Origin of the sequence: Tabrizicola thermarum (assembly GCF_003574395.1) — a bacterium.
Classification (GTDB): Bacteria; Pseudomonadota; Alphaproteobacteria; order Rhodobacterales; family Rhodobacteraceae; genus Tabrizicola; species Tabrizicola thermarum.
Genome location: NZ_KZ984538.1, coordinates 165,503 through 219,595, shown reverse-complemented (window position 1 = coordinate 219,595; position 54,093 = coordinate 165,503). Strand labels below are relative to the sequence as shown.

57 protein-coding genes and 3 tRNA genes (1 of these 60 running past the window's edge) are annotated in these 54,093 nt (G+C 66.3%); 28 read left to right on the top strand and 32 right to left on the bottom strand.

Annotated features, from left to right (window positions below; all coding sequences use genetic code 11):
* The first annotated feature begins 64 nt into the window (after nucleotides 1-64).
* Both D5084_RS03945 and D5084_RS03940 read left to right on the top strand, forming a co-directional pair.
* On the top strand, nucleotides 65-616 hold the full coding sequence (locus D5084_RS03945) for a LuxR family transcriptional regulator (protein WP_128514211.1): 552 nt from the start codon (nucleotides 65-67) through the stop codon (nucleotides 614-616).
* Nucleotides 617-664: 48 nt separating this feature from the next.
* Nucleotides 665-750 (top strand) — tRNA-Leu (locus D5084_RS03940).
* A 61-nt stretch (nucleotides 751-811) separates the two neighbouring features.
* Here D5084_RS03940 and katG read toward each other — a convergent pair.
* The gene (gene katG, locus D5084_RS03935) at nucleotides 812-2,980 is read right to left on the bottom strand and encodes a catalase/peroxidase HPI (protein WP_128514210.1); all 2,169 of its coding nucleotides are present in this window, start codon (nucleotides 2,978-2,980) and stop codon (nucleotides 812-814) included.
* Between the two features lie 161 nt (nucleotides 2,981-3,141).
* Between katG and D5084_RS03930 the strand changes: the two genes are divergently transcribed.
* On the top strand, nucleotides 3,142-4,029 hold the full coding sequence (locus tag D5084_RS03930; protein ID WP_128514209.1) for a hydrogen peroxide-inducible genes activator: 888 nt from the start codon (nucleotides 3,142-3,144) through the stop codon (nucleotides 4,027-4,029).
* 61 nt (nucleotides 4,030-4,090) lie between these two features.
* On the opposite strand, the gene D5084_RS03925 is transcribed toward D5084_RS03930, so the two are convergent.
* Nucleotides 4,091-5,158, bottom strand: a complete 1,068-nt coding sequence (locus tag D5084_RS03925; RefSeq protein WP_128514208.1) for a dipeptidase — start codon at nucleotides 5,156-5,158, stop codon at nucleotides 4,091-4,093.
* 137 nt (nucleotides 5,159-5,295) lie between these two features.
* Here D5084_RS03925 and D5084_RS03920 point away from each other — a divergent pair, with 137 nt between their 5' ends.
* The 5 genes from D5084_RS03920 to D5084_RS03905 all read left to right on the top strand — a co-directional run bounded on the left by D5084_RS03920 (nucleotide 5,296) and on the right by D5084_RS03905 (nucleotide 8,404).
* Nucleotides 5,296-5,673, top strand: a complete 378-nt coding sequence (locus D5084_RS03920) for a hypothetical protein (RefSeq protein ID WP_128514207.1) — start codon at nucleotides 5,296-5,298, stop codon at nucleotides 5,671-5,673.
* A 99-nt stretch (nucleotides 5,674-5,772) separates the two neighbouring features.
* Nucleotides 5,773-5,922 carry a hypothetical protein gene (locus D5084_RS18255; protein ID WP_155523095.1) on the top strand — a complete coding sequence of 50 codons (150 nt, stop codon included), beginning with the start codon at nucleotides 5,773-5,775 and terminating at the stop codon, nucleotides 5,920-5,922.
* 122 nt (nucleotides 5,923-6,044) lie between these two features.
* On the top strand, nucleotides 6,045-6,545 hold the full coding sequence (locus D5084_RS03915) for a copper chaperone PCu(A)C (RefSeq protein WP_128514206.1): 501 nt from the start codon (nucleotides 6,045-6,047) through the stop codon (nucleotides 6,543-6,545).
* Between the two features lie 83 nt (nucleotides 6,546-6,628).
* Nucleotides 6,629-7,129, top strand: coding sequence for an SAM-dependent methyltransferase (locus tag D5084_RS03910; RefSeq protein WP_128514205.1), 501 nt, complete (start codon nucleotides 6,629-6,631; stop codon nucleotides 7,127-7,129).
* Nucleotides 7,130-7,195: 66 nt separating this feature from the next.
* On the top strand, nucleotides 7,196-8,404 hold the full coding sequence (locus D5084_RS03905) for an NAD(P)/FAD-dependent oxidoreductase (RefSeq protein WP_128514204.1): 1,209 nt from the start codon (nucleotides 7,196-7,198) through the stop codon (nucleotides 8,402-8,404).
* Nucleotides 8,405-8,408: 4 nt separating this feature from the next.
* On the opposite strand, the gene D5084_RS18250 is transcribed toward D5084_RS03905, so the two are convergent.
* The 5 genes from D5084_RS18250 to D5084_RS03885 form a co-directional block, all read right to left on the bottom strand.
* Nucleotides 8,409-8,564 (bottom strand): hypothetical protein, encoded by a 156-nt coding sequence (locus tag D5084_RS18250; RefSeq protein WP_155523094.1) that lies wholly within the window; start codon nucleotides 8,562-8,564, stop codon nucleotides 8,409-8,411.
* Nucleotides 8,565-8,799: 235 nt separating this feature from the next.
* Nucleotides 8,800-10,518 (bottom strand): methionine--tRNA ligase, encoded by a 1,719-nt coding sequence (gene metG, locus D5084_RS03900; RefSeq protein WP_128514203.1) that lies wholly within the window; start codon nucleotides 10,516-10,518, stop codon nucleotides 8,800-8,802.
* Nucleotides 10,519-10,573: 55 nt separating this feature from the next.
* Entirely contained in the window at nucleotides 10,574-11,116 is a 543-nt protein-coding gene (locus D5084_RS03895) for a cytochrome b (protein WP_162302372.1), read from the bottom strand.
* 1 nt (nucleotide 11,117) lies between these two features.
* Nucleotides 11,118-11,687 (bottom strand): YceI family protein, encoded by a 570-nt coding sequence (locus tag D5084_RS03890; RefSeq protein ID WP_128514201.1) that lies wholly within the window; start codon nucleotides 11,685-11,687, stop codon nucleotides 11,118-11,120.
* Between the two features lie 97 nt (nucleotides 11,688-11,784).
* Complete coding sequence (locus tag D5084_RS03885; RefSeq protein WP_128514200.1) at nucleotides 11,785-12,423, bottom strand: ImuA family protein; 639 nt, start codon at nucleotides 12,421-12,423, stop codon at nucleotides 11,785-11,787.
* Between the two features lie 96 nt (nucleotides 12,424-12,519).
* Between D5084_RS03885 and D5084_RS03880 the strand changes: the two genes are divergently transcribed.
* The 3 genes from D5084_RS03880 to D5084_RS03870 are packed head-to-tail and all read left to right on the top strand — an operon-like array spanning nucleotide 12,520 to nucleotide 14,717.
* Nucleotides 12,520-13,560 carry an aldo/keto reductase gene (locus tag D5084_RS03880; RefSeq protein ID WP_128514199.1) on the top strand — a complete coding sequence of 347 codons (1,041 nt, stop codon included), beginning with the start codon at nucleotides 12,520-12,522 and terminating at the stop codon, nucleotides 13,558-13,560.
* A gap of 57 nt (nucleotides 13,561-13,617) precedes the next feature.
* Nucleotides 13,618-14,238: a hypothetical protein gene (locus tag D5084_RS03875; protein WP_128514198.1), complete on the top strand. Its 621-nt coding sequence runs from the start codon at nucleotides 13,618-13,620 to the stop codon at nucleotides 14,236-14,238.
* Entirely contained in the window at nucleotides 14,235-14,717 is a 483-nt protein-coding gene (locus D5084_RS03870) for a lipocalin/fatty acid-binding family protein (protein WP_238382513.1), read from the top strand. The genes D5084_RS03875 and D5084_RS03870 overlap by 4 nt, the downstream gene beginning before the upstream one ends.
* A gap of 12 nt (nucleotides 14,718-14,729) precedes the next feature.
* Here D5084_RS03870 and D5084_RS03865 read toward each other — a convergent pair whose 3' ends face one another.
* From D5084_RS03865 to D5084_RS03840, 6 genes are all read right to left on the bottom strand, one after another.
* On the bottom strand, nucleotides 14,730-15,131 hold the full coding sequence (locus tag D5084_RS03865; RefSeq protein ID WP_128514196.1) for a c-type cytochrome: 402 nt from the start codon (nucleotides 15,129-15,131) through the stop codon (nucleotides 14,730-14,732).
* Nucleotides 15,132-15,184: 53 nt separating this feature from the next.
* A complete protein-coding gene (locus tag D5084_RS03860) occupies nucleotides 15,185-15,859 on the bottom strand; it encodes an ABC transporter ATP-binding protein (protein ID WP_128514195.1) in 675 nt (224 codons plus the stop codon).
* Entirely contained in the window at nucleotides 15,852-17,138 is a 1,287-nt protein-coding gene (locus D5084_RS03855) for a lipoprotein-releasing ABC transporter permease subunit (RefSeq protein WP_128514194.1), read from the bottom strand. The genes D5084_RS03860 and D5084_RS03855 overlap by 8 nt, the downstream gene beginning before the upstream one ends.
* A gap of 646 nt (nucleotides 17,139-17,784) precedes the next feature.
* A complete protein-coding gene (locus D5084_RS03850; protein ID WP_128514193.1) occupies nucleotides 17,785-19,341 on the bottom strand; it encodes a trimethylamine methyltransferase family protein in 1,557 nt (518 codons plus the stop codon).
* A gap of 104 nt (nucleotides 19,342-19,445) precedes the next feature.
* The gene (locus D5084_RS03845) at nucleotides 19,446-20,138 is read right to left on the bottom strand and encodes an HAD family hydrolase (protein ID WP_128514192.1); all 693 of its coding nucleotides are present in this window, start codon (nucleotides 20,136-20,138) and stop codon (nucleotides 19,446-19,448) included.
* A gap of 24 nt (nucleotides 20,139-20,162) precedes the next feature.
* Complete coding sequence (locus D5084_RS03840; protein ID WP_128514191.1) at nucleotides 20,163-20,441, bottom strand: DUF3572 domain-containing protein; 279 nt, start codon at nucleotides 20,439-20,441, stop codon at nucleotides 20,163-20,165.
* A gap of 178 nt (nucleotides 20,442-20,619) precedes the next feature.
* On the opposite strand from D5084_RS03840, the gene D5084_RS03835 reads away from it, so the two are divergent.
* Nucleotides 20,620-22,008, top strand: coding sequence for a diguanylate cyclase (locus D5084_RS03835; protein ID WP_128514190.1), 1,389 nt, complete (start codon nucleotides 20,620-20,622; stop codon nucleotides 22,006-22,008).
* Nucleotides 22,009-22,042: 34 nt separating this feature from the next.
* On the opposite strand, the gene D5084_RS03830 is transcribed toward D5084_RS03835, so the two are convergent.
* Genes D5084_RS03830 through D5084_RS03815 form a run of 4 tightly spaced genes read right to left on the bottom strand, consistent with a single transcriptional unit; the run spans nucleotide 22,043 to nucleotide 24,057 of the window.
* Nucleotides 22,043-22,564, bottom strand: a complete 522-nt coding sequence (locus tag D5084_RS03830; RefSeq protein WP_128514189.1) for a periplasmic heavy metal sensor — start codon at nucleotides 22,562-22,564, stop codon at nucleotides 22,043-22,045.
* 5 nt (nucleotides 22,565-22,569) lie between these two features.
* A complete protein-coding gene (locus D5084_RS03825; RefSeq protein ID WP_128514188.1) occupies nucleotides 22,570-22,908 on the bottom strand; it encodes a dihydroorotate dehydrogenase in 339 nt (112 codons plus the stop codon).
* Nucleotides 22,898-23,506 (bottom strand): RNA polymerase sigma factor, encoded by a 609-nt coding sequence (locus tag D5084_RS03820; RefSeq protein WP_128514187.1) that lies wholly within the window; start codon nucleotides 23,504-23,506, stop codon nucleotides 22,898-22,900. Before D5084_RS03820 ends, D5084_RS03825 begins: the two co-directional genes overlap by 11 nt.
* Nucleotides 23,507-23,547: 41 nt before the next feature.
* Nucleotides 23,548-24,057 (bottom strand): EF-hand domain-containing protein, encoded by a 510-nt coding sequence (locus tag D5084_RS03815; protein ID WP_128514186.1) that lies wholly within the window; start codon nucleotides 24,055-24,057, stop codon nucleotides 23,548-23,550.
* A 190-nt stretch (nucleotides 24,058-24,247) separates the two neighbouring features.
* Between D5084_RS03815 and D5084_RS03810 the strand changes: the two genes are divergently transcribed.
* Nucleotides 24,248-24,643 (top strand): DUF983 domain-containing protein, encoded by a 396-nt coding sequence (locus D5084_RS03810; RefSeq protein WP_128514300.1) that lies wholly within the window; start codon nucleotides 24,248-24,250, stop codon nucleotides 24,641-24,643.
* Complete coding sequence (locus D5084_RS03805) at nucleotides 24,636-25,244, top strand: NUDIX hydrolase (protein WP_128514185.1); 609 nt, start codon at nucleotides 24,636-24,638, stop codon at nucleotides 25,242-25,244. Before D5084_RS03810 ends, D5084_RS03805 begins: the two co-directional genes overlap by 8 nt.
* Here D5084_RS03805 and D5084_RS03800 read toward each other — a convergent pair.
* Nucleotides 25,164-26,117, bottom strand: coding sequence for a fatty acid desaturase (locus D5084_RS03800; RefSeq protein ID WP_238382511.1), 954 nt, complete (start codon nucleotides 26,115-26,117; stop codon nucleotides 25,164-25,166). The two genes, D5084_RS03805 and D5084_RS03800, sit on opposite strands and share 81 nt — an antisense overlap.
* A gap of 145 nt (nucleotides 26,118-26,262) precedes the next feature.
* Here D5084_RS03800 and D5084_RS03795 point away from each other — a divergent pair, with 145 nt between their 5' ends.
* The 4 genes from D5084_RS03795 (at nucleotide 26,263) to D5084_RS03780 (ending at nucleotide 30,759) form a co-directional block, all read left to right on the top strand.
* The gene (locus D5084_RS03795) at nucleotides 26,263-27,120 is read left to right on the top strand and encodes a helix-turn-helix domain-containing protein (RefSeq protein WP_128514183.1); all 858 of its coding nucleotides are present in this window, start codon (nucleotides 26,263-26,265) and stop codon (nucleotides 27,118-27,120) included.
* A gap of 274 nt (nucleotides 27,121-27,394) precedes the next feature.
* Nucleotides 27,395-29,122, top strand: a complete 1,728-nt coding sequence (locus D5084_RS03790) for a DUF4153 domain-containing protein (RefSeq protein WP_128514182.1) — start codon at nucleotides 27,395-27,397, stop codon at nucleotides 29,120-29,122.
* A 29-nt stretch (nucleotides 29,123-29,151) separates the two neighbouring features.
* Nucleotides 29,152-29,769: a heme NO-binding domain-containing protein gene (locus D5084_RS03785; protein WP_128514181.1), complete on the top strand. Its 618-nt coding sequence runs from the start codon at nucleotides 29,152-29,154 to the stop codon at nucleotides 29,767-29,769.
* 3 nt (nucleotides 29,770-29,772) lie between these two features.
* On the top strand, nucleotides 29,773-30,759 hold the full coding sequence (locus D5084_RS03780) for a GGDEF domain-containing protein (protein ID WP_238382510.1): 987 nt from the start codon (nucleotides 29,773-29,775) through the stop codon (nucleotides 30,757-30,759).
* A 16-nt stretch (nucleotides 30,760-30,775) separates the two neighbouring features.
* On the opposite strand, the gene D5084_RS03775 is transcribed toward D5084_RS03780, so the two are convergent.
* The 4 genes from D5084_RS03775 to D5084_RS03760 all read right to left on the bottom strand — a co-directional run bounded on the left by D5084_RS03775 (nucleotide 30,776) and on the right by D5084_RS03760 (nucleotide 34,812).
* Nucleotides 30,776-31,810, bottom strand: a complete 1,035-nt coding sequence (locus D5084_RS03775) for an ABC transporter ATP-binding protein (protein WP_128514180.1) — start codon at nucleotides 31,808-31,810, stop codon at nucleotides 30,776-30,778.
* Nucleotides 31,807-32,613, bottom strand: a complete 807-nt coding sequence (locus D5084_RS03770) for an ABC transporter permease (RefSeq protein WP_128514179.1) — start codon at nucleotides 32,611-32,613, stop codon at nucleotides 31,807-31,809. The genes D5084_RS03775 and D5084_RS03770 overlap by 4 nt, the downstream gene beginning before the upstream one ends.
* Entirely contained in the window at nucleotides 32,603-33,466 is an 864-nt protein-coding gene (locus D5084_RS03765; protein WP_128514178.1) for an ABC transporter permease, read from the bottom strand. Before D5084_RS03765 ends, D5084_RS03770 begins: the two co-directional genes overlap by 11 nt.
* Before the next feature lie 131 nt (nucleotides 33,467-33,597).
* The gene (locus D5084_RS03760; protein WP_128514177.1) at nucleotides 33,598-34,812 is read right to left on the bottom strand and encodes an ABC transporter substrate-binding protein; all 1,215 of its coding nucleotides are present in this window, start codon (nucleotides 34,810-34,812) and stop codon (nucleotides 33,598-33,600) included.
* Between the two features lie 255 nt (nucleotides 34,813-35,067).
* Here D5084_RS03760 and D5084_RS03755 point away from each other — a divergent pair, with 255 nt between their 5' ends.
* The 8 genes from D5084_RS03755 to D5084_RS03720 all read left to right on the top strand — a co-directional run bounded on the left by D5084_RS03755 (nucleotide 35,068) and on the right by D5084_RS03720 (nucleotide 42,748).
* Nucleotides 35,068-36,462, top strand: a complete 1,395-nt coding sequence (locus D5084_RS03755; RefSeq protein ID WP_128514176.1) for a tyrosine-type recombinase/integrase — start codon at nucleotides 35,068-35,070, stop codon at nucleotides 36,460-36,462.
* Between the two features lie 394 nt (nucleotides 36,463-36,856).
* On the top strand, nucleotides 36,857-37,168 hold the full coding sequence (locus tag D5084_RS03750) for a helix-turn-helix transcriptional regulator (protein WP_128514175.1): 312 nt from the start codon (nucleotides 36,857-36,859) through the stop codon (nucleotides 37,166-37,168).
* Between the two features lie 108 nt (nucleotides 37,169-37,276).
* Nucleotides 37,277-38,671 carry a DUF3987 domain-containing protein gene (locus D5084_RS03745; protein ID WP_162302370.1) on the top strand — a complete coding sequence of 465 codons (1,395 nt, stop codon included), beginning with the start codon at nucleotides 37,277-37,279 and terminating at the stop codon, nucleotides 38,669-38,671.
* A gap of 285 nt (nucleotides 38,672-38,956) precedes the next feature.
* On the top strand, nucleotides 38,957-39,580 hold the full coding sequence (locus D5084_RS03740) for a hypothetical protein (protein ID WP_128514173.1): 624 nt from the start codon (nucleotides 38,957-38,959) through the stop codon (nucleotides 39,578-39,580).
* Between the two features lie 409 nt (nucleotides 39,581-39,989).
* Nucleotides 39,990-40,235, top strand: coding sequence for a hypothetical protein (locus D5084_RS03735; RefSeq protein WP_128514172.1), 246 nt, complete (start codon nucleotides 39,990-39,992; stop codon nucleotides 40,233-40,235).
* A gap of 229 nt (nucleotides 40,236-40,464) precedes the next feature.
* A complete protein-coding gene (locus D5084_RS03730; RefSeq protein ID WP_128514171.1) occupies nucleotides 40,465-41,157 on the top strand; it encodes a hypothetical protein in 693 nt (230 codons plus the stop codon).
* Between the two features lie 3 nt (nucleotides 41,158-41,160).
* Nucleotides 41,161-41,643: a hypothetical protein gene (locus D5084_RS03725; RefSeq protein WP_128514170.1), complete on the top strand. Its 483-nt coding sequence runs from the start codon at nucleotides 41,161-41,163 to the stop codon at nucleotides 41,641-41,643.
* Between the two features lie 382 nt (nucleotides 41,644-42,025).
* Nucleotides 42,026-42,748, top strand: a complete 723-nt coding sequence (locus D5084_RS03720; RefSeq protein WP_128514169.1) for an HNH endonuclease — start codon at nucleotides 42,026-42,028, stop codon at nucleotides 42,746-42,748.
* 131 nt (nucleotides 42,749-42,879) lie between these two features.
* Here the strand turns inward: D5084_RS03720 and D5084_RS03715 are convergent.
* From D5084_RS03715 to D5084_RS03670, 10 genes are all read right to left on the bottom strand, one after another.
* Nucleotides 42,880-42,954 (bottom strand) — tRNA-Glu (locus D5084_RS03715).
* 166 nt (nucleotides 42,955-43,120) lie between these two features.
* A complete protein-coding gene (locus D5084_RS03710; protein ID WP_435532659.1) occupies nucleotides 43,121-43,915 on the bottom strand; it encodes a lytic murein transglycosylase in 795 nt (264 codons plus the stop codon).
* A 111-nt stretch (nucleotides 43,916-44,026) separates the two neighbouring features.
* Nucleotides 44,027-44,101 (bottom strand) — tRNA-Glu (locus tag D5084_RS03705).
* Nucleotides 44,102-44,164: 63 nt separating this feature from the next.
* A complete protein-coding gene (gene recJ / locus D5084_RS03700; protein WP_128514168.1) occupies nucleotides 44,165-45,904 on the bottom strand; it encodes a single-stranded-DNA-specific exonuclease RecJ in 1,740 nt (579 codons plus the stop codon).
* Nucleotides 45,905-46,127: 223 nt separating this feature from the next.
* Nucleotides 46,128-47,093, bottom strand: a complete 966-nt coding sequence (glpX, locus tag D5084_RS03695; protein WP_128514167.1) for a class II fructose-bisphosphatase — start codon at nucleotides 47,091-47,093, stop codon at nucleotides 46,128-46,130.
* 72 nt (nucleotides 47,094-47,165) lie between these two features.
* Nucleotides 47,166-48,455, bottom strand: coding sequence for a homoserine dehydrogenase (locus D5084_RS03690; RefSeq protein WP_128514166.1), 1,290 nt, complete (start codon nucleotides 48,453-48,455; stop codon nucleotides 47,166-47,168).
* A 65-nt stretch (nucleotides 48,456-48,520) separates the two neighbouring features.
* Nucleotides 48,521-48,757: a hypothetical protein gene (locus D5084_RS03685; RefSeq protein ID WP_128514165.1), complete on the bottom strand. Its 237-nt coding sequence runs from the start codon at nucleotides 48,755-48,757 to the stop codon at nucleotides 48,521-48,523.
* Between the two features lie 69 nt (nucleotides 48,758-48,826).
* Nucleotides 48,827-49,438, bottom strand: a complete 612-nt coding sequence (locus D5084_RS03680) for a TadE/TadG family type IV pilus assembly protein (protein ID WP_128514164.1) — start codon at nucleotides 49,436-49,438, stop codon at nucleotides 48,827-48,829.
* A gap of 7 nt (nucleotides 49,439-49,445) precedes the next feature.
* Nucleotides 49,446-49,988 (bottom strand): TadE/TadG family type IV pilus assembly protein, encoded by a 543-nt coding sequence (locus D5084_RS03675; RefSeq protein ID WP_128514163.1) that lies wholly within the window; start codon nucleotides 49,986-49,988, stop codon nucleotides 49,446-49,448.
* On the bottom strand, nucleotides 49,985-52,006 hold the full coding sequence (locus D5084_RS03670) for a TadE/TadG family type IV pilus assembly protein (protein WP_162302369.1): 2,022 nt from the start codon (nucleotides 52,004-52,006) through the stop codon (nucleotides 49,985-49,987). The genes D5084_RS03675 and D5084_RS03670 overlap by 4 nt, the downstream gene beginning before the upstream one ends.
* A 349-nt stretch (nucleotides 52,007-52,355) precedes the next feature.
* On the opposite strand from D5084_RS03670, the gene D5084_RS03665 reads away from it, so the two are divergent.
* Nucleotides 52,356-53,789, top strand: a complete 1,434-nt coding sequence (locus D5084_RS03665; protein WP_128514161.1) for a Glu/Leu/Phe/Val family dehydrogenase — start codon at nucleotides 52,356-52,358, stop codon at nucleotides 53,787-53,789.
* A 113-nt stretch (nucleotides 53,790-53,902) separates the two neighbouring features.
* On the top strand, nucleotides 53,903-54,093 hold the 5' portion of the coding sequence (locus tag D5084_RS03660) for a sarcosine oxidase subunit beta family protein (protein ID WP_128514160.1). It continues 1,060 nt past the right edge of the window; 191 of the gene's 1,251 nt are visible here — the first part of the coding sequence; the start codon lies at nucleotides 53,903-53,905; its stop codon lies beyond the right edge, outside the window.

Here is a 54,093-nt window from a genome sequence, read left to right as displayed (position 1 = left end):
CTGAAAGATTGCGCCGGGGGGTGCCATCCGTAAGAATACGTAGGCGACTACGTAGAGGGCGGGAATGCGCGACTATGAACGGCTGGCCTTCCAGCACGGGCCGGACGCCACGCTGATCCTGGCGGATCGGGTGATCCTGCGCGCCTCGGCCCGGGTCGAGGCGGTGTTCGGCTGGACCCCGCGCGAGCTGGAGGGGCGGTCGATCCGCGTCCTCTATCCGACCGAGACGGATTACGAGCTGATCGGCGAACGCGCGCGCCGGGCGATGCAGGCCAGCGCGGTCTATCGGGATGAGCGTTTCATGCGGCGCAAGGACGGGCAGGTGATCTGGACCGAGGGCAAGGGCACCGCCCTTGACCCGTCCGACCCGCAGCGGCTGGCGGTCTGGACCTACCGGCCGCTGGAGGGCGAGGGCGGGGGAAAGGGGCAGCTCACGCCGACGGAAAAGCGGATCGCGCGCTATCTGGTGAACGGGTTCACATCGAAGGAAATCGCGCTGGCCCTGGGGTCCTCGCCCCGGACGGTCGAGGTGCACCGGGCCAACATGATCCGCAAGGCGGGGGTCAGGAACAGTTTCGAGCTGGTGGGCTGGCTGCTGGCGGCGGGGGGAAGCTGAGGCGCGGGCTTTTCCTTGCGCGGCCGGGGGGCTAAGGTCCGCCCCGCTGCCCGCGTGGTGAAATGGTAGACACCGGGGACTTAAAATCCCCTGGCTGCAAGGCCGTGCCGGTTCGAGTCCGGCCGCGGGCACCAGAGGTTCAATTGAAAACGGCCCGGCTTGGCAGCCGGGCCGTTTTCTTGGCTATCAGACCGCTCAGGCGCGCAGGTCGAAGCGGTCGGCCTCCATCACCTTGGTCCAGGCGGCGACGAAATCGTGCACGAATTTCTCGTGGGCGTCGTCCTGGGCATAGACCTCGGCATAGGCCCGCAGGATGGAGTTGGAGCCGAACACCAGATCCGCCCGCGTCGCCGTCCACTTCACGGCACCCGTCTTGCGGTCGGTCAGTTCATACAGGTTCGTCCCCTTCGGCACCCATTTGCAGGCCATGTCGGTCAGGCCGGTGAAGAAGTCGGTGGTCAGCGCGCCCACGCGGTCGGTGAATACCCCGTGGCGCGTCCCGCCATGGTTGGTGCCCAGGACCCGCATCCCGCCGACCAGAACGGTCATCTCGGGCGCGGTCAGGCCCATCAGCTGCGCGCGGTCGAGCATCAGCTCCTCGGCCGTCACCGCATAGTCCTTCTTCATCCAGTTGCGGAACCCGTCGGCCAGCGGCTCAAGCACGCTGAAGCTGTCGGCGTCGGTCTGTTCCGCCGTCGCGTCGCCGCGGCCCGGATGGAAGGGGACGGTCACGTCAACCCCTGCCGCCTTCGCGGCCTGCTCGACGCCGACGTTGCCCGCCAGCACGATCACATCGGCGACCGAGGCCCCGGCTTCCGCCGCGATGGGTTCCAGCACCGACAGGACACGCGCCAGGCGGGCGGGCTCGTTGCCTTCCCAGTCCTTCTGCGGCGCCAGACGGATGCGGGCCCCGTTCGCCCCGCCCCGGTTGTCCGAGCCGCGGAAGGTGCGGGCCGAATCCCAGGCGGTGGCCACCATGTCGCTGATCGACAGGCCCGAGGCGGCGATCTTCGCCTTCACGGCGTCCACGTTCCAGCCGGTCGGGCCCTGAGGCACCGGGTCCTGCCAGATCAGGTCTTCCTGCGGCACCCAGGGGCCCAGGTAGCGGACCTTCGGCCCCATGTCGCGGTGGGTCAGCTTGAACCAGGCGCGGGCGAAGGCGTCGCTGAAAGCCGCATGATCCCTGGCAAACCGCTCGCTGATCTCGCGGTAGATCGGGTCCATCTTCATCGCCATGTCGGCGTCCGTCATCATCGGCATCCGACGGATCGTGGGGTCTTCCACATCGACCGGCATGTCCTCGGGCCTGATGTTGATCGGCTGCCACTGCCAGGCCCCGGCGGGAGATTTCACCAGTTCCCAGTCGTAGTTCAAGAGCAGGTGGAAATAGCCGCCGTCCCATTTCGTCGGATGGGTCGTCCAGGCGCCTTCCAGCCCCGAGGTGATCGTGTCGCGCCCGATCGAGCGGGCGGCGTGGACGTTCCAGCCAAGGCCCGCCTCTTCCAGAGGGGCAGCTTCCGGCTCGGGGCCGATCAGGGCCGGGTTGTTGTTGCCATGCGCCTTGCCGACCGTGTGGCCGCCTGCGGTCAGGGCGACGGTTTCCTCGTCGTTCATCGCCATGCGGGCGAAGGTCTCGCGCACGTCCATCGCGGTCTTCAGCGGGTCGGGCTGGCCGTCAACCCCTTGCGGGTTCACATAGATCAGGCCCATGACCACGGCGGCCAGCGGGTTTTCCAGGCTGGTGCGGTCTTCCTTGGTCGGATAGCGCTGGTCGGTCAGCCATTCCTTTTCCGACCCCCACCAGGTGTCCTTTTCGGGATGCCAGATGTCCTCGCGCCCGAAGCCGAAGCCGAAGGTCTTGAGGCCCATGGATTCGTAGGCCACGGTCCCGGCCAGCACCATCAGGTCGGCCCAGGACAGGCGGTTGCCGTATTTCTTCTTGATCGGCCACAGAAGGCGACGCGCCTTGTCGAGGTTGGCGTTGTCGGGCCAGGAGTTCAGCGGCGCAAAGCGGTGGTTGCCGGTGCCCGCCCCGCCCCGGCCGTCGGCCATGCGGTAGGTCCCGGCGGCGTGCCAGGACATGCGGATGAAGAGGCCGCCGTAATGGCCCCAGTCGGCCGGCCACCAGTCCTGGCTGTCGGTCATCAGCGCGATCAGGTCACGCTTCAGCGCCTCGAAGTCCAGCTTCTTCACTTCCTCGCGGTAGTTGAAGCCCTTCAGGGGCTGCACCTTGGTGTCATGCTGGTGCAGGATGTCGAGGTTCAGCGACTTCGGCCACCAGTCCATGACCGAGGTGTCGGTCCTCGTGATCGCGCCATGCATGACCGGGCACTTGCCCGACCGTCCTACGTCATTGCCGTCCATCTTGCTCTCCTCGTCTGGCTTGCGGATGCCCTGCGGACAGGGGCAGTTGCCCTCTTGTGCAGAAGGTTGACCGAATGTCCGATCGGGCGATGACAGGATCGTATCATTCCAGCTTGATAAATGGAATTTTCATTTTCCAATGGTGGTGATAGTTATCGCTTATGAGCAAGCTGACGCTGAAACACCTGCGCTATTTCGAGGCCCTGGCCCGGCACCGGCATTTCGGGCGCGCGGCCGAGGCGTCGTCGATCTCGCAACCGGCGCTGTCGTTGCAGGTGAAGGAGCTGGAAGAGATCCTCGGCGCGCCGCTGGTCGAACGGGGGCCGCGCCAGATCGGCCTGACGGCGCTGGGCGCGGACTTCGCGCTGCGGGCGCGGGATGTCTTGCGCGCGGTGGACGAACTGGAGGCGCTGGCGCGCGCCTCGGGCGGGCCCTTGTCGGGGCGGCTGCGGCTGGGGGTGATCCCGACGGTGGCGCCCTATCTTTTGCCCCGGGTCATGCGGGATCTGTCGGGGCGGTTTCCGGGTCTCGACCTCCGCCCGCGCGAGGCGGTGACGCCCAAGCTCTTGCGCGACCTGCACGAGGGGCGGCTGGACCTCGCGCTTGTGGCGCTGCCCGTGTCCGAGCCGGCGCTGGTCGAACATCCGCTTCTGGACGAGGAGTTCCTTCTGGTGCGCCACGAAAGCGCGCGGGACCTGCCGGTGCCGCCGCTGGTCGATCTGCCCGCGGCTCCGCTGCTCTTGCTGGAGGAGGGGCATTGTTTCCGCGACCAGGCGATTGCGGCCTGCAAGCTGCCGCAGGGTCCGACGGGCGAGCTGATGGAGGGCTCGTCCCTGTCCACGCTGGTGCAGATGGTAGGGGCAGGGATCGGGGTGACGCTGATCCCCGAGATGGCGGCGGCGGTGGAAAGCCGCTCGGCCCCGGTGGTGCTGCACCGGCTGAACGAGCCTCGGCCGGGCCGGACGATCGGGCTGGTCTGGCGGCGGTCCAATCCCTTGTCCGACCGTTTTGTCGACCTGGCCGAGGGGTTGCGGGAGGCGTTGAGGTAAGCCTCCCCGGGCGCCTTCGGCGTCGCGCCGCAGGGCGACGACGTCAGCGGCGACCGGGGCTTCAGCCGCCCCAGGTCCGTTCCAGCAGCCTCAGCCAGTTGCCATGGGCGATCTTGTCGATCAGCGCGTCCCCAAGGCCCATCTCGCGCATCGCGGCGATCAGGACCGGCAGGCCTTCGGCCCCGCCGATGTCCCTGGGCGTCGTGGCACCATCGTAGTCCGAGCCGAGGCCGACGTGATCTTCGCCCGCCAGCTTCAGCATGTGCTCGATGTGGCGCTTGACCGGGTCGAGCGTCATCTCGGGGCTTTCCCGACCGTCGGGGCGCAGGAAGCAGGTGGCGAAGTTCAGGCCGACCATGCCGCCGCTCTCGCCGATGGCCTGCAACTGGCGGTCCGACAGGTTGCGGCTGGAGGGGGTGACGGCATGGGCGTTGGAATGGGTGGCCACCAGCGGGGCGTCGGAAAGGCGCGCCACGTCCCAGAACCCGGCCTCGGTCATGTGGGAGAGGTCGATCATGATCTTCAGCGCATTGCATTCGCGGACCAGCGCCTTGCCAAGGTCGGTCAGGCCGGGCCCGGTGTCGCCGGTGGACGGAAAGCGGAACGGAACCCCGTGGCCGAAGATCGTCGGGCGGCTCCACACCGGGCCGAGCGACCGCAGCCCCATCGCGTGAAAGAGGTGCAGCGCGTCGAGGTCGGGGCCGATGGGCTCGGCGCCCTCGAAATGCAGGACCCCGGCGACGACGCCCTCGGCCATCGCGGCACGGATCCCGGCGGCGCTGCGGCACCAGCGGAAGCGGCCTTCGGCGGCGCGCTCCATCCACAGGAGATGGCCGAGCATTTCCACTGCCACCGGCTGGGCGCTGACGTGGTCGATCAGCGCGGGAAGCGGCACGTCGTAGGGCGGGTTGTCCATCAGCGTGTGATAAGAGGCGACGTCGGCGGTTTCGGGCGAGGGGATGTAGACCGCGAAGAAACCTCCGGCAAATCCGGCGGCCTGCATCCGCGGCAGGTCCAGGTGCCCGGCCCCCTCGCCCTGCAACCAGAGCCGCTCGCGCGCGGCACCGGCGGCGGCGAGCTTCAGGACAAGGTCGTTGTGGCCGTCGAAGACGGGAACGGGGGCGGACATGACGGCTCCGGGCATGGGGCGGGGGCCCGCGCAGTCTTCCGCCATTCCCGCCGGGGACGCAAGCCGGGCCGTTTCGCCGCAGTCCGCCCCCGACAGGCACCGTTGACGCGCGCCGCAAGTTGCGCCATTCGGGACGCATGACGATCACGGGGATCCTTCGCCTGCACCGGATGGCGCTGTTCGCGCTGGTGACGCTTGCGCTGGTTGCGACCGGCTTTGCGCACCGCATGCCCGTGCCGCAGGACGCAGCGCAGGACGAGGCGCTGGCCTTTGCGCTCGCCACGGGGATCAGCCTTGGCGACATCTGCGGCAGCGATCCGGGCGGCGCGGCGCATGGCGGCGCGGATTGCCTGGCCTGCCATATCACCGGCGCGGCCGACCTGCCGCCCACCGCCCAGCCCCTGATCGACCTTGACCTCGCCTTCCACGCCGCCGTCATCGCCCCGCGCGAAACCCGCGCGCTGGCCCGGGCGCAAGGGCCGGCCCACCGCCCGCAAGGCCCGCCCGTCGCCTGACGGCGGCGCCCTTCTTCCCGATCCGACGCCGCCGTTTCCGTGCCGCAGCACAGGCCCCCCCCGGGCCTGTCCATCCCCACGCGAACCGGAGGCAATCCCGTGTCCACCGAAACCCAAACCCCCAACCGGCTGTATTTCGCCGTCTGGCGCTGGCACTTCCCGATGCTGGGCCTGACGCTGCTGGCCGTCATCGTGCTTGACCTCGTGATCCTCTCTGCTGTCCCGCCGCTGAAGCGGCTGGTCAGCTGATGTTTCCCGTGGCCCGCATGGTGGGAGGCGTCCCACGTCCCGTTCGGGCCAACACCTGGCCCCCCTTGGCACTGGCCCGAGGGGGGCATTTTCCCGATCAACCTGTGAAAGGAGTCTCTCTCATGTCCCGTATCCTGGCCCTGCTGGCCGCCGTTTTCCTGTCGGGCCCCGCGCTGGCGCACGAGGTCACCGTGGGCGATCTTCAGATCATCCACCCCTACATCCCGCAGCCTGCGGCCAGCGCCAAGGCGGCCGGCGGCTTCATGGCGATCGTGAACAACGGCTCCGAGCCCGACCGGCTGATCGGGGTCGAAAGCGATATCGCGATGCAATCCGAGGTGCATGAAAGCAAGGTCGATGCGAACGGCGTCGGCACAATGGAGCATGTCGATTTCATCGAGATCCCGCCGGGCCAGACGGTCAATCTGGAACGCGGCGGCTATCACGTCATGTTCATGGGGCTGAAGGGCCCGCTGACCGAGGGCGAGATGCACAAGGCCGTGCTGATCTTCGAGCGTGCCGGCCGGGTCGAGGTCGAATTCCAGATCGACGCGCCGATGGGCCAGGGCCAGGGCCACGGCGCGATGGACCATTCCAAGATGGGCCACGGCACCGGCGGCTGAGCGAAGCGGATTGCGGGGCGCAGGCGCCTCTGTCAGGACTGGAGCGGCCCGGGATGTTCCGGGCCGGTCCGAAAGGTTGCGGCATGGAGCATGATCCCGCCGACACTCCCGCGCGCCGGGGCGAGGTGGCGTTGAGTTTCGACCCGGCGCGGGTGGCCGACGACGCCCGGTTGCGCTTTATCGGCCGCCTGCGCAGCCCCTGGTCGCGCGGCAACTGCCCGAAGAACCTGCGTGAGGCGCGCGAGCAGGGCGGGTCGTTCCGGGTCGAGGTCGATCCGCCATTCCGGCCCGGTCTGGACGGTCTGCAACCGGGGCAGCCGGTGATCCTGCTCTACTGGACCGGGGCGGCGCGGCGCGACATGATCGTGCTGCACCCCAGCCACCGCGAGGCGCCGACCGGCGTCTTTGCCCTGCGTGCGCCCAGTCGCCCGAACCCGATCGCGGTGGGGGTGGTGCGGCTTCTGGCGCTGGACGCAGGCGCCGGTGTGCTGGAGGTCGATGCGCTGGACGCTTACGACGGCACGCCGCTTCTGGACATCAAGCCCTGGCTGCATTCGGTGGACATTCCACCTGCGCAGGGCTGAATGCGCCGCATTTACCGCCCCTTCGCGCTGCGATAGATCGGTGCGCAGGGAACAGGGGCGGCGGACATGCAGGGCTTTCGGACGGAACCGGCGCGGGACAGCTATGACGTGGTCATCATCGGCGGGGCGATCATGGGGTCTTCCACGGCCTGGTGGCTGACGCAGATGGGCTTTCCGGGCCGGGTTCTGGTGGTGGAACGCGACCCCTCCTATGAAAAGGCCGCCACCGCGCTGAGTTTCTCCTGCATCCGCCAGCAGTTTTCCACCGAGCTGAACATCCGCATCTCGCAGTTCGGCGCCGATTTCGTGCAGTCCCTGCGCGCCCGGATGGGCGGGGACGACCGCATCCCTGCGCTGAAGATCCAGAACTTCGGCTACCTTTACCTGGCCGATACCGAGGGCTTCGCCGATGTCCTGCGCGCCAATCAGGCGGTGCAGGCGGCGGCGGGGGCGGGGACGCGGCTCTTGTCGGCGGAGGAGATCGCCGCCGAATACCCCTTCTACCGGCTGGACGACATCCTGCTGGGCAGCCTGAACACGAAGGACGAGGGCTATTTCGACGGCTACACCGTGTTCGACTGGTTCCGCCGCAAGGCGCGCGAGGCGGGGGTGGAGTATCTGGCCGACGAAGTCGCTGGGCTGGACCTGTCGGGCAATCGCGTGACCGGGGTGAGGCTTGCCTCGGGGCGGCGCATCGGCTGCGGCATGGTCGTCAATGCCGCGGGCACGCGCGCGGCCAGGGTCGCGGCGATGGCGGGGATCGGTATCCCGATCGAGCCGCGCAAGCGTTACAACTGGGTGATCCAGGCAGAACGGCCGCTGGACCGGCCCCTGCCGCTGACCATCGACCCCACCGGCGTCTATGTGCGCGAGGTCGGCGGCGGGACCTACATGGCCGGCGGCCATGCCGATGTGGACCCGGCAGCCGACCCCAACGACTTCGCCATGGACCCCGACATCTGGCTGGACAAGATCTGGCCCGCCATCGCCACCCGCATCCCCGCCTTCGAGGCGGTGAAGGTCGTGAACGAATGGGCCGGACAGTACGACTACAACCTGCTGGACCAGAACGCGATCACCGGGCCGCACCCGGACATCGGCAATTTCCTGTTCCTGAACGGCTTTTCAGGCCACGGGCTGCAACAGGCCCCCGCGATGGGGCGGGCGACGGCGGAATGGATCCTGCATGGCGGCTATCGCAGCCTGGACATGCGCCCCTTCCACTTCGACCGGATCGCCGCCGGTCAGGCCATGGTCGAGGCTGCGATCATCTGACGGGTCAGTCGGTCTGCAAAAGCGCCGTCGGCGACTGGACGGCGAAGATGTCCTTGGGTGCGAAGACGAAGACCAGAACACCCACATACACGGCAAGGAACAGGGCAACGGCGGCATAGTTTCCGGCAGGACGGCTTCGCCTGGGCAGAACTTGTGTCATCTCGGCTCTCCTTGACTGGGCAGACAGTCGGGCGGCGGGTCGGAACCGGGCCAGATGTGGCAGCGACTCGGTCTCGATGGTCAGAAGATACCACCTCTGCGTGTGGTTCTGATCCCCAAGTTTTCAAGCTCGGCAGAATTTTGTTCCTTGGGTTGCCGGAATCAGCGAAAAACCGCCCGTCAGAGGGCGGTTTCTGCATGTGCACACGAAATCTGTTCTGCCGTGCAGCGAGAGGTCAGCTGCGGATGCCGGAAAAGCGGGCCTGCCAGTCGGCGCGTTCCTCGTCGGTGATCTTGCGGAACAGGTTCTCGGGCACGGTGAACCCGTGCCCCGCCGGCAGGGTCCGCATCGCGGCCGGGATGTCGGTGGGCCAGGTCCAGTCGTCCGACCCCATGGCCTGCATCATCGTGGCGGCGGCATCGGGGATGAACGGCGCGGACAGGATCGCATAGACCCGGATCAGGTTCAGTGCGAGGCGGACGATGGCCTGGGCCTGCTCGGGGTCGGTCTTGACCACCGACCAGGGCGCGGCCGATTGCAGGTATTCGTTGCCGATGACCCAGATCGCCCGCAGCTCGGCGGCGGCCTTGCGGACCTCCATCTGCTCCATGAAGCGGGTGTAATCGGTGATCCGCGCGCCAAGATCGGCGATCAGCGCCGTCTCCAGCGGGCCGAAGCTGCCGCCTGCGGGAACCTCGTTGCCGAACTTCGACACCGCGAACTTGGTCACACGGCTGACGAGGTTGCCCAGCACATCGGCCAGATCCTTGTTCACGCTGGTCTGGAAGTTTTCCCAGGTGAACTCGCTGTCGCTGGATTCCGGGGCGTGGCTCAGCAGCCACCAGCGCCAGTAGTCGGCCGGCAGGATCGAGAGCGCCTGATCCATGAACACACCGCGCCCCTGCGAGGTGGAAAACTGGCCGCCGTCATAGTTGAGGTAGTTGAAGGACTTGAGGTAATCGACCAGCTTCCACGGCTCGCCCGACCCAAGGATCGTTGCGGGGAAGGACAGGGTGTGGAAGGGCACGTTGTCCTTGCCCATGAACTGATAATAGGTCACGTCCGCAGCACCCTTGTCGGTGCGCCACCAGCGCTCCCACGCGGCATCGTCCAGGCCATGCGCATCGGCCCATTCGGCGGTGGCGGCGATGTATTCGATGGGCGCGTCGAACCAGACGTAGAAGACCTTGCCCTCCATCCCCGGCCAGGGCTGGTCGCCCTTCTTGACCGGGATGCCCCAGTACAGGTCGCGGGTGATGCCCCGGTCCTGCAAGCCGTCGCCGTCGTTCAGCCATTTCTTCGCGATCGAGGTGGTCAGGATCGGCCAGTCGGTCTTCGAATCGATCCAGGCCTCCAGCTTGTCCTTCAGCGCGCGCTGTTTCAGGTAGAGGTGCTTCGTCTCGCGCACCTCGAGGTTCGTGCTGCCGCTGATGGATGACCGGGGGTTGATGAGATCGGTCGGGTCAAGCTGTTTCGTGCAGTTCTCGCACTGGTCGCCGCGCGCGGCCTCGTAGCCGCAGTTCGGGCAGGTGCCGGTGATGTAGCGGTCTGGCAGAAAGCGGTTGTCGTCGATGGAAAAGACCTGCTTTTCCACCACTTCCGCGATCAGGCCGTTTTCGGCGAGTTTGCCCGCGAAATGCTGGGTCAGCCGGTGGTTCCGCTGGCTGGAGGACCGCCCGAAATGGTCGAAGGACAGCCGGAAGCCTTCGGCCAGCTTCTTCTGCACCTCGTGCATCTCGGCGCAGTACTCTTCCACCGGCTTGTTGGCCTTGGCAGCGGCCAGTTCCGCGGGCGTGCCGTGTTCGTCGGTGGCGCAGATGAACATCACCTCATGCCCCATCGCGCGGTTGAACCGGGCGAACAGGTCGGCGGGCAACTGGCTGCCCACGAGGTTGCCCAGATGCTTGATGCCGTTGATGTAGGGAATGGCCGAGGTGATGAGGATGCGTGCCATGTCTGCGCCTTCCGGGTGAGTCCGGCGCCTGATTAGCCCAAGCGTGGGGAAAGGGCTAGCGGGCGCGGCCCCGGATCATCCGGGTCAGGGTGCCGTCGCCCTCCATCTCGCGCTTGAAGGCACCCAGCATGTGGATCGTGACCAGGGCCATCAGCAGCTTGGTCAGGATGTCGTGCAGGCGGAACCAGAAGGCCTCGGCCTCTTCGGAGGCCTCGACCAGCGGCGGGACGGTCCAGCGGTCGGCGATCATCACGTCGATCCCGGTGGCGGAACTGCCCGCCCAGCCGGTCAGCGGAATGGCGATGAGAAGGACGTAGATCGCCCAATGCGCGGCGCGGGCAGCCCAGAAGGCCGCGTTGCGCGGGCCCATGGGCGGTGGCGGCGGGCTGACAAGGTGCCAGCCGATGCGCAGGACGATCAGGGCGAGGATGCCGAAGCCAAGGGTCTTGTGCAGCCCGTAAAGCCAGAGATTCGCGAGCCCCGGTTCCAGATCGGCGATGCGCAGGCCAAGGGCCAGCTGGCCGATGACCAGCAGCATCATCCCCCAGTGGATCACCCGGGTGACAAGGCCGAACTCCGAAGGGCCGTTCCGCAGCATGTCAGCCCTGGGCGTCGATGCGCGCGGTGATGAGGATGCACACCTCATCCCCCACCATGTCGGACCAGCCGGTCGCGCCGAAGTCGGAGCGGTTGACGCGGCCCGAAAGCTTCACGGTCAGATGGTCCAGCGCATCCGGCGCGCTGCCCCTGGGGCGGAAAAGCTGCGCCCTCAGCGTCACGACCCGGGTCACGCCGCGGATGGTCAGGTTGCCCGTGACCTCGGCCGCGTCGCCTGCGCCCCTGACCGAGGTCGAGGTGAAGGTCATCCGGGGATACTGTTTCGCGGCAAGCACCTTGGGGCCCTTCAGCGCCTGCGCGGCAAAGGGAAAGCTGGCCGTCGCCCCGGTCACGTCCAGCGCCACGTCCACCGTGCAGTTCCTGACATTGGCGAAGTCGAGCCGCAGATCGGCCTTTTCCAGCGGGAACGCGCCGGTGATCCGGTCGGGGCCGAAATCGGTCTCGAAGGCGACGGTCGAATTGGCGGCATCCATCTTGTAGGCGACCGTCCCGGCCAGGGCCGTCTGGGCAAGGCCAAGGGCCAGAAGGGCGGCGAGTGCAAGGCGGCGCATGGCGGTCCCTCCGGTGCTTGTGGCAGGTTTAGCACCAGAGGCCTGCCCCGCCAAATCAAGCTGCCGTGCGGCCTGTCGCGGCGCCGGGTCGCGCCGGTCAGACCTCGGCCAGGGGGCGGGGCTCCAGCCGCGCGCCCGAAGGGTCGCAGCGCAGGGACCAGCTGGCCGGAGGCTCGAGTCGCGCGCGCAGCCGGGTGAGGACGAAACTCTCCTCCTCGGACCACAGAAGCGACCGGCTGGGGGCGGGGGCCAGATGCCAGCGGCTTTCGATCCCCTGCGCGCCGCCCTGTCCCGGCAGCAGGATCAGCCCCAGCGGCGCGGGCGCACCGTCGCGGCGGGCGGCCTCGGCCCCGGCCTCGGCGGCCAGATGCAGGCGGCGGGTCGGGGTCAGCGCGGGGGGCGCCAGCAGTTCGGCCACCACCAGGGGTGCTGCACCGGACCGCAGCGCCTCTTCCGCCGCCCACAGAAGCCCCTCGTCCCGGCCCGCCTGCACCAGGATCAGCCGCGCGGGATCGGCCAGCGGTTGCAGCCCCGCCGCATTCAGCCGTTCGGCCACCCAGCCGGGGCGGATCCAGACCACCGGCCCCTCGGTCCGCGCCATGATGCGCGCGGCCAGCATGATCCGCGAGGGCCCGCAGAACTCATGCACCCGGCCCCGGCGCAGGGACAGGTCGCCCGCCAGCGGGCAAAGGTCGCTGGGCTGGCTGGCCCCGTGGTGGTGGATTGGCAGACTCATGTGGAAAAGCTAGCGTGTTCGCACAATGTTCTCAAGCGCGGGTCTTTGACCTGTCACCGAACCGTCCTAGCCTTGGCCCGACAGAAGGAGTTTCCCATGCAGATGCTGCCGCTTGGCAAGACCGGCCTCACCGTTTCCGAACTGTGCCTTGGCACGATGACCTGGGGCACGCAGAACACGGAAGCCGAGGGCCATGCGCAGATGGACCTCGCGCTGGATCACGGCGTGACCTTCTGGGACACGGCCGAGATGTATCCGGTGAACCCGGTGCGCGCCGAAACCGCGGGCCGGACGGAAGAGATCATCGGCACCTGGCTTGCCGCGCGCGGCGGGCGCGACCGGATCGTCCTGGCCACCAAGGTCGCGGGCAAGGGCCCGATCCTGCGGCCGGGAGAGCCCACGACCGGCGCCACGCTGCGCGCGGCCTGCGAGGCCAGCCTGCGGCGGTTGCAGACCGATTACATCGACCTTTACCAGCTGCACTGGCCGAACCGGGGCAGCTATCACTTCCGTCAGTCCTGGACCTATGCGCCCAAAGGCATCGACAAGGGGGTGGAGACGGCGCAGATGACCGATTTCCTGACCACGGCGCAGGCGCTGGTGGCCGAAGGCAAGGTGCGCGCCTTCGGCCTGTCGAACGAAACCGTCTGGGGGGCGGCGCGCTGGCTGCATCTGGCCGATACGCTGGGCCTGCCGCGCATGGCCACGGTGCAGAACGAATACAGCCTGCTCTGCCGCCAGTTCGACACCGACTGGGCCGAACTGTCCATCGTCGAGGACATGCCGCTCTTGGCTTTCTCGCCCCTGGCCACGGGGCTTCTGTCGGGGAAATATGCGGGCGACGTGATCCCCGAAGGCTCGCGCCGCAGCCTGAACCCGGACCTCTCGGGCCGGATCACGCCCCGGGTCTTTCCGGCGGTGGCGGCCTATCTGGGGATCGCGGCGCGGCACGGGCTCGACCCCTGCCAGATGGCCATCGCCTTCTGCCGGACGCGGCCCTTCCCCACGATCCCGATCATCGGGGCCACGACGCTGGAGCAGCTTCGGACCAACATCGGCGCGGCTTCGGTCACATTGTCGTCAGAGGTGCTGGACGAGATCGCGGAAACCCACCGGGCGCACCCCTGGCCCTATTGACGGGACTTGCGGCGCGCGGGCGTTCAAGGCAGGTGTTGGCGCGAACCGGAGAGCCCTATGCCCCGCAGTCCGTCCCTTGCCGTTCTGGCCCTTTGCGCCGCCACCCTGTTGTCCGCCTGTCAGACCGGGGGGCTGCGGGATCCGGCCGGGCCGAAGGATGACGTGACGCCGAACGCGGTCGCTGGCAACCCGATCGAGGTCTCCGCACTGGATGACCCGTCGGCCGCCGCCGCACCGGCGCCCGGTGCCGCGACCAAGCCTGCCGGTCCGGGCACTGCCGTCCCGCAGCCCACGCCGGCCGCCGCGCCTGCCTCGGCAACCCCTGCTGCCATGCCAGCCGATGCGGCCGGGGCCGGCGCGCCCGCGGCAACGGCCACGGCCACGCCCGCCACCGAACCGGCACCCAGACCCGATCTGGCCGAAACGCCGGTGACGCCGAAGTCGGAAATGCAGCTGGCCTGCGAAAAGAAGGGTGGCAACTGGTTCAAGGTCGGCAAGGGCGACAAGCGCGCCTGCGTCCGCCAGACCCGGGACGCGGGCAAGCGCTGCGAAAGGGAAAGCCAGTGCGACAGCGTCTGCCTCGCCCGCTCACGCACCTGCGCGCCGTTCAAGCCGATGTATGGCTGCAACGAGATCCTGCAGGACAACGGCGCACGGGTGACCCTGTGTCTCGAGTGATCCTTGCGCTGGTGCTGATCCTTGCCGCTTGCGCGGCGAAACCGCCCGCCGCGACCGGCTTCCGCGCCGCCGACGCACCGATCTGGTCCGCCGCCGCCTTCCAGCCCGCCCAGACCGCCGGAACCTGGCGCCAGGTCGCCGCCTTCCAGCCCGAGGGCGCCAGTTGCGGGGCAGGGGGCCTTGAAATCACGCCCGAAGCGGGGGGGCTGCGGCTGGAGGGCAGCCTCTGCCTTGCCGGGGGCCTGCGCAAGGTCTCGGGCCTCGCCGTGCCCAGCGGGCCGGGCCGTCTGACGGTCGCGGGCGAAGAGTGGTGGGTGCTCTGGGTGGACAGCGGCTATCGCACGCTGGCGATCGGCACGCCCTCTGGCCGCTTCGGCTTCATCCTGGACCGAGGCGCGATCCCCGCCGACCGGCTGACCGCCGCGCGCGAGATCTTCGATTTCAACGGCTACCGGACCGCAGCGCTGGCCGCGTTCTGACCCGGCACGGCGCTACTGCTGCAACCGCCGCAGATGCTCGGCCAGCTGGACCAGCCGGACCGGCGTCGGCGTGGCGATCCCGTCGCCGCCGTCATAGGGGACGAGCTCGCCTTGCAGAAGCGGCCCGAACTGAGGCATCGGCGAGCCTTCGGCTGAGTGACCGGGCTTGACCCCGGTATAACCCCAGATCTTGGCCATGACCCGGGTGCCGGGGAACACGCCCCGGTTCCGCGCCGACAGCCGCGTCAGATCGGCGGGCTTGCGGTCAAGGCCAGCCGCCGCCTCGCCATCGCCGCGCCCACCCATGCCGTGGCAGGCCGCGCAGAAGGTGGCAAAGTCCTCTGCCCCCGTGGGCGGCTTGCGGTCGACGCAACCGGCCAGCGCAAGCGGCAGAACGATCCAGAACAGGCGCATCTTGGGCCCCCTTTTTCCCGATAGGACAGGACTTTGCCTGCCGTCGCCTTGATCTATGTCACCCGGCCGCCCGACAGCCGCACGATGCGGTCCATCCGCGCGGCCAGCTCCAGGTTGTGCGTGGCGATCAGCGCCGAAAGCCCCGTCGCCCGCACCAGTTCCATCAGCACCCCGAACACCTGATCCGAGGTCGCCGGGTCCAGGTTCCCCGTCGGCTCATCCGCCAGCAGCAGCTTCGGCGCATTGGCCAGCGCCCGGCAGAAGGCCACCCGCTGCTGCTCGCCCCCCGACAGCGCCGCCGGGCGATGCCCCGCCCGCGCGCCGACGCCGACCTTCTCCAGCAACTCCCGCGCCCGCGCCTCGGCCGTAGCCTTCGCCACGCCATTGGCCAGTTGCGGGATCACCACGTTCTCCAGCGCGGAAAACTCGGGCAGCAGATGGTGGAACTGGTAGATGAACCCCACCTCTGCCCGCCGCGCCTCGGTCCGGGCCTTGTCGGACAGCCCGCCCATCGCGCGCCCGTCCAGCCGGACCGCACCCGCATCCGGCGTGTCCAGAAGCCCCGCGATGTGCAACAGCGTCGATTTCCCCGCGCCCGAAGGCGCCACCAGCGCCACCACCTCGCCCCGCGCCACCGTCAGCGATGCCCCGCGCAGCACGATCACCTCGGACGGCTTGCCACGGTTGTAGCCCTTCTCCACCCCCTCCAGCGCCAGCATCTCACTCATAGCGCAGCGCCTCCACCGGGTTCATCCGCGCCGCGCGCCGGGCCGGGAACAGCGTGACGATGAACGACAGACCCAGCGACAGCGCCACCGCCGACAGCACATCGCCCGCCTGCAACTTCGCGGGCAGGGAATAGATGCCGCGGATCGAGGGGTCCCAGACCTCCGCCCCGTTCAGCCAGTTGATGGCCGACATGATCTGGTCGATGTTCAGCGCCGTCACGCAGCCCAGGATCACCCCGGCCACGGTCCCGATCACCCCGGTGAACGCCCCGCAGATGAAGAACACCCGCAGCACGCTGCCTTCCGTCAGCCCCATCGTCCGCAGGATGCCGATGTCGCGCCCCTTGTTCTTCACCAGCATGATGAGGCCCGAGACGATGTTCATCGCCGCGATCAGCACCAGCACCGACAGGATCACGAACATCACGTTGTCCTCGATGTCCAGCGCGCGCAGAAAGGCCCCCGAACTGTCCTTCCAGGTCCACAGCATCGCCGCCGGCCCCGCCGCCTTCAGGATCGCATCGCCATAGCTTTCGATGGCATCGGGGTTTTCCACCATCACCTCGATCTCGTCCGCCCGGCCTTCCTTGTTGAAGAAGGACTGCGCCTCGATGAAGGGCATGTAGATCCGCGTCGTGTCGATGTCATAGCGCCCGGCGGTGAAGATATAGACCACCTCGTAGGCATTGACGCGCGGCGTCGTCCCCATCGCGGTCCTGACGCCCGAGGGCGAGATCAGCCGCACCCGGTCGCCCACCGTCACCCCCAGCTCTCGCGCAATGCCCGACCCCAGCGCAATCCCCTCCGGGTAACGCGCCAGATCGCCGATCGCCCCCGACCCGGCCCCGATCCGGGGGATTGCGGCGAAATCTTCGGGGCTCATGCCATAGACCTCGGCCCCCGTGGTGTCCTCGCCGTCCGACACCATCAGCTTGCCCTTGATGAGCGGCGCGGCCCGCGTCACCCCCGGCACCTTGGCAATCGCCGCCGCCATGGCTTCGGGCTGGGTGAACCCCCGGATCAGCTGCCCGTCCTCGCCCACCACGCCCGAGGAATAGACCGTCACATGCGCGTTGGCCCCCAGGATCGTATCCACGAACTCGGCCCGGAACCCGGCCCGCACCGCCAGCGTCAGGATCAGCGCAAAGACCGCCAGCGTGATGCCGATCAGGGAAATCCAGGTCATCACGCTGACCCCGCCCTCGGCGCGGCGCGCGCGCAGGTAGCGCCAGGCGATCATGAATTCAAAGCCCGAAAAGGGCGCCGTGCTCTGTGCCATCTGCCTTCCGCCCTTTCCGGGCCCGTTGAGTGCGCGGCAACCTGAGCGACAGGGCCCGAAAGGTCAAGGCACGGCCCGGTGAACGGGGCTATCCGGCCCAGGCTTCGCCCATCGCGTCCCGATCAGTCGGCCCGCGATCGGCCGCCACCTGATGCGGCTTCAGGACGCGGGCCTGATCGAGACCCGCATCCCGGGCACCGCCCGCCCCGCCGCCGCCGCTGCGCGGGCAAAGGCCCTCGAACAGGGCTTCACCGACGGGCTGGCCGAAGTTTGCGACCGGATCAAGGCTCTCCCGTTCGCCGCCCGATCCCTGCGGCCTTTCCGTCCCATTTGCCCTTTTTCCAAATACTCCCGCCGGAGGCGCCCCATTCCCGCGCCACGGGGTCACGCCGGACTGTTGCGGCCCGAGCCGGTTGGGCCACAGGCCCGGAGGCGAGACAAAGGCTTGCGCCGCGGGCGCTCGATTTCGCAACCGCCGCTCCCGGGAACACCTTCCGGGACCCGGGCGCATCGCGCGTAGGGCGGGTCGTTCTGCGCCCTTTCGGCGCAGGCCGACCCACCACCCCAGAGGTTAAGAAATCCTGAACGCCCGAAACCAACCCATTGATTCCAAATGGATCGCAGAAGTGTCCGCGCGCGGCGCACCTCAGAAGTCGGTCGGCGCCCCGCCCTCCTCTTTCCGCCGGGCGACGAACCGTTGCAGCTCCTCCAGTTGGTCCCCGTTCATCTCGGGCGCCTCGAACTCTGCCAGGATCTGCTTGTAGATCCGGTGCGCCCGTTCCACCGTCCAGACCGACCCGTCCGCCTGCCACGCCTCATAGTTCCGCCAGTCCGACACGAAGGGCTGGTAGAAGGCCTGCTGATAGCGGTCCTGCGTGTGCTGGATGCCGAAGTAATGCCCCCCCGCGCCGACCTCCCGGATCGCGTCGAAGGCAAGGTCCTCGTCCCGCGTGGCCCAGGTCGCCTCCTCGAAATACCGCTGGATCATCTGCAGGACCTCGCAGTCCATGACGAACTTTTCGGGGCTCGCGATCAGCCCGCCCTCCAGCCAGCCCGCGGCGTGATAGACCATGTTGGTCCGGCTCTGCACCGCCGACCAGAGGCTGTTCGACGTCTCCCACATCGCCTGCCCGTCCGGTACGTTCGCCGCGCAGACTCCGGAGGCCCGCAGCGGCACGCCATAGAACCGCACCAGCTGCCCCGTCATCTGCGTCGCCCGCATGTATTCCGGGGTGCCGAAGGCCGGAGCCCCCGATTTCATGTCCACGTTCGACGTGAAGGTCCCGATCGCCACCGGACAGCCCGGCGCGATGTATTCCAGCAGAGCCACCGCCGCCAAGGCCTCGGCAATCGACAGCGCCACCGCCCCCGACATCGTGACCGGCGCCATCGCCCCGGCCAGCGTGAACGGCGTCACCACCACCGGCTGCCCCCGTTTCGCCATCCGCATCGCGCCGTCCAGCATCGGATAGTCGTGCTTCAGGGGCGAGACCGAGTTGATGTTGGTGTACATCCGCGGCTTTGCCTGGAACTCGTGCTCCGTCAGCCCGCCCGCGATGCGGACCATCTCCATCACGTCCTCGACCCGCTCCGCCCCAAGGCTGTAGGCGTGGACGACCTTGTCCGTCAGAGTCAGCTTTTCATACAGGCAATCCAGATGCCGGACGGACGCATGGATATCCACCGGCTCTACCGGGTAGCCGCCCGCGATGTGGATGCAGTTGAAATACTGCGTCAGCTTCATGAATTCCTTGAACGTCTCGAAGTCGCCCGACCGCTTGCCGCGTTCCATGTCCCAGGCGTTCGGCGGAGAGGACACGTTCACGAACAGCATGTGCTTGCCGCCCATGACAAGCTCGTGGTCCGGGTTCCGGGGCGTGATCGTGAAGGTTTCCGGCGCCCGACCCACCATCTCCATCACGAAATCCTCGTCCATGCGGACGTTGGTCCCGTTCACGATGCAGCCCGCCTTCCGCAGGTGCTCCACCGCGTCCGGGTTCAGGAACTCGATCCCGATGTCGCGCAGAATGCGCATCGCGGTGCGGTGGATCCGTTGCACCCCCTCGGCATCCAGCGGCTCGACCGGGGCATCCGGGTTCACCGGGATCCGCCAGGGCATCTGGTCGATCACCGAGGTCCCCGCGCGGACCTTCATCCCGGCCCGGCCCCCGGCACGCTTCCTGCGGACTGGTTCATCGGTCATCGTTGCATCTCCGTTGTGCATGTCCGAAGATGCGGAAGCGGCGCGTCGGGCGTTACCGCGTTAGCGACAAAATTGCGTCGCATTTCGCATGTGGCCGCACAAGGTCAGCCGGGAAGGCTGGAAATCCAGTCCGGAAGCGCTCCGATATCGTCCAGCACGACGTCGGCATGGGGCGAGAGCTCGTCCCGCCTGGCGATCCCGGTCAGCACGGCGACGGTCCGCATCCCGGCGGCGCGGCCTGCCTCAAGATCGTGGCGGCTGTCCCCGACCATGGCGACGCGGGCGGGGTCGAGGCCAAGCTGGCGCGCGAAGGCAAGGCACATGCCGGGGCCGGGCTTGGCGCCATAGCCGGAATCGTAGCCTGCGATGAAATCGAAGCAGTCGGTGATGCCGTGGGTCGCCAGATGCTGGCGGGCGGGCACTTCGGAATCGTTGGTCGCCACCCCAAGGCGCAGGCCCCGCGCGCGCAGGGCGGACATCAGCGGCAAGAGCGGCACGGCCTGGGACATCGGTGCCTGAGCGGCGCTGGCGTCGATCCGGTCGGTCAGTTCGGCGACGCTTGTGCCCGGCAGTTCGGCGGCCAGGGCCGCTGCGATGTCGGCGGCGGTCGCGGCGATCACCGGGCTGTCCGGGGCAAAGGTTCCCGTGGCGGGATCAAAGCCGATGGCCTGTCCCAGCCGTGCCGCATGGGCCGCGTCGCGGGCGATCTGCGTCAGGAATCCCTGCGCCCACCGCCCCCAGCTGTCCCGGAAGTCGAACAGGGTTCCGTCCTTGTCGAACAACAGTCCGTCGATCATGTCAGCTGCATCCCGGGCAAGCGGTCAGGTCCAGTGGGTCTCGGCGCCCCCCGGCAAGGCCATTCGCGCGGCCTGTGGGGCGGTGTAGGGATGGCCGTGGCTGTCGCAGAATGCAACCACCCACCTGTCATCCTGCACGAGGAAATCGAGAACGGCGACCTGGAAGTCGGGCTCGGCAGCTCGCGAGCGGAGATCGGACAGGCCGGCTCCGGTCGCGGTCAGGAAGGCCGGAAAGATATCGTCCTGCGCGGCGATCCATCCAAGGGCCTGCAAGGCCAGAACCTGGGCTGCCTCTGGCGTCATCCTGCGACCTTTCCAAGCATGAGCTCCTCCCTCCCCGCCGGTCCGGCCCCGCTTTTCGGGGCGTTTCCGCGTCACCGGGTCACGAATTCCGGATCAGACGACCGAGTGAAAGGAATTGTTAACCTTCTTGGCGTCAGACTGTCCTGCATCAGGGCGATGAACAAGACGGCAGTGGAAGATGAGCGCACGGATTCTCATCGTTGACGATATCGCGGGCAACCGGATCGTGCAGCAGGCGCGGCTGGCCGCTGCCTTCTACGAGTCGGTGCTTGCCGCGGACGGCGCCTCCTGCCTGGACATCGCGCAGCGAGAGCGGCCCGATCTCATCCTGCTGGACCTGGGTCTGCCCGACATCTCGGGGCTCGAGGTGTTGCAGAGGCTGCGGCGGAACCCGGCCTGCCGCGACATGCCGGTGATCGCGCTGACCGCAAACGGCGGGGCGGCGGAACGTCTGGCGGCCTTTGCCGCCGGGGCCGATGACGTGATGGACCATCCCGCGAATGAAAGGGTGTTGCTGGCGCGGCTGCGCAACCTGCTGCGGCTGAAGGCGGAAAGCGATTTCCCGGCCCCGGACACGCTGGCGCTGCCAGGGCTTGCCGAGGCGCCCGCCGGGTTCGAGCCGCAGGGGACCATTGCGCTCGTCACCCCGCCGCACATGCCGGGCGAGGGGTTGCGCGATGCGCTGGCGGGGCAGCTGCGCGACCGGCTGGTGGTGTTGTCCCGGCGCGAGGCCCTGGCCGAACTGACGGCCGGGCGGGGCTGCCCGGTCATGCCCGAGGTCTTTGTGCTGCAGGACGACGGGCGCAATCCGTCGTCCACCCTGCGCCTGCTGTCCGAGCTGAAAAGCCATCAGGCGACGCGACATGCGGCGGTCTGTGTCGTGGGTCCGGCGGGGGCGGGGGATGAGGCGGCGATGGCCTTCGACCTGGGGGCGGATGATGCGGTCGGGCCCGGGGTAACGGCCGAGGAACTCGTGCTGCGGACCCGGGGGCTGTTGCGGCGCAAGCGGCATTTCGACCAGCTGCGCGCCCGGATGCAGGACGGGCTGCGGCTGGCGATGCGCGATCCGCTGACAGGGCTCTACAATCGCCGCTTTGCGGTGCCGCAGCTGGCCCTGGTCGCTGACCGGGCGCGGGCGGAAGGGTCGCCCTTTGCGGTGATGGTGATGGATCTCGACCGGTTCAAGGAGGTGAACGACCTCCATGGCCATGCCGCCGGGGATCAGGTCCTGGTCGAGGTGGCGCGTCGCCTGACGGTCAACCTGCGCGACACCGATATCCTGGCCCGGATCGGCGGCGAGGAGTTTCTGGCCATCCTGCCCCGCACCGGCATGGCGACGGCGCGGCGGGTGGCCGAACGGCTGTGCCGGGTGATGGATGACGAACCGATCCGCCTCGGCTCGGGCGAAGAGCTGCGCGTCACCGTGTCGATCGGTGTGGCAGTGGCGGGGACGGCGGGGAAGGACAGTTTCGGGGTGGACGGTCTGGTGGAACAGGCCGACATCGCGCTGCTGGAGTCCAAGGGGGCCGGGCGGAACCAGGTGACTTTCCGGCTGAGCGCTGCCTGAGGGCGCAAAAGGTCGGGCGTCCCGGGGGGGGCGATCAGTCCTTCGGGCGGCGGCGCAGGCCACGTTCCAGCCGGTCGGCGAAGGCCTTGCGATCTTCGGGCGACATCTCGATCAGGCGGGTCTCGATCAGGCTGCGGCCGAGTTGCAGGCGTTCGACATTCCGCGTCTCGATCGCGGCCAGCGCCGATTTCACCGCGGCGGGATCGAAGGGATCGGCGCGCAGGGCAGTCAGCAGCTCCCGGAATTCGGCTTGGGTCGCCTTGCGCGAGGACCGGAACTCGCCCGCCCGCTCCATCAGGTCCTTGCGCAGGGCGCGGCGGTCCTGATCGTTGAGCGCGTCGCTGAAGGGACCGAAGGAGATGTCGCGCGGCATTCCGCCGTGCGGGCCGTCGCGAAGCCAGGCGCCAAGGACCAGCCCGGCCACCGCGAGGTTCAGCGCGACCGAAACGATCAGCGCAGGCTTCAGCCAGCGCGACGGGCTCGGGCCGGAGGCCGCTGGCGGCTCCGGGGCGGCGGGCGGTGCGGGAGGCGGGGTCTGGCTTTCCGGGTCGGTCATCTGTGTCAGCCTTCGGTCGTCAGGAAGTCGGCGTCGGGGAAGAAGTCTGCCACATCGGTCGAGGCTCCGGTGAACAGATCCAGAGTGGAGGGGCTGAGATAGCCCAGCACAATGCCGAAGACCGCTGCCGTGCCCAGCCCGGCCAGCGCGGGGCCGCCGCCGATGGCACCGATCAGCCGGGTCAGAAGACCGGCGCGGGCCGGCGGGGCCGGAGGTCGCAGCGCCGCAGCCTGCGGCTGCAGGGCCAGCGCATCGGCCAGAACGCGCTGCATCAGCGCATCCGACGGCTGGGGCGCCGTCCGGGCCGCCTGCGCCAGAAGCCGGTCGAGGTCATCATCCTGCATGACCGTCATCCTCATATCCAAGGGCCGCTTTCCGGCCCGCCAAGAGTGCCGACAGCGCTCGCTTGCCGCGAGCCGTCAGGCTTTCCACCGCCTCGACCCCGATCTCCATGATCGCGGCGATCTCGGGGTTCGTCATTCCTTCCAGATGCCGCAGCACCACCGCCTGCCGTTGCCGGTCGGGCAGTTCGGCCAGAGCGGCCTCCAGCGCGGCCATCCGGCCGGACTCCTGCAACCGATCCTCGGCCCGGGGTGCGGCATCGGCCGTCTCGGGGGCATCGTCCAGCGCCACCAGCCGCTTGCGGACCCGGGCGCGCTGGCGGTCGATGCAGAGGTTGGTGGCGACCCGGTAGGACCAGGTCGTCACCCTGGTTTCGCCCTGCCGCCACTGGGGGGCGACCTTCCAGAGCCGCAGCATGGTTTCCTGCGCCACGTCCTCGGCCTCGGCCCGGTCCCCGGACAAAAGCCGCGACGCATAGGCCAGGACGCGCGGGGTGATGCGCTGGGTCAAGGCCAGCGCCGCGTGACGGTCTCCATTGGCATAGAGCACCATCAGCGCCTCATCCGAGGGGTCACCGCCTGCGTCAAAGGCCATCGTCATCCTGCGTCTGGTCTACCCTGCCGCCCCCTTGGCGCAAAGCGTCAGTTGTCGTCCTGGCCCATCATGTGGCGGCGGCCTTCCTTGCGCTTGCCGACCTTTTCGGCGGCGGCCTTGGCTTCGTCCTTCGAGATCGCCCCGTCGTTGTCGGTGTCGATCCGGGCGAAGTTCTCGGCCATCGGGCCTTTGCCCATCTCGTCGGCCGACAGGCTGCCGTTGCCGTCGTTGTCCATGTTCTCGATCATCCGGGCGCTGTGGCGGGCCAGCATTTCGGCCAGCATCTTCGCCTGAAGCTCTTCGGCGCTGAGCGCGCCGTCGCCGTTGGTGTCGGCTGCGGCAAATTCGGCGGCGCGGTGGGCGGCCAGTTCCTCTTGCGTGATCTTGCCGTTCTTGTCGGCGTCGATCTCGTCGAAGCGGTCCATCAGCATGGCGCCACGGCCTTCGCCGCCCATGCCCATGCCCATGCCCATGCCGCGGTCAGCAAGGGCTGCCGAGCCCAGAACGGCGCCCATCAGGGCCAGCACGGCGACAGCGGTCTTTTTCGGTGCAGTCATCGGTTCATCTCCTGTTTCCCGGGGCGCTGCTGCGACCCTTCTGCACAATCACACGGCGGGGCCCGCAACTTCCGTCGCGGGATTTTGCGACATCTGGGCACAGGGGGGGCTTTCCCCTGTGAAAATGCCGGTCCAGCCGCTAAGAACGACTCTTGAAAATGCGATTGACGCGCAGGACAGATCGATGGCCATGACCGACACCACGCCCGCCCTTGAAGACCGCCCGTGGAAACCCGCCGTCCTGCGCGGCTGGCGTCGGCGCTGCCCGAATTGCGGGGCAGGGCCGATGATGCGCGGCTATCTCAAGGTGCGCGACACCTGCCCGGTCTGCGGCGAGGAGTTGCACCACCACCGCGCCGATGACGGGCCGGCCTATCTGACGATCCTGATCGTCGGCCATCTTCTGGCGCCGATCCTGCTGTTCACCTACACCAAGTTCCGCCCCGAGCCGCTGGTGCTGGCCGTGGGGTTCACCATCGGCACGGTCGCGCTGTCGCTGTATCTGCTGCCGCGCCTCAAGGGGGCATTGGTGGCGCTGCAATGGGCGAATCGGATGCACGGCTTCGGTGCCGAACCGCATGACTGAACCGATCCGCGCGGCTGCAACGGTCGTCCTGTGGCGGGAAAGTCCCGACGGCCCGCAGGTGCTGATGGGTCAGCGCGGCGAGGGGGCGGTGTTCATGCCGTCGAAGTTCGTCTTTCCCGGCGGTCGTGTCGACCCCGAGGATGAGGCTGCGGGACGCACCGGCTTTATTTCCCCGGACTGCGCCCGCCGCCTGAGGCTGATGGTCCCGCCCGACGCGCCGGCGCCGGAAACGCTGGTTGCCACCGCGCTGCGCGAGCTGACCGAGGAGACGGGGCTGAACCTTGCCGGGATGGAGCATCCGTCGCTGCGCTTTGTCTTCCGCGCGATCACGCCGCCGGGCCGCACGCGCCGGTTCGACGCGCGGTTCCTTCTGGCCCATGCCGACAGCCTGGACGACAACCGCGAGGATTTCACCCTGGCCTCGGGCGAGCTTCAGCATCTGCGCTGGCTGCCCCTGCCGGAGGCGCGCGCGCTGGACCTGCCCTTCATCACCGAGGTGGTGCTGGCCGAGGTCGCGGCTTTAGTGACGGGCCACGATCAGCCCGGCGTGCCGTTCTTCGACAACTCCGGCACCACCCCGCAGTTCCGCCGGCTGGTCTAGCGCGCCGCCCTTGTCGACCGGAAAGATCGGATGCGGCACCGGGTCCTTGGCGCGGAAGAGGAACTGACGGAAGATCGGGACATAGCTGCGGTAGACGTAGCCGTCGTTGCGGCGCAGGTAATGTTCCCGGTTCCCGAAATAGAGAGCGGGCAGCTTGTACCACGCCACGCCCGGATGCATGTGATGCACGACGTGGTAATTGTTGTTCAGGAACAGAAGGCTGAGAGGTCCCTGACTTTCGATCACCACGGTCCGCGCCCGTGCCGCCTCATGCGCGCGATGTTCCAGGTAGGTGCGGATTTTCAGAAGGCTCCAGCCCAGATAGGCGGCGAGCACATAGGCCCAACCCGGCATCGTGCCAACCCATTCCAGCCAGGCCCAGACCAGAGCCAGCCCTGGCAGGTGCAGTGCCCAGGCCAGCCAGACGCGCCGGTCGCCCTTGCCCATCGCGGCCAGATCGCCCTTTGCCAGCGCCCAGGTCGAGATCGCGGGGCCGATCAGCATCCGGCCGAACAATGTGTTGTTGAACCGCAAGAGCGCTTTGGCGGGAGCAGGCAGCCGCGCCCAGACTGCGGGGTCGAGGTAGTTCGACTCCGGGTCGTCATAGGGGTCGGTCAGCGCAGGGTCGAAGTGGTGCTGCAGGTGCAGGTCCTTGAAGCGCAGGTAGGGGACGAAGACGGTCAGTCCGGGGAAGACCAGGGCTTCGGACAGCCGTTGCGACCGGAACGGGTGGCCGTGCAGGACCTCGTGCGTCAGCGAGGAATACTGGCCGATGGCCAGCGCGGCGGCGAGGATGGCCAGGGTGGGAGAGAGGCTCCACAGGACGGTGGTTGCAAGCACCCAGAGGGCGTAGGTTGCGGCGAACACGATCAAGGTAGGCCATTCGACGGCCCGGACTTCGGTCTGCAAGATGGGTTCCAGTGCAGGTAACTTTCGCGTGACGGTAGCAAGTCCACGCTCTGTCGGGAATTCGGGATATTGTAAACCAAGACCAGCAGGGGTTTCGGAAAATCATCGAATGATGGATAAAGTCGACAAGCGTGACCGTGCGCAGATGTTCCGGCAGCGCCTGGCCGAAGCGATGGCCCTGCGCAAGGTCAGCCAGTCCGCCCTCGCGCGAGAGTGCGGGGTGGACCGCTCGACGATTTCCGCCCTGCTGCACGACGGCACGCGGCTGCCGAATGCCCAGCTTGCGGCCGATTGCGCGCGGGCTCTGGGGATCAGCGCTGACTGGTTGCTGGGTCTGTCCGGGCGGCCCGAATCCATCGCCGATCTCTTGGCCGCCTCGCTGTCGCTGACCGAAGCCCCGCGCGCCCTGATCGACGAACGCATCTTCGGCTGGCATCAGGAGGCGGCGGGCTACAAGATTCGCCATGTTCCCGCGACCCTGCCCGACATGCTGAAGACCCGGGCGATGGTCGAATGGGAATACGAGCCGCAGCTGGGCCGCACGGCGGAACAGGCCATCGGCGCCTTCGAGGACCGGCTGCAATGGATGCGCGGCGCGGGGTCGGATTACGAGATCGCCCTGCCGATGCACGAGCTGACGGCCTTTGCCACGGCCTCGGGCTATTATGAGGGCATCTCGGCCGAGGTGCGACTGGCGCAATTGCACCATCTGATTGCGCTGTGCGATCAGCTGTATCCGTCGCTAAGGCTGTGCCTGTTCGACGCGCGCAAGCTGTTTTCCGCCCCGATCACCATCTTCGGGCCGCTCTTGGCGGTGATCTACCTTGGCCGCCACTACCTTGCCTTCCGCGACAGCGCCAGGATCGAGACGATCAGCCAGCACTTCGATTTTCTGGTCCGCGAAGCCGAGGTCGGCGCGCGGCAGATGCCCGCGCATCTGCGGGCGTTGTGCGATCGGGTGCAGTAGGGATCAAGGCGCCCGGTTGCAACGGATGAACGGGATGACCCGTGCGATCCGGTCGCAAAGCTGCCGGGCCGGCCCATAGTCGGCGCCAATCCGATCCGTCGGACGCCTGCAAAGGGCGCATGTGCGGTCTTGTCATCGGGCGTCCCATTGCGGCTTGCCGTATCGTGCAAACGCGCATGGCCCTTGGCAACTGGTGGGAAATCCTGACTATGCGCCACAAGGGCGGGACCCAGAATGCCGCACCGACAGGCAGGGCCGTCATGGGGAGGATCGGATGACAGGCCAGATGGCAGCGCGCGCGCAACTTGCCCTTGCGGGTGGCCTTGGCGGATTTCTGATCTGGGCCGTGTTCCGGGCCCATGATCGCGACTGGATCGGGGATTACCCCGCATTGATCCTGTTCGGGACCATCGCCACGCTGTTCGGCGCGCTTCTGGGCATGGCGGGCCCCATCGGTCTGCTCCGGTCCCTGCCGCGGGCGGCCCTGCTGGCGGTGGCTGTCGGAGCCCTTCTGGCGCTGACCATGCTGCGATACGCCAATGCGGAAGACTTCGTCCGGGCCGGTCTTCCGGTGCTTGCGACAGTGGCGGTGGCCAGCCTGCCGGTGCCTTTCCTGATTACCGGGGCCAGGTCGGGCTGGCGGGATTATCCCGCGCTGTTTCTGGAGGCCTGGTCCGTCGTGCTGCGCTTTGCGGCGGCGATGGCGTTCACGGGGCTGGTCTGGCTGGTGATCTACCTGTCCGACGCGGTGCTGAACATCGTCGGGCTCGACGTGATCGGCAGGCTTCTGAAACATGAAGTGGTGCCGCTGGTCCTGACGGGCGCGGTCCTGGGGCTGGGCATGGCGGTCATCCACGATCTGGCCGACCTTCTGTCGCCCTATGTCGTGCTGCGCCTGTTCCGGCTGTTCCTGCCCGTCGTGCTGGCGGTGATGGCCGTGTTCCTGGTGGCGCTGCCGTTCCGGGGTTTCGATGGGCTGGCCGGGGGGCTGTCGCCTGCGATGCTCTTGCTGACCATGGTGGCAGGGGGCATCGCCCTGGTGTCGATCGCGGTCGATCAGTCGGATGCCGATGCGACGCAAAGCCCGCTGCTGGTCCGCTCGGCGCAGGGCATGGCGCTGGTCCTGCCGGTGCTGGCGGGACTGGCGCTTTGGGCGATCTGGCTGCGGGTGGACGAAAGGGGCTGGTCGCCCGACAGGGTGTTCGTGATGCTGGTGGCCGGGATCGGGGTGGCCTACGGGCTGATCTATGCCGTTGCGGTTCTGCGGGGCGCGGGCTGGATGGGCCGGATCCGGCAGGGAAACATCATGATGGCCCTGGCGCTGATCGTGCTGGCTGCCCTCTGGCTGACCCCGGTGCTGAACGCCGAGCGCATCTCGGCCCGCGATCAGCTGGCACGGTTCGCCTCGGGCCGGACACCGGTCGAAAGGCTGGATGTCGCCGCGCTGCAATCCTGGGGCAAGCCGGGTGCGGCCGCGATGGCCGAGCTTGAGGCCCTTGCCAAGGAGCCGGGGCAAGAGGCGCTGGCCGCGGTCCTGGCGGGCGATGCGCCGGCACCTGGCGTGGATCGGGACGCGCTGGTCGCGGGACTTCGGGCCGCGATGCCGGTCCAGCCGGTCACCGCGACCGGCACGCGGGACACGCTGCTTTACAGTGCCGAGGACTATATGCTGCAGGACTGGACGCAGGTCTGCGCGGCTGATCTGACACCGGGCGAGCCTGGATGCCTGATGGTGGTCGCGGACCTTCTGCCGACCATGCCGGGGGAAGAGGGCCTGCTGTTCCTGCGGCGGAGCGCGGATTATGTCGAGGTTACCGGGCTTTACATCGGTCAGGACGGCAAGTTGCGCCTGCGCGGAACGACCCGCCCGGACGGCGGCTACTTCTCGGCGGCCGAGACCCTGGCCCTGATGCGCCAGTACCGGGACACACCGCCGCCGGTCACCGCCGCGATGCTGAACCAGCTGGGCACCGGCGACACCGGGCTGATCATCCTGCCGTGATCCTGTTCCGGTGAAGAACTCGTTAATCAATGCAGGCTAGTGTCGGAGCGGAACCATCGGCGAGGTCGGGTATGGATGCACTCTTGTTGCGATCCTTGCAGAATTACGTGCTTGACACCTTCGGGTCGGCCAAGTGGCAAGAGGTCTGTTGCCTGGCCGATCAGCCCAGCCGGACCTATGAGCCGATGCTGCGGTATGCACCCGGGCTGGCCGATCGGGTGGGCGACATCGCCGCGCGGGTTCTGGGGCGGCCGGTCGAGGCGATCTGGGAAGATGTCGGAACCTATCTGGTGACGAACCCCGACCGCGAAGGTGTGCGCAGGCTGTTGCGCTTTGGCGGCGTGTCGTTCAGCGATTTCCTCCATTCGCTCGAGGAACTTCCCGCCCGCGCGAAGCTGGCCCTGCCAAGCCTTGAAGCGCCCGAGGTCATTCTTGACGAAGTCGGGCCTGACAGGTTCGAACTGCGCTGCCGGTCGCACATCCGGGGCATTCAGCGGGTGCTGATCGGGGTCGTGACTGCGATGGCGGACGACTACGGGGCGCTCTGCCTGATCGAAACCGGCGCAGAGGATTGCATCACCATCGCGGTGCTGGACACCCGCCACGCCATGGCAAAGGCGTTCGATCTTGCCAGGCCAGAGGGCTGAGCCATGCATGCCGACCTGAGCAGGTTTCGCCTGAAGCTGGATTTCATGACATTGGCGCGGTTCATGCCCATGCATCTGCTGCTGGATGCCGATGGCTGCGCGTTGAGTTTCGGGCCGACACTGGCGCAGGTCCTGCAGGGTGACGCAAAGCTGGGTGCCCGGTTCGAGGACCTGTTCGAAGTGCGCTCTCCCGGTGGGGCCGTCACGATCCACGAGGTGCTTGACCGGGCGGGACACCGCTTTCGCATCGTGCCGCGCAACGGACTTGTCTCTGGACTTCGGGGCCATGGCCAGCGGCTTCCGGGGGACGGGCGCATCCTTCTGAACGTCACCTTCATCGACCTGATCGGCGCCATCCGCAGCCTTTCCCTGTCGGACGCCGACTTTTCGGCCTCGGAGCTTGTGCGCGAAGTCCTGTTTCTGGCCGAGGCAAACGCCTCGGTCACAAACGAGCTGCGGGCGCTGAACCTGCGGCTGGAGGGTGCGCGCGTCGCGGCCGAGGAAGAGGCGATGACCGACCCCCTGACCGGGCTGCGCAACCGGCGGGCGGTGGATCTGGTGCTGGACCGGCTGTGCAAGGCCCGGGCGGATTTCGGCCTGATGCATATGGACCTGGACTATTTCAAGGCGGTGAATGACACGCTGGGCCATGCTGCGGGGGATTTCGTGCTGGAAAACGTCGGTCGCATCCTGCGCGAACAGCTGCGCGCCGAGGATTGCGCCGCCCGGATCGGCGGCGACGAGTTCGTGATGGTGGTGGCAGGGCGCAGCGATTCGGCGACGATGATGCGGATCGCCAACCGCATCATCGCGCTGATCCAGGAGCCGATGATGTTCGAAGGCCAGCCGGTCAGGGTCTCGGCCAGCATCGGGATCGTCCGGTCGCTGAACTGCAAGGACCCCGTCCCCGCCCAAATGATCGCCGCAGCCGACCGTGCGCTTTACGCCGCCAAGCACGCCGGTCGTGGCCGGGCCGTGTTGCAGGACTGACCGGACCTGCCAAAGTTCAGTGTGGCAGGATCCACAGGGCCTCGGGCGGGAAGGAGACAGAAATCCTGGCGCCGACAGACAGGCCGCGGGCAGTGTCCGGCGTGACCATGGCCTGAAGCGCCACACCGTCGAGGGCAAGGTCGATCCGCGTCAGACTGCCCAGGAAGTCCACCGCAACGATCTGTGCGGCGCGCAGGTTCGGCCCCGGGCCAAGGCGCAGCGACTCGGGCCTGATGGTCAGAAGGCCCGGACCCTGCGGCAGACCCTGCGGCAGCGCGAGAGGTCCGATGGCGCAGTCGAACACCGCGTCGCGGACCGTGCCGGGGATGAAGTTCACGCCGCCGAAGAACCGGGCCACGGCCGTGGTCGCCGGGCGGGCATAGAACGCCTGCGGCGTGTCGTCCTGGACCAGCCTGCCCTCCAGCAGCAGCGCGATCCGGTCGGCCAGGGCGACGGCCTCGGCCTGGTCATGGGTGACGACGATCGTGGTGATCCCGGTCTCGCGCTGAAGCGTGCGGATCAGCAGCCGCATCTCGTCGCGGAGCGCGGGGTCCAGGCTGGACAGGGGCTCGTCCAGCAAAAGGACCTCGGGCCGCAGGATCAGGGCTCGCGCCAGGGCCGCGCGCTGGGCCTGGCCGCCGGACAGCTGCGCAGGCTTGCGCTGGGCAAGGTCGCCCAGCCGGACGCGGTCCAGCATCTCGGCGACGCTGGCGTCGATCCGGGTGGGGGGCAGCCCACGCATCCGCAGGCCGAACCCCACGTTGCCGGCCACGGTCAGGTGGGGAAACAGGAGCGGGTTCTGGAACACCATCGCCACGCCGCGCCGTTCCGGCGGAAGGTCGCGGATCGACCGGTCGCCCAGTCGGATATCGCCGGAATCGGCCGCAATCAGCCCTGCGATCAGTTTCATCGTCGTGGTCTTGCCCGACCCCGAGGGCCCGAGGAGCGCGGTCAGGCTGCCGCTTGCCACGGTCAGGCTCAGGCCATGCAGCGCGGCGGGGCCCGCGCGGGAATAGGACTTGCGCAGATCGTCAAGGACAAGCGTGGTCATGGCCGCAGGCCGCCGACCAGCGCCAGGCTGCGTCCGGTGACCTGTCTGGCTGTCACCAGCAGGACCAGAAGCCCGGGCAGGATGTAGAGAAGCGCAATCGCCGAAGTGAGGTCATTCCGCCCCGCACTGGAAAAGCTGAACAGCAAGAGCGGGAGCGTCTGGACCCGTCCGCCGCCGATGGCGAGGGTCAGCAGGTATTGCGACCACGACACGAGGAAGGCGAAGAGGGCGGCGGTCATCAGGCCGGGCAGGACGGCAGGCAGGGTGACTCTGCTGAAGGTCTGCCACGGTGTGGCGCCCAGGCTGCGGGCCTGGGCTTCGAACTCCGGGTCAAAGCGCGAAAAGACAGCCGCCATCACCAGCACCATGTAGGGCAGCACCGGGATCAGATGGGCAAGTATCACGCCCGGCACGGTGCCCACCAGCCCCAGGCGCAGGAAGACGCCATGCAGGCCGAAAACGATGGCGATGCCGGGCAGGAAGGCCGGAGCGAGGAGGAGGAGCGTCACCAATCCCTTGCCCCTGAACCGGTAGAGCCCAAGCGCGCGTCCGGCAGGAAGACCGATCAGCGCGGCCAGGAGGGTCGTCGCCAGGGCGATGCCCGCAGTCACGGCAAGGCTGTGCAGGACGCCGGACCGGGCATCGACCGCCAGCGACCAGGCCTTCAACGTCCAGGTCTGCGGCACCAGGTCCGGGAACCGCCAGCCATGCGCAAGGGACCAGATCGCCAGCGGCAGGATCGGCAGGATCAGGAACCCGGCCAGAGCCAGCGCCGCAAGGGTTCGCATCCGGTCAGCGCGCATCCTGGCCTCCAAGGCGCAGACCGCGCGCCACCAGAGCCAGAAGGGCCAGCCCCACGACCGCGATGACGACGGCCATCGCCATCGCCTCGGACCGGCTGGCAAGGTCGGTGTCGGTCCAGGCCTGCCAGGCCAGGACCGGCAGCGCCTTCGGGGCGTGCGCGCCAAGGACAAGCGGCACTTCGTAGGCGCCGAAGGCAAAGGCGAAGACCAGCGCCGAGGCCGTTGCAAGTCCGGGAAGGACCATGGGCAGCAGGACATGGCGAAACGCCTGCCAGCGCGAGGCGCCCAGCGAGCGCGCGACGGCTTCGTGATCCTCGCCAAGCGTCTGCAGGTTTGCCAGCAGGATCAGGGTGATGAAGGGCAGCTCTTTCCAGACGTAGAGGAGGATGATCCCGATGGCGTAGGGGTCATGGGTCAGGATCGGAAACTCGGCGGGGGCCGAGATCAGCCCTGCGGCATGGGCAAGGCGGGCAAAGCTGCCGGATTGCGAGACGAGATAAAGGATTCCGATCGCCCCGACGATGTGCGGGATGGTGAGGTTCAGCTGGACAAGGAAGGCGATCAGGGTGCGGCCGGGGAAGGTCTGGCGCAGCAGCAGCGCCGCGGCCAGCGCCAGAACCGCAGCAATCACGGTCGAGGCGGTGGCGATCCAGAGCGAAAGCGCAAGCGAGCGCAGGAAACCGGGAGCGGTCAGGACTGCGGCATAGGCGGCAAGATCGGGTTCGGTCAGGCCAAGGCCCGGCAAATAGCGGAACGACCGCAAGAGCGTCAGGCCCAGCCCGGTCAGGAACAGCCCAGCCAGCACCAGAAGGGCCGGGGCAAGCAAAAGCGCGATGCGGGTGCGGTCGGTCACTCCGGGGCCTTTCGGGCGGGCTGTGCGAAGATTGCGCCATGCCGGGAAGACGGGCAAGCGGGGGGTGTGGTCCCTCCCAGATGGGGCCAGGCGGCGCCTGCGACGGCAAGACGAAATCGAACGAGGAGCCGTCAGTTGCCGACGTTTGCGGCCCAGCCCTTCTCGATCGCGATCAGCCAGTCGGCTTGCAGTTCCGGCAGCGCGGCCTTGGCAAGTTCGGCGGCGGGCACGACCGACGGGTGGGTCTTGATCGCGGCAAACCCCTCCTGGATTTCGGGGGGGGTGCGGCTGATCTCGATCGCGGGGGCGGCCCCCCAGACTTCGGGCTTGGCCTTCTCAAGCTGCGCCTCGCCGGACAGAAGCAGGTTCTGCACGACCATCGCGGCGGCCTTGTTGGGCGAGTTGAACGGGATCAGCGTGTAGTTGGTGTTGCCGATGGTGCCGTCGGTCAGCCCGAAGGACCGCGTCGTCTCGGGCCAGGTCCCGGCCTGGACGGCAAGACCGAACTGGGCGGGGTCGTAGTTGAAGCTGAAGTCGATCTCGCCGTTGGCGAAAAGCTCGTTCAGCTGGGTCACCGTGGTCGGATAGGTCGCGCCCCCGCGCCAGAGGAAGGGCTCGATCTCGTTCAGGATCGCCCAGGTCCTGGCGGCGGTGGCGTCGAATGTCGCCGGGTCGAAGGGGCCCAGCAGGCGGTCCGGTCCGCCTGCGGCATGGATGAAGACGTGGCGCAGAAAGGCCGATCCGGTGAAATCCGGCGGCGCGGGATAGGTAAAGCGGCCCGGGTGGGCCTTGATCCAGGCGATGAGGCTGGCCATGTCCTGCGGCGGAGCCGGGACCTTGGCGCTGTCATGGGCAAAGGCGAACTGGACGGTGTTCCACGGCACCTCGCAGCCTTCGACCGGCACGCCGAAGTCGTTGGCGATGGCGGGATTGTCCCAGTTGATCAGGCTGTCGTTGGGCAGAAGGCCGGTATAGCCGCAGAAGGCGAGGTCGGCCTGTTTCATCGACCGGAAATTCTCGCCGTTGATCCAGATGAGATCGACAGAGCCGGCATCCGTCACGCCTGCCTCTTTCTCGGACAGGACCTGGTTCACGACGTCGGCGGCATCAGAGATCGGGACGCGGTTCAGGGTGATGTCGTAGTCGGCCTTCAGCCGGTCTGCGACATAGCCCGAGACATAGGCATTGATCGTGTCGGACCCGCCCCACATGAACCAGTTCACCGTGCCGCCGCGGGCCTGCTCCACGATCTGGTCCCAGGTCATGCGCTTGAGCGCCTCGCCGTCGGCGGTTTCGGCACTTGCGGCGGTGGAGAGAAGGAGAAGGGTGGCAAGGCTGCGCAGCATGGGGGCTCCGTAAGACTGGACTGCCCTCCATCAACCCGATAACCGGATGAAATGCCAGTCACAGGACCGTTGGCGGATTGTAACGGAAGTGGCAGCCCGTAGGGCTTCCATAACGTTGTCTGCCACAGTCTGCCGCCGTCTGAAAACACAAGTATTAACAGTCGTTTGCCGGAATGCCGTGTCTGCTGCCGTCTTGAAATGACCGCCTGTTTCTGCCATTTTGCTTAGGCAACGGTTAGGCAAAGGGTTCTGGTCATGTCAAAGTTGGACGACAAGAGGGTAGCGGCGATCAAGGGGCCGGAAGCGGGCAAGTCGGTCATGCGGGTACGCGACGGTCTAGCCGACGGGCTTTGGCTTCGCGTGACGAAGCATACGAACAAGCAAGGCGTCGAAGCCGTGTCGAAGTCTTGGGAATTCTACTTCACGTTGAACGGCAAGACTTCCTGTACCGGCCTTGGTCGTTGGGTGCCCACACCCCCTAACGGCGAACCCAAGTTGCAGCGCGGCTTGTCGGTCAAGGAAGCCCGCAAGCGTGCCGCCGAACTTTTGGAAATGGTCGAAGCCGGGCAGAACCCCGTTGACGTGAACCGGGCAAAGAAGGCGGAACCCGACGCGCCGAAGGTCGTAACCTTCGCCGACGCGTTGGACGAATACATGAAAAGCGACTACATTCAGAAGACGCTATCCAGCGACAAGCACCGCAAGCAATGGCGGGCAAGCCTTGACCTGCACGTTATCCCGAAGCTTGGCCCGAAAGATGTGGGCACAATCACCATTGACGACGTGAAGGACGTTCTTAAGCCGATTTGGGCGACGAAGACAGATACCGCACGCCGGGTACGGCAACGCATGGAAAGCGTCTTCGCTTGGGCTATCGACGAAGGACGCCGCCACAACGACAACCCGGCGTCGTCGAAGTCGCTTGAAGTGTGGATCAAGAACCAACGTCGGGCCGAAGCGCAGAACCACCCGGCCATTCAACAAGCCGAAATGCCGACTTGGTTTGCCGACTTGCGCAAGCGTGAAGGCATGGCGGCGCGGGCGCTGGAATTCGTCACCCTTTGCGCGTCGCGGTCGGGCGAAGTTCGCGGCGCGACTTGGGGCGAAATCGACCTGAAAGCGAAGGTTTGGACTATCCCCAAGGAACGCATGAAGATGAAGAAGCCGCATAAGGTCGCGCTTTCCGAAGCTGCGCTTGCGGTCTTGAAGGCGCTGCCGACCTTCGACGCCGACCACAGGAACCCGACCGCACTTGTTTTCCCGGCACCGGAAGGCGGCGTAATGTCGGACATGACCATATCGGCGGTTATGAAGCGTATGCACGACGCCAAGACGAAGAAGGAAGGTCGCGGTTGGGTTGACCCGAACGTGTTGACCAAGCCCGACGACCCCGAAGAAGCGCCGCAGCCGCGCCCCTGTGTGCCGCATGGGCTGCGCAGCACCTTCAAGGATTGGGCGACGAAGCGCGGGTACGACAATATCCAAAGCGAAATTGCCCTTGCCCACAATGTCGGCAACGAAGTGGAACAACGGTACCGCCGCGACGATTTGGTAGAGGAACGCCGCGCCATGATGAACGCCTATGCCGCGTTTTGCCGGGGCGAAGCCGTCGCCGATAGCGTCGTAGTGCAGCTTCGGGGGGCCGTGTGATGGTTCGCAAGGTCAACCCGCAAGACGTGTCGCCGATTGTTAGCGGTGTGGCCTTACCCCCTGTGGGCACACGGGCCGAAGACGGGCGCAAGGCCGAAGTTGCCGACCGCGCCTTTGCGGCATGGCAAGGGGGCGAGTACGGCGCACCCGCTAAGCGCGGCGCACTTCGTCAAGCCGCCGACGCGTTCCTAGGCGAATACTACGGGAACGCGACCAACAGCGTTTACTACGAAAGTCGCCTTGAAAATCTCATGCGTAGGCTTCGGGCGCAATCGCGTAAGTAGCTGAATATCGCAAACTTTCTTGCTGCCTTTGCCCCCTGTGCCAAAAGCGCCGGGGGCGGCATGGTCTTCACATATCAGGCAGACATGCCCGGCCATGTGGAGACAGACCAATGAACGCGTTGACCAACACCCCGACCGACCCCGGCACCCCCGACCGCGCCCTAACGGCTGCGCAGCTTGTGCCGAACGCCTTGCTGCGCACCCCCGACGTGTGCGCCGTAACCGGCATGGCCCGCCCGACCCTGTACGAAGCTATGGCAAAGGGGCTGTTCCCGCGCCCGATCAAGCTTGGCGAAAAGTCGTCGGCGTGGCCCGCGTCGGAATGCAACGCTGTGCTTGCTGCCCGCATTCGCGGCGCGACCGAAGACGAAATCCGCGCCTTGGTCGTCGAACTTACCGCCGCACGCAAGCACCGCATTTGACCATAGCAGCGCAACCCGCTGCCATGACGTACCCTACTGACTTGATTTTCAACGATAAGCGCAAGGCAGGCCGCAACTGCCTAAGCCATGCCTAAAGGCGCACCCGAAATGACGCAGAACAACCCCCTTTTTCCCCCGTATGGTGCCCTGCGTGCCGTCGTCGAATTCATCTACCACCAAGCCCCGTACCCTATCCCCGAAGTCGCGTTGGCGGCGGGCTTGGGATTGTTCGCCGGGATCACGGGCCGGGCATACCAGACCCCCGACCCTATGGCCGGGCTGAACCTGTACGTTATGTGCGTCGCCGCCACGGGCAAGGGCAAGGACGCCGGGCAGGTAGGTATTCACCGGCTGATTAACGCCGTGGTGCAGGGCAAGGGCGACGGCATGTTGCCCGAACTTGCCGCCGCAAAGGGCTTCGTCGGGCCGTCGCGCTTCGTGTCAGAACCTGCCCTGCTGCGACACGCCGCGACGCTATCCAACTCCTTCGTTTCCATCATGCCCGAAGGCGGGAAGGAAATTCGCCGCATGACCGACCCGAAGGCGTCGCAGCACGACCGCGATGTAAGCAACCTTTGGCTAAAGCTGTACGGCAGTTCGGCGCATGGCAGCGTCTATAGCGGCAGTTCCTATGCCGACAACCGCAACAACATTCCCGATATTCAAGCCCCGGCCCTTAGCATCTACGCCGAAGGCACCCCGTCTACCGTCTTCGCCAACGTCACCGAAGACACAATGGCAGACGGGCTTATTCCCCGGTTCCTGATACTGGAAAGCGTCGGGGCATGGCCCGAACTAAACCGCACGCCACAGTACCAACCGCCCGAAGACCTAACCGCATGGTTGGCGTCGCTTTGCGAACGTGCCCTGCGCTTGAACCAACGCAACGAAGTCGTGCAGGTTCAAATCGCGCCCGACGCCGCAGCCCTGTTGGAAAGTTTCCGTGTCGAACTTCGCCGCACAATGGAACGGGCAGACGAAGACGTAGCGGGCAGTCTGTGGAGTAGGTCGCACCTTCGGGCGATGAAACTAGCGTCGCTTGTGGCGGTCGGCGTCAACTTCGACGTGCCCACAATCACCCATGACCTAGCCGTGTGGGCAATCAACTTGGAAGTACACGCGACCAACGGCGTATCAAAGCGGGTCGATAGCGGCGAAGTCGGCGGCATGGACAATGACGAAGCGAAACAGGCGGTCGAATTAATCCGAACAGTCTACCGCTACGTTGCGACCGAATACCACAAGCTGCCAAAGCTTCGCGTTCCCCGCACAATGCACGAAGAAAAGGTAGTGCCCCTTTCATACCTGCAACAAGACCTACTTCAAAAGAAGGCTTTTAAGGACGATAGGGCCGGGGCAAACGCCGCGCTTAAGCGCACAATTCAAAGCTTTCTGGACGCTGGCGACTTGCAAGAAATCAGCCGTGCGCAGCTAGCAGAGAAATTCAATAAGACCGGACGCGCTTTTGTTATTACTAACCCGGCGCGTTTCATCGGCGAATAACCGTCGCAGGCGGGGTTTGTAGTAGGCTGTAGTGCGACCTTCCAACAGCTAAGCCATTGAAAGTAAACGTGTAGTAGCTGTAGTGGGTGTAGTACGCAGAAAAGGGAAAATGGCCCCGAAAGGTCGCGCGAAAAGGGGGAGTGAAAGATATACCTACTACACATACTACATACTACAACACAGTTATTTTTAATTTATATCAGTTGGTTAGGTGTTGTGTCGGCGGCAACTACAGCCCCTACACGTCAAACAGCCCCAAGCGGGCACGAAGAAAGGACCGAAGAAATGGCAAGGGAATATGACGAAGCAAACCGCAACTGCGACCCAAGGCAGTTGGTCGAATATATCGTAGCGCAGAACCCGGTATTTAGTGACGTACTTGCCGGGGCGCAGAAGGCGCATAGAACCTTCTGCCTAATCTACGTGGCCTATTTGTCTATGGCGTCGGAAAACCGCCGTTCGCGGGAAGGGCACGCAGGGCTTATCGAAGACGCGGCCCGGATGCTTGTTGCGAAGTACCTATACGGGTTCATGTCGTCGAACGGCACGGCAGGGTACTACCGCACGAAGGATTACCCCGAAGCGGTCGCGCGGCTTCTGGCAGACGAAGTGAGCAGTTCGGGCTACTTGTCGCTGTACGTCACCGACTTCCTACGCGAAGGCGCACTTTCGCTAGCGGAACAATTCAAGTCGCCGCCCGAAGAACACCCCATGCGCACGCTGCGCACTTACTTGGATTTTGTTGAACATATCAAGGAAGTAGACGTTGACGCGTACAAGCGCAGCTATCCGGCGCTGCGTCATGCCGTGGCACTGCATCGCGTCGGCATGGCTGTTCTTCCCCCTGCGACGTGGCAGCACTTGAACACGCCACTAGGCGACCTTGCCCCTGTGCCCGCCGCCCCCTGAAATCCGGCCCCGTGGTAGGCTTGGCGGGGTTCGGGGGTGTGCAGGGTGCCCCCGACCGGCCCGACCCCTGCAAGGCCCGCCTGTGCGCCCCTGTGGGCAAGTACCTGGTATCGGCCAAATCGACCCCGACGTAGCTATTCAACGCGTAGCAGCCGTACCGGCTTCCATTATCCGACGTAGTTATATGAAACGACTCAGTATTTTCCCGCCGTAGTTTCCCTGCCTAAGTACCGCCTAATATGCCGTCGAATAATCGTCGTGCGCAACCGGCTGAAAATTCTTTTGTCTGTAAATGTCTCCCACCGTCGAACCCCAAAATACCGGATTGACCGCCTTTCCCAACGGGCGCTTAGCTTCGTTTATGTCGCCTTACGTGGCCTGATTTGGTCGAATATGTCGGAACGAACCCGTGAATATCACAGCACAGCAAGCAGGTTGGTCTAAACCCCCCGTCAAGCGTCGCAGTCGCGTTCGCCTTGATAGCCTTGCCGATATTCGCAGGGAAGCCGCACGCCAATATCGCCGGGCACTTGAAGGCGAAGTTAAGATTGAAGACATGTCGCGGCTTATCAACGCGCTTTCCCTTATCGGTCGTATGGTCGAAGGCAGCGACTTTGAGCGGCGGCTAGAAGCCCTTGAAGGGGCGACGACATGAAACGGCTAGCGTCGCGTATCACCAAGCTTGAACAGCGCAGACGCCCGACCGCAAGGGTTCGTTCTAGCGTCGTAGAAATCGACGCAGCTACCCGCAAGCCGATTGGCCCAATGCCCATAGGGGGCCGGGTCATGGTCGCAACGAACTTCGGCAACGACGACGCTTGGTCGCGCGCCCTAGCCCGAAACCAAGCCCAACTCTTGAACCGTCCCTAGAAGGAAGCCCCAAAATGCAAGGCGCATATCTTGTTCAAAGCCGCGAAGCGATTGAAACCCTAGTTTCCCTGCAAACCGAAACCGGCAATCGGTCGCGGTTCGGGAACCCTGAAAAGTTCAAGACTATGGGCGACCGGATTGCGGAACTGCACCGCACCGTCGCAGAAAACACCGTGCGGGCCGCTGCACTTGCGGGCGACTTGACGCGTACCGAAGTCGTGCGCCATGTCGAAGCGAAGAAGCTTGCCGAACGCGTGTCGCAGGCAATCCGCACCGTCGCACAGGAAATCAAGGCAAAGGCCGAATACCTGCAAGTGCGGGGTCAGGAAGTCGCCGACGAAGCCTTGGCCCCGCGTGCCGGTTATGCGGCGCTTGATAGCGAAATTCGCGGTTGGATGCGCGAAGCGGTCAAGACCCCGGAAGGCATGGCGAAGGTTTCCGAACTTGCGAAGAAGGACGCCACAATTGCGGCTATCATTTACCATAGCCCGCAATTTCTGACCGGGCTTTCCGAAAGCCTGCATACGAAGATGCGCCTGCAAGCGGTCGAACGCTTCGCGCCCAATGCCTACGCCATGCTTAACGAAGGCATTGAACTGCAAGCCCTTGCGCCCCGCTACGAACGCGTCGTGTCGGAAATCCATAACGCCTTCTACAGCCCGCACCTTGCCGACAAGGGCGCAACCCGCGTCGAATTGGGGGATTGAGCCATGACCGTTGCAAGCGACCAAATCGCAACCGTCGCAGCTTGGCTAACGGCGTCGTCGCAGCCCTATCACGCGCCCCTAGGCGGCTTCGTCGAACGCGGCCCCTACGGAACCCTTGTCACTGTGGGCATTGATGAACCGGGGGCAGACGTTGCCGCACTATGCGCCCAAGGCGTGTTCCCGATCTACACGCCGCAGACTTCGCCTGTAGCGGTCGATTTGAGCGTGCCCCTAAACCAAGACGCAATCGCGGAACGCGCTTACCATGTGGCATGGGCGGCAGGGCAGGCCGCACGCGACCCCTCCGCCCGGTTCCCCCCGGTCGCGGTCGTGACCCTTGCGACCCCGGCGACGACCATTCGGGAAGCCATGACCGCCGCCGGGCTGCCTATCGACCTTGCGGCGCGGGGCGTGCTTGCACTTCCGACGTATGCCCTTCCTGTGGCGGCTGTAGAGCGTTTGGCGGGCGTGCTGCCCGTCGTGTGAGATTGGCCGGTGCGGGGGCTTCCCTGCCCGCTTCGGCCAAGGCAGGCGGGGGGACGATACCCGCCTGCCACCCTGAATTGACCGGGGTTAGTGGCTTCCCCCGGTTGATAGGCGGCGGGTCGTATGCGCCCTTCGGCCCGCCGCTACCATTCTAGGGCTTGCGGCACGACACACGGGCTGCCCTTGCCTTGGGTGACGGGGGGCAGCGCGGGCGCGGGTACCGCCCGGATGCTGCCCCCTCATTCGCCCGTTCCTGCCCGCCGCGCGTTAAGGGGTTTCCGCGCGGCTACTCGCCCCGGCCCGTAGCCAAACACGGGTCGGGGCTTTTTCATGCGCAGTTACAAGGTATAGTCGACGCAGGCACCCAAAGTAGGAACGGTAGATGCGCGTTATTGACCCGCGAAATGGTAAGCAAGCACCCCTAGACCATGACTTGCAGCCGCGTTGGGCTAAGGAATTTGGCGAATGGTCGCGCCAAGAATGCAAGCATGAACGGCAAGAACTTCGGCGCGGAACGAACAACGCAGGTATGCCCGTTATCCGAATGCAATGCCTAGATTGTGGGTTGCGGATTGGGAATGCGGTTAAGCGACCGCCGAACGCCGACGAACTGCCAGAATTCGACGACGCAATGCACGACGCATACAATGCCGCGCGAAAAGCCGCGCTTGAAAAGGTTGACCAAAAATACGTCGATATTCAGTTGCGGCGCTGGAAGGGCAAAGAAGACGGCGACAGCTACTACACGCAGGCACACAACGCCTACCTAAACTCCCCGGCATGGAAGGACCGTCGGCGCTTGGTCATGGAACGCGCCCAAGGTCTTTGCGAAGGTTGCAGAAAGGCGGCGGCGACCGAAGTTCACCACCTAAGCTATGCGCATTGGGGCCAAGAACTTCTGTTTGAACTTGTCGCACTTTGCGGCAACTGCCACGACCGCATTCATGCCAAAGGCGACCACGAAGCCTTGATAGAAGGCTGCAAGACGTGCCTGCACGCAAGCAAGGGTAGCTACTGCCTGTTGTTCGACATGCCCATGCCAATGGCGCTAGACCCCGAAGGGCCATGCACGTTCGACCGCGACGGCTACGAAGTCGCCGACTAATGTTCACGTTTTCGTGAGGGGTTCCGGGGCGCTTCGGGTCAAAAGGTGCCCCGTGAAACTCTAGGCATTTCTTAGGCAGAGAAAACGCCTCTTGAAATTATCTAGGAAAATCAGTGCCTTGCAAGGAAAAGTGGCAGCCCGTAGGGGAGTCGAACCCCTCTTCCCAGGTTGAAAACCTGGTGTCCTAACCGATAGACGAACGGGCCACTTTGCGCGTCCTACATTCGTGCAGGCCCGGGTGCAAGGGGCAAGACACCGGACGAGCCCTGGTCCCTGTTCCTTTCGTCCCGCCGCATCGGCGCTCTCACGTGACGAGGTCCGTTCAGACGGCTGTTGTGCCACAGAGGCCGTCGCGTCAAGACTTCGACAGGATCAGCCGTCGATGCGGGCGCCCATGATCGCGATGGCCTGCTGGTAGACCTTGGCGGCGTTCCATTCCCGGATGACGGCGAAGTTCGGCTCGCCCTCCTGGTAGCCTTTGCCGGGCGTCCAGCCCTTCTTCCTCAGGTAATTGGCGGTGGTCGCAAGAGCATCGGCCTGGTTGTAAAGGTCGATCACCCCGTCGCCGTTGCCGTCCACGCCATAGACATAGGCGTTGCCCGGCAGGAACTGCGTATGGCCCAGCTCGCCATGCTTGGCGCCGACGGTGTCGGGCGAGATCATGCCCTTGTCGACCATCTTCAGCGCGCCGATCAGATGCGGGCGGAAGAAATCGGACCGGCGGCAATCGTAGGTCAGCGTGGCAATGGCCGACACGACATTGGTGTCGCCCATGAAGCTGCCAAAGCCGGTCTCCATGCCGTGGATCGCGATCAGGACGCCCGCGGGCACTCCATAGGCGGCTTCGAGCCTTGCGTAGAAGTCGGGGTTCTTCGCCTTGCGGCTGCGGCCCTGCTTGACGATGGTGTCGGCGCCGCGGACGGTCATGAACTTGTCCAGCGTGTACTTGAAACTTTTCTGGTTGCGGTCCGCACCGATCGTGGCCTTGGAATACGAGGTCGCCATCAGCGCGTCGATCCCGCGCTTGCCGACGCCTTCCGCCCTGGCCTCGGCGGCCATCTCGGCCTTCCAGGTTTCATATTGGCCGCCGGTATCGCTGCAACTGGCAGCGTGGGCGGCGATGGGCAGGGAAAAAAGCAGCAGAGCAATGGAAACACGCGGCAACAGCTTCACGTCAGACACCTTTCCTGCGAATTTTTCCCAGTCTATTCAGTGTGGGGAAACAATCAAGCAGGTCTCTGCGACCTGCTGCGCGCGATGTCTGACATCCGGGTGAAGTGGCAGCCCGTAGGGGAGTCGAACCCCTCTTCCCAGGTTGAAAACCTGGTGTCCTAACCGATAGACGAACGGGCCACGCTTTCGGTGCGCGGTGTCTAGAATCTGTGCCGGGGTTCTGCAAGAGGAAAATTGCGCGGCCTAGGCCAAGGCTGCGTCGTCCAGCCGCAACTGTACCCGGGTGCGGCCGTTCCAATGGTTCAGCTCCAGCTTCCCGGCCAGGTGAAACCGCCTGTGCCCGGGGTTTTCCAGCACCGCGCCCAGCGGTCCGTCGAAGGCCCCGAAGGCGATGGCGTCCATCGAGGGACCGGCACCGTCGCTGACCGACAGTTTCAGGTGGCTGTCGCCGATGCGGCGGGCGTTCACCTGGACATTGGCGAAGGCAAAGCGCGGGGCGGGGGCCGCAGCGCCGAAGGGGCCGGCGTTCTCGATCTCTTCGACCAGGGCGACGGTTGCCGCGCCCGTGGACAGGAGGCTGTCGATCCGCAGGTCCTGCGGCCCCCCGGTTCCGGCCCCTTGCCGCGCCAGAAGGTCCGACAGGCGGGCCATCGCCGGGTCAAGCTGCGCGCGCGTCAGGGTCAACCCGGCCGCCATCCTGTGCCCGCCCCCCTTGGCAATCATCCCCTCGGCCGCCAGTCTCTGGATCGCCGCACCGAGGTCCACACCCGGGACCGACCGGGCCGAGCCCTTGCCGATGTCACCCTCGAAGCCGATCACGACCGAGGGACGGTTGGCGGCCTCTTTCAGCCGCGCGGCGACGATGCCGACAACACCGGGGTGCCAGCCTTCGGCCGCGGCCCAGACCAGCGGACCATCAAGGCCGCGCGCCTCGGCCTGGGCCATGGCCTCGGCGCGGACGGCTTCGGTGATCTCGCGTCGGTCGGTGTTCAGCTGGTCGAGACGGGCGGCCAGGCGGGCGGCCTCCATCTCGTCGTCGGTGGCCAGAAGCCGCGCGCCAAGGTCGGCCTGCCCGATGCGCCCGCCCGCGTTGACCCGGGGGCCAAGCAGGAACCCCAGCGCATAGGGGGTGGGGGGCTGGTCCATCCGCGCGACATCGGCCAGCGCCCGCAGTCCGGGGCGTTCGCGGCGGGCCATGATCTTCAGCCCCTGCCGGACGAAGGCGCGGTTGAGGCCGGTCAGCGGGGCCACGTCGGCGACGGTCGCCAGCGCCACGAGGTCGAGCAGGGCCATGAGGTCGGGGGTCTGCCGACCCTGTTGCTTCAGCCGCCGGTTGGCCTCGACGAGAAGGAGGAACACCACCCCGGCGGCACAGAGATGGCCGAGCGCGCCATCCTCGTCCTGCCGGTTGGGGTTCACCACCGCGAGGGCGTCGGGCAGGATTTCGAGCGCGAGGTGGTGGTCGAGGATGACGACGTCGGCCCCCTTTGCCGCCGCCACGGGTTCGTGAGAGAGGGTCCCGCAGTCGACGCAGAGGATGAGGTCGTGGGTGGCGGCAAGCTGGGCCATGGCGGGGACGTTGGGCCCGTAGCCTTCGTCGATGCGGTCGGGGATGTAGAGGGTGGCTTGCAGCCCGAAATGGCGGAGCCAGATGAGGAGGAGGGCGGCAGAGGCGCCGCCGTCGACGTCGTAGTCGGCGAAGATGGCGATCCGTTCGCGGGCCGCGACGGCGCCAAGGAGGCGGTCCGCGGCCGTCCCCATGTCCTTCAGGGTGAGGGGGTCGGGCATCAGGTCGCGCAGCGAGGGGGCGAGGAAGGCGGGGGCGTCCTCGGGGGCCACGCCCCGGGCGGCCAGGATGCGGCAGAGGGGGAGGGGGAGGCGGGTCTCTTGGGCCATGCCCTCGGCCAGCCGGTCCTGCACCGGGTCGGGGCCGGTCCAGCGGCGGCCGGTGAGGGAGGTCTCGACGGAGAGGAAGGCGGTCATGCTGACAGGGGTGCCGCAAAGGGGGCGGGCTGGCAAGGGGGGGAGTGGCGCGCCGCGCGCGGCGCGGGTTTCCGGGTGTTTGGAATCAAGGGGTTGGCTGTGGGCGTTCACGTTCCGGTAAGGAATTGGCAGCGAGCCCCCACCCCCATCCCCTCCCCACGGAGGGGGAGGGAAGGCACTGGGTCGCCGTCCGGCAGAGTCAGGCACACCCCGGCCCGAAGGGTCATTTCACCGGCGTCTTGTAAATCATCCGCCGGATCGAGCCGGATTTGGAGCGCATCAGGATCGTCTCCAGCGTCACCCAGCCGGGGTCGCGCTTGATCCCGGCGAGAAGGGAGCCGTTCGTCACCCCCGTCGCGGCAAAGATCACGTCGGCGCGCACCAGGTCGTCGCGGGTATAGACCCGGTCAAGGTTGGTGATGCCGGCCTTCCGCGCGCGGGCCTTTTCGTCTTCGTTCCTGAACAGGAGCCTGCCGTAGAACTGGCCGCCCATGCATTTCAGAGCGGCGGCGGCCAGCACGCCTTCCGGTGCCCCGCCCGAGCCCATGTACATGTCGATGCCGGTGATCTCGGGCTCGGCGCAGTGCATGACGCCCGCGACATCGCCGTCGGTGATCAGCCGGATCGCCGCACCGGTCGATCGGACCTCGGCGATCAGATCCTCGTGCCGGGGGCGGTCGAGGATGCAGACGGTGATGTCCTCGGTCGAGCAGCCCCTGGCGGCGGCCAGCGCCGAGACGCGCTCGGAAGGGGACATGGCCAGCGTGACGGTGCCGGGCTTCAGACCGGGACCGATGGCGAGCTTGTCCATATAGACATCGGGGGCGTGCAGCAGCGTGCCGCGCGGTGCCATGGCGATCACGGTCAGCGCGTTCGGCATGTCCTTGGCGGTCAGCGTGGTGCCTTCCAGCGGGTCAAGCGCGATGTCCACCTCCGGCCCCTGGCCGGTGCCGACTTCCTCGCCGATGTAGAGCATCGGGGCCTCGTCGCGTTCGCCCTCGCCGATCACGACGACGCCCTTGATGTCCAGCAGGTTCAGCTGGTCGCGCATGGCGTTGACGGCGGCCTGGTCGGCGGCCTTTTCATCGCCGCGCCCGATCAGCCGGGCCGAGGCCAGCGCGGCGGCTTCCGAGACACGGGCAAGGCCGAGCGACAGGAGCCGGTCCTGGAATTGCGATTTCTCTGACATCTTGTCCCCCCGCGATTTTTTTCCGTGTAGCCGGGGGTTTGCGGCGCGGCAAGCGTGGTGGCGCTAACGGTGTCAGACTTCCTCGATGCGGATCGCGACGGGTTCGCCGACGAGGACCCCGGTCGCGGCAAAGCGGGTCATGGCGTGGGCAACGTCGTCGGGGGCGGCCTTGTGGGTGACGATCAGGACGGGGGCATTGGCGCCCTGGTGGCCGTACTGGCGCATCTGGTCGATCGAGACGCCGGCATCGCCCAGGCAGGTGGCGATCTTGGCCAGCGCGCCGGGTTTGTCGAGCAGCGTCATGCGCAGGTAATAGGGTGCAGGTGTTGCGGCCCGGGCGGGTTGGGCGGCGGCAAGCTGGCTGGCCGGGATGCCGAAGGTGGGCAGGCGGAGGCCGCGGGCAATGTCGATGACGTCGGCCATGACGGCGCTGGCGGTGGGGCCCATGCCCGCACCGGGGCCGCGCAGGACGATCTGGCCGACCGAGTCGCCTTCGAGGACGACCATGTTGGTGCCGCCCTGCAACTGGCCGAGCGGGCTGCCCGAGGGGACGAGGCAGGGGGTCATCCGCTGTTCCAGGCCCCGGCCGGTCATCTGCGCGACACCGAGAAGCTTGATGCGGTAGCCCATGTCCTCGGCCAGGCGGATGTCGTCGATGGAGACATTGCCGATGCCTTCCAGTTCGACGGCATCGAAGGCGACGCGGGTGCCGAAGGCGATGGCGGCAAGGAGCGACAGCTTGTGGCCCGCGTCGATGCCCCCGACGTCGAGGTTGGGGTCGGCTTCAAGGTAGCCAAGTTGGCGGGCTTCCTCGAACACCGTCTCGTAGGGCAGGTTCTCGGCCTGCATCCGGGTGAGGATGTAGTTGCACGAGCCGTTCATCACGCCCATCACCCGCTTGATGCGGTTGCCGGCAAGACCTTCGGTCAGGGCCTTGATGACGGGGATGCCCCCGGCAACGGCGGCCTCGAACCGCAGGGCGAGACCGGCGGCCTCGGCCTGTTCGGCCAGCGCCTGGCCGTGATGGGCAAGCAGCGCCTTGTTGGCGGTGACGACATGCTTGCCGGCAGCAAGGGCGGCAAGGGTTGCCTCTTTCGCCGGGCCGTCGTGGCCGCCCATCACCTCGACGAAGACGTCGATGTCAGGGCGGCGGGCGAGAGCGGCGGGATCGGTCTCCCAGGCATAGCCGGACAGATCGGCATCGCGGTTCTTCGTGCGGTCGCGGGCCGAGACGGCGGTGATCGTCACCGGGCGACCGGCGCGGGCGGCGATGAGGTCGGCATGGGTCTGGATGATCCTGACGACGCCGATGCCGACGGTTCCGAGACCGGCAAGGCCAAGACGCAGGGGGGCGGCGGACATCGGGGAACCTCGGGCAGATTACGGCTGGTGTCTGTTAGCCGGAAGCCGTGCGGGGTGCAACGCCGTCAGGTCGCGGGCCGGTCTGCCCCGATCGCCGCCGCGCGCATCTTCAGGCGGGCGGCGCGGGCGGCAAGCGGCGGTCCGGGATCGGCCATGGTCGCCTGGCCCTGCTTCAGCAGGCTGTCGATCGGCAAGAGCTGCGGCGGCGGGCTGGTGTCGTCGTCCAGGGCGTCGAGTTCGGGGAAGGGGGCGCAGGCCGCGCAGGCGAGGCCGACAATCAGGAAAAGGGCAGTCTTTCGCATGGCACCCCCGCTGGACCGCCGCGACAGTATACGGACATCGCGGCGGGGGAAAGCGCCCGGCGAGCCCGGTCAGGTGCAGGTGGTGGTGCCCTGCAGGCAGAGCCGACGGTGACGCGGCTTGGTCACGATGAACTGGCCGTATTTCGCATCCTCGACCCCGACCATGAAGCCGGCAATCGCGGTCTGGAGCTGGGCCTTGAAGTTCACTTCGGTCTCGACGATGAAAACGCTTTCGCCGTGGTTCAGCACCGGAACCTTGCCCTTTGTCCGCCAGACCTGGATGTCGGGCTGGGTCAGAGCAGCGACCTTTCCTTCCGGCGAGAAGGAGAACAGCAACTTGTAGCTGCCGTTCGTCGTCGTGCAGCCCGGGCCGGTGGGGGCCACGCATTCCAGGCTGGTGATCCGCATGTTCACCGGATGGCCGCCGGGGGTCAGGAAATCCAGGATCTTCTGCAACCCGTTGGCAAAGGTGAGCGGAATGTCGTCCTTTTGCCGGGACAGGACGTCCGCCACGCCATAGGCCGCCTTTTGCGTGATGTTGATCGTGCGGAACACGTCCCAGTAGATGAACATCGCCACCAGCGCCCAGATCACCAGCGGCAGCATGAGCAGGCCCTCGGCCAGAACCAGGCCGTCCTCGTCGCGCAGGAAGGTGGCGAAACGCTGTTTCAGGTTGCGCATCTGACGGTCACCCCGGCTCGTTCACGAAGACGGTGGTCACGATCATCGCGACCGATCCGTCCGGTTGGGTCGGCATCTTCACACTGATCCCCGAGGTCGGGAACATCGGCCATTCCTTCATGCAGATCCGCATCAGCATGATGTCGTTGTCGGTTCCGATCGCAAACTCGTTGGCTGGTGGCTCGCCGACGTTGATCTCGTCGGCCTTGTCCACGCAGGGCACCGGCGGCGCGGCCATGGTGAAATCGGCGGTGTTCACCGGCTGCATCCAGATCCGCATCCGGTTGGTGCAGGCGGCGATCGATTCGCCCATCATCCCTGATTCGCAGATGCTCTGCTTCAGCTGCTGATGCGTCACGCTTGGGAAATTGCCCAGTCGCAGCTGGCGCACCACAAGATCGACCGCGCGGTCGAACATGATGTAGCGCGCCATGTACATGCTGCTTTCGAAAGAGGCCGTGAAGACCAGGAAGATGATCGGGAAGACGAACAGAAACTCGATCGTCGCCGTCCCGCCTTCGTCCTGAAGATAGCGACGCAGTGCCGTCATTGCGTAAGCCTCAGTTCCGAGATCAGGACGGCGATCTGTTCGAAGGCGGCGTTGAGGTCGTCGGCGTTCTTCACCCAGTAGAAATAACCCGTCCCCGGCGAAGAGCAGTTCTGGATCGGACCCGGCGTCACGTCGTCGCCAAGAACGATGCCGAACACCTCAATCCCGGCCTGCTTGGCCGCGGTGCAGTTGGTGTTCAGCAGGTTGTCCATGTTGGCTTCGTTCGTAAGATACCAGTCCACCATCGCGGCATGAATGGTGTTGTAGTTCGTCGCGGTGGAGACGTTCGAGCGCATGAACAGCTGTTCGATCACCCAGTCGACCGAGGCGTAGCGCCAGACTTCCGACCAGTCGAGGCGGCGGACCGCGCCGCTGCCCGACCAGACGGGGGCGCCATTCGTAGGGGCAATCCAGGCGCGCGGGTCGCAGCCGCCGGTGACGCTGGTGCCGGTGCCGTTGCCCTCGGTCTCGGTGGCGCCGACCTTGCGCTTCACCGCAGATGCCTTGAGGTGCGGGACGAAGAAATTCCGCTTGACGACGTTGCCGTTGACCACGGTGTCGGCCAGCGACCAGCCGGAACAGGAGTTGACCGGCTGGCCACCCGATCCGGTCGGGTTGATGCCCGGGCGGGTGCCACCGGTCAGGCCGACGCCGCTGTCATTGAACTCGATGGCGAAACGCCCGTCGGCGCCGCGCCAGATCGGCGAGGGGCCGGACTTGTATTCGTCCTTGATGCGGCGGCTGCGCACATGGGTGCCGTCCGTCATCAGCACGATGATCTTGCGCGTCTCGTTGTCGCTGTTGTTGGCCGGGCGGCCCGCCATCGCGGGGTCGCTGATCAGCGCCGAATAGATCGGCCGCGCGGTTTCGTCGATCAGCGCCGTGGCCCAGCGCATCCCGACGGCGATCGCGGTGTTGCCTTTCGGGTTCAGTTGCGCGATCCGGCTCTTGAGGTTGTTGATGTCGGTCGTGGGCAGCACGACGAGGTTCGAGTCGGCTTCGTTCGCGCCGGTGCTGGGGTTGTCGCCGTTGTTGCACATCAGCGAGCTGGAGTTGTAGGTCGTCGCCGTCGGGCCGCTGTAGCCGAGGTTGACCAGGCCGCCATTGGCCCCGTTGGTGTTGCTGGCGCCGGGCAGGGTGATGGTTCCCACGCTGGGGGCGCCGGGGGCGGTCATGGCAACGGCCGCCATCGGGATCGGCGTGGTGCGCGACAGCGCCGTCTGCGCGAAGACACCGGTCGAGGGATCGAATTCAAGGCAGTTGTGCCCTGGAACCCCGGCATTCGCGACACCGTCCCAAGACGACAGATGCGATACGGTGAACTGGTTGCGCAGCGCGACCGGAATGTTCACGTTCGAGGCATAGGGCACCATGCCGATCGAGATCAGGTTGTTCGGGTCTTTCGGGATCGTGTAGTTGCCCGCGCTGTCCTTGTTGTATTTCAGGATCGTCAGGAAGTTCGTTGCAGCCGTGCGCAGGGCGGCGATCTTGGTGGTGCTGCCCGAGGTTCCGGACATCGACCCGGTGATGTCGAGCGTGAGGATCACCTCGATCTTGGACACGCCCTGCTGGGCGGCAGAGTTCACCGGAATGTCGAAATAGGGGATGTCCAGCATCGTCATGAAATGATTGTAGGACCGGACCTTGCCGGTCATCTGCGCCTTGCGCGAGCTGGAGGTCGATTCCCCGGTAATGGTGGGGGTGGAGAAATCGACCATGAAATCCTGGTCGTCGAGACCCGCGCTGGCGTACCAGCTTTGCCCGACCGAGACCGGCGTCTGCGACGGCGGCAGCGCGATGTTCGAGGCCGCGAGCACGGCGCGGTCGAAGGTCTGCTGATAGGTCACGCGGCGCATCTCGGAGCGCATGACATCGACCGCGATGCCGCCGACCAGCAGCATCATCACGAAGATCATCAGCACGAAGATGGCAATGGCGCCCTGTTCGTCCGAACGGAAGTTCCGAACCTTCTGAAAGAGGCGCACAGAAACCGGACGCTTGGCAGCTTGTTCAAACATGTCTCGACCCATACTGACAGCAGCCCGCCAAAAGCGACGGGTCCCCACGGAACAGTTAGGCATAACTTCCGGCAGAAGTATGGCAAACTCTTCTTCAATGGGGCGTTAATGCCACATTCTGGAAACAATCCAAGGGTATCCGGGGTGTTCATTCGGCCCGGCGAAAATATTCCCCGGGCGTTCACCAATCGGTAAGAATCTGGCGAGCCTCCGATTCGCTGCGCTCCGTCGGCGGCTGACCTGCATTCCGCGCGGGCCTGGCGCGGTTTCGGGGTTCTCAGAACCCGTTCCGGGACGTAGCCTGCGGACCGCGCCGCCCGCGGGCGTGCGGGCAGTCAGGGAGGACAGGATGCAACAGACAAAAGAGCCGAGTTTCCGCGAATCCGTGGATCTGATGTTCAACCGGGCGGCAAAGCTGATGGACCTGAGCCCGGGCCTGGAACAGAAGATCCGGGTCTGCAACTCGACCTATACCGTCCGGTTCGGGGTTCGGCTGCGCGGCAAGATCGAGACCTTCACCGGCTATCGGTCCGTCCATTCCGAACACATGGAGCCGGTGAAGGGTGGCATCCGCTATGCTCTGTCGGTGCATCAGGACGAGGTCGAGGCGCTGGCCGCGCTGATGACCTACAAATGCGCCCTGGTCGAGACGCCGTTCGGGGGCTCGAAAGGCGGGTTGTGCATCGACCCCCGCCAATGGGATGAACACGAGCTGGAACAGATCACCCGCCGCTTTGCCTATGAGCTGATCAAGCGCGACCTGATCCATCCCGCGCAGAACGTCCCCGCCCCCGACATGGGCACGGGCGAACGCGAGATGGCATGGATCGCCGACCAGTATGCGCGGATGAACACGACCGACATCAACGCCAAGGCCTGCGTGACGGGGAAACCTCCGCATGCCGGGGGGATACAGGGTCGGGTCGAGGCGACGGGGCGTGGGGTTCAGTATGCCCTGCGCGAGTTCTTCCGGCACAAGGAGGATATCGCCAAGGCCGGGCTGACCGGCGGCATCGAGGGCAAGCGGGTGATCGTGCAGGGCCTAGGCAACGTGGGCTATCATGCGGCCAAGTTCCTGTCCGAGGAGGACGGCGCCAGGGTCATCGCGGTGATCGAGCGCGACGGGGCGCTGCTGGACGACAAGGGTCTGAACATCGAGGACATCCGCCAGTGGATGAACCGCCATGGCGGGCTGCTGGCCGACTATCCCAACGCGACCCATGTGCCCGACGGCGCCGCGGTGCTGGAAGAGCCCTGCGACATCCTGATCCCGGCGGCGATGGAGGGGGTCATCAACCTGTCCAATGCCGAACGGATCAAGGCGCCCCTCATCATCGAGGCGGCGAACGGCCCGATCACCTTTGGCGCGGACGAGATCCTGCGCCGCAAGGGCTGCGTCATCATCCCGGACATGTATGCCAATGCCGGGGGGGTGACGGTTTCCTACTTCGAATGGGTCAAGAACCTGTCCCATATCCGCTTCGGCCGGATGCAGCGTCGGGCCGAGGAGGCGCGGAGCCGTCTTCTGGTCGAGGAGCTGGAGCGGCTGTCGGCGGACAAGGGCCTCGGCTGGACGCTGGCGGCGGATTTCAAGGAGAAGTTCCTCACCGGCTCGGACGAGCTGGCGCTGGTGCGGTCGGGGTTGGACGACACGATGCGCACGGCCTACCAGGCGATGCGCGAGGTCTGGCACAGCCGTCAGGATGTCGAGGACCTGCGGGTGGCAGCCTATATCGTTTCCATCGGACGGGTGGCGGCGACCTATCGGTCGAAGGGGTTGTGACCCGACTGCCTTGCTTGCGACACCCATTGTCGCAGTCAGAGCAGGAATTGCGCGTCGTCTCTTGAATAACCTGTCCTGTCCCGGTTTGATGCGCGGGACAGGAGGCTTTACCGATGCGCTATTCCGGCCTGAAGGTCATCACCGAGGGGCTGTTCGGCAACAGGGGCTGGACACCCGCCTGGCGCGATCCGGCGCCGAAGGCGGAGTATGACGTCATCATCATCGGCGGCGGCGGGCACGGGCTTTCGACGGCCTATTACCTGGCGAAGAACCACGGGATCACCAATGTCGCGGTGCTGGAGAA

Coding starts and splice junctions, on each gene's coding strand:
- D5084_RS03945 (WP_128514211.1), top strand. CDS start 65: ATGCGCGACTATGAACGGCTGGCCTTCCAGCACGGGCCGGACGCCACG.
- D5084_RS03785 (WP_128514181.1), top strand. CDS start 29,152: ATGCAGGCTAGTGTCGGAGCGGAACCATCGGCGAGGTCGGGTATGGAT.
- D5084_RS18250 (WP_155523094.1), bottom strand. CDS start 8,564: ATGACACAAGTTCTGCCCAGGCGAAGCCGTCCTGCCGGAAACTATGCC.
- D5084_RS03780 (WP_238382510.1), top strand. CDS start 29,773: ATGCATGCCGACCTGAGCAGGTTTCGCCTGAAGCTGGATTTCATGACA.
- D5084_RS03865 (WP_128514196.1), bottom strand. CDS start 15,131: ATGCGCCTGTTCTGGATCGTTCTGCCGCTTGCGCTGGCCGGTTGCGTC.
- D5084_RS03835 (WP_128514190.1), top strand. CDS start 20,620: ATGAGCGCACGGATTCTCATCGTTGACGATATCGCGGGCAACCGGATC.
- katG (WP_128514210.1), bottom strand. CDS start 2,980: ATGGACGGCAATGACGTAGGACGGTCGGGCAAGTGCCCGGTCATGCAT.
- D5084_RS03685 (WP_128514165.1), bottom strand. CDS start 48,757: ATGCGAAAGACTGCCCTTTTCCTGATTGTCGGCCTCGCCTGCGCGGCC.
- D5084_RS03855 (WP_128514194.1), bottom strand. CDS start 17,138: ATGGCACAGAGCACGGCGCCCTTTTCGGGCTTTGAATTCATGATCGCC.
- D5084_RS03740 (WP_128514173.1), top strand. CDS start 38,957: ATGGCAAGGGAATATGACGAAGCAAACCGCAACTGCGACCCAAGGCAG.
- D5084_RS03805 (WP_128514185.1), top strand. CDS start 24,636: ATGACTGAACCGATCCGCGCGGCTGCAACGGTCGTCCTGTGGCGGGAA.
- D5084_RS03775 (WP_128514180.1), bottom strand. CDS start 31,810: ATGACCACGCTTGTCCTTGACGATCTGCGCAAGTCCTATTCCCGCGCG.
- D5084_RS03725 (WP_128514170.1), top strand. CDS start 41,161: ATGACCGTTGCAAGCGACCAAATCGCAACCGTCGCAGCTTGGCTAACG.
- D5084_RS03925 (WP_128514208.1), bottom strand. CDS start 5,158: ATGTCCGCCCCCGTTCCCGTCTTCGACGGCCACAACGACCTTGTCCTG.
- D5084_RS03825 (WP_128514188.1), bottom strand. CDS start 22,908: ATGCAGGATGATGACCTCGACCGGCTTCTGGCGCAGGCGGCCCGGACG.
- D5084_RS03670 (WP_162302369.1), bottom strand. CDS start 52,006: ATGTTTGAACAAGCTGCCAAGCGTCCGGTTTCTGTGCGCCTCTTTCAG.
- D5084_RS03755 (WP_128514176.1), top strand. CDS start 35,068: ATGTCAAAGTTGGACGACAAGAGGGTAGCGGCGATCAAGGGGCCGGAA.
- D5084_RS03665 (WP_128514161.1), top strand. CDS start 52,356: ATGCAACAGACAAAAGAGCCGAGTTTCCGCGAATCCGTGGATCTGATG.
- D5084_RS03880 (WP_128514199.1), top strand. CDS start 12,520: ATGCAGATGCTGCCGCTTGGCAAGACCGGCCTCACCGTTTCCGAACTG.
- D5084_RS03730 (WP_128514171.1), top strand. CDS start 40,465: ATGCAAGGCGCATATCTTGTTCAAAGCCGCGAAGCGATTGAAACCCTA.
- D5084_RS03890 (WP_128514201.1), bottom strand. CDS start 11,687: ATGCGCCGCCTTGCACTCGCCGCCCTTCTGGCCCTTGGCCTTGCCCAG.
- D5084_RS03850 (WP_128514193.1), bottom strand. CDS start 19,341: ATGACCGATGAACCAGTCCGCAGGAAGCGTGCCGGGGGCCGGGCCGGG.
- D5084_RS03830 (WP_128514189.1), bottom strand. CDS start 22,564: ATGACCGACCCGGAAAGCCAGACCCCGCCTCCCGCACCGCCCGCCGCC.
- recJ (WP_128514168.1), bottom strand. CDS start 45,904: ATGACCGCCTTCCTCTCCGTCGAGACCTCCCTCACCGGCCGCCGCTGG.
- D5084_RS03750 (WP_128514175.1), top strand. CDS start 36,857: ATGAACGCGTTGACCAACACCCCGACCGACCCCGGCACCCCCGACCGC.
- D5084_RS03885 (WP_128514200.1), bottom strand. CDS start 12,423: ATGAGTCTGCCAATCCACCACCACGGGGCCAGCCAGCCCAGCGACCTT.
- D5084_RS03760 (WP_128514177.1), bottom strand. CDS start 34,812: ATGCTGCGCAGCCTTGCCACCCTTCTCCTTCTCTCCACCGCCGCAAGT.
- D5084_RS03895 (WP_162302372.1), bottom strand. CDS start 11,116: ATGCTGCGGAACGGCCCTTCGGAGTTCGGCCTTGTCACCCGGGTGATC.
- D5084_RS03815 (WP_128514186.1), bottom strand. CDS start 24,057: ATGACTGCACCGAAAAAGACCGCTGTCGCCGTGCTGGCCCTGATGGGC.
- D5084_RS03860 (WP_128514195.1), bottom strand. CDS start 15,859: ATGAGTGAGATGCTGGCGCTGGAGGGGGTGGAGAAGGGCTACAACCGT.
- D5084_RS03915 (WP_128514206.1), top strand. CDS start 6,045: ATGTCCCGTATCCTGGCCCTGCTGGCCGCCGTTTTCCTGTCGGGCCCC.
- D5084_RS03840 (WP_128514191.1), bottom strand. CDS start 20,441: ATGACGCCAGAGGCAGCCCAGGTTCTGGCCTTGCAGGCCCTTGGATGG.
- D5084_RS03920 (WP_128514207.1), top strand. CDS start 5,296: ATGACGATCACGGGGATCCTTCGCCTGCACCGGATGGCGCTGTTCGCG.
- D5084_RS03680 (WP_128514164.1), bottom strand. CDS start 49,438: ATGCGCAACCTGAAACAGCGTTTCGCCACCTTCCTGCGCGACGAGGAC.
- D5084_RS03905 (WP_128514204.1), top strand. CDS start 7,196: ATGCAGGGCTTTCGGACGGAACCGGCGCGGGACAGCTATGACGTGGTC.
- D5084_RS03720 (WP_128514169.1), top strand. CDS start 42,026: ATGCGCGTTATTGACCCGCGAAATGGTAAGCAAGCACCCCTAGACCAT.
- D5084_RS03820 (WP_128514187.1), bottom strand. CDS start 23,506: ATGACGATGGCCTTTGACGCAGGCGGTGACCCCTCGGATGAGGCGCTG.
- glpX (WP_128514167.1), bottom strand. CDS start 47,093: ATGTCAGAGAAATCGCAATTCCAGGACCGGCTCCTGTCGCTCGGCCTT.
- D5084_RS03845 (WP_128514192.1), bottom strand. CDS start 20,138: ATGATCGACGGACTGTTGTTCGACAAGGACGGAACCCTGTTCGACTTC.
- D5084_RS03810 (WP_128514300.1), top strand. CDS start 24,248: ATGACCGACACCACGCCCGCCCTTGAAGACCGCCCGTGGAAACCCGCC.
- D5084_RS03690 (WP_128514166.1), bottom strand. CDS start 48,455: ATGTCCGCCGCCCCCCTGCGTCTTGGCCTTGCCGGTCTCGGAACCGTC.
- D5084_RS03770 (WP_128514179.1), bottom strand. CDS start 32,613: ATGCGCGCTGACCGGATGCGAACCCTTGCGGCGCTGGCTCTGGCCGGG.
- D5084_RS03795 (WP_128514183.1), top strand. CDS start 26,263: ATGATGGATAAAGTCGACAAGCGTGACCGTGCGCAGATGTTCCGGCAG.
- D5084_RS03790 (WP_128514182.1), top strand. CDS start 27,395: ATGACAGGCCAGATGGCAGCGCGCGCGCAACTTGCCCTTGCGGGTGGC.
- D5084_RS03675 (WP_128514163.1), bottom strand. CDS start 49,988: ATGACGGCACTGCGTCGCTATCTTCAGGACGAAGGCGGGACGGCGACG.
- D5084_RS03910 (WP_128514205.1), top strand. CDS start 6,629: ATGGAGCATGATCCCGCCGACACTCCCGCGCGCCGGGGCGAGGTGGCG.
- D5084_RS03930 (WP_128514209.1), top strand. CDS start 3,142: ATGAGCAAGCTGACGCTGAAACACCTGCGCTATTTCGAGGCCCTGGCC.
- D5084_RS03875 (WP_128514198.1), top strand. CDS start 13,618: ATGCCCCGCAGTCCGTCCCTTGCCGTTCTGGCCCTTTGCGCCGCCACC.
- D5084_RS03745 (WP_162302370.1), top strand. CDS start 37,277: ATGACGCAGAACAACCCCCTTTTTCCCCCGTATGGTGCCCTGCGTGCC.
- metG (WP_128514203.1), bottom strand. CDS start 10,518: ATGGCACGCATCCTCATCACCTCGGCCATTCCCTACATCAACGGCATC.